This is a genomic window from Paenibacillus sp. J31P316, from assembly GCF_056269105.1.
In genome coordinates, this window is sequence record NZ_JBWDNI010000002.1 from 919972 (window position 1) to 976450 (window position 56479).

At 54.1% G+C, this 56479-nt stretch carries 66 protein-coding genes and 1 tRNA gene (2 of these 67 running past the window's edge); 3 read left to right on the forward strand and 64 right to left on the reverse strand.

Features of this window, described 5'->3' with window-relative positions:
• From AC0YNU_RS09580 to AC0YNU_RS09835, 52 genes are all read right to left on the reverse strand, one after another.
• Window positions 1-821: the 5' portion of a hypothetical protein gene (locus AC0YNU_RS09580; RefSeq protein WP_475755619.1), read on the reverse strand. The gene continues 427 nt to the left of window position 1, outside the view; the window shows 821 of its 1248 coding nt (coding positions 1-821); its start codon is at window positions 819-821; the stop codon falls past the left edge of the window.
• 171 nt (window positions 822-992) lie between these two features.
• Window positions 993-1580, reverse strand: coding sequence for a histidine phosphatase family protein (locus AC0YNU_RS09585; RefSeq protein ID WP_475755620.1), 588 nt, complete (start codon window positions 1578-1580; stop codon window positions 993-995).
• Window positions 1581-1657: 77 nt separating this feature from the next.
• Window positions 1658-2260, reverse strand: a complete 603-nt coding sequence (locus AC0YNU_RS09590; protein ID WP_475755623.1) for an anti-sigma factor family protein — start codon at window positions 2258-2260, stop codon at window positions 1658-1660.
• A complete protein-coding gene (locus AC0YNU_RS09595; protein WP_161696541.1) occupies window positions 2257-2853 on the reverse strand; it encodes an RNA polymerase sigma factor in 597 nt (198 codons plus the stop codon). Before AC0YNU_RS09595 ends, AC0YNU_RS09590 begins: the two co-directional genes overlap by 4 nt.
• Window positions 2854-3302: 449 nt before the next feature.
• Window positions 3303-4394: a prephenate dehydrogenase gene (locus AC0YNU_RS09600; protein ID WP_475755626.1), complete on the reverse strand. Its 1092-nt coding sequence runs from the start codon at window positions 4392-4394 to the stop codon at window positions 3303-3305.
• Window positions 4395-4398: 4 nt separating this feature from the next.
• A complete protein-coding gene (hisC, locus tag AC0YNU_RS09605) occupies window positions 4399-5499 on the reverse strand; it encodes a histidinol-phosphate transaminase (protein WP_475755628.1) in 1101 nt (366 codons plus the stop codon).
• Window positions 5500-5725: 226 nt separating this feature from the next.
• Window positions 5726-6547, reverse strand: coding sequence for a tryptophan synthase subunit alpha (gene trpA / locus AC0YNU_RS09610; protein ID WP_475755630.1), 822 nt, complete (start codon window positions 6545-6547; stop codon window positions 5726-5728).
• Window positions 6548-6551: 4 nt separating this feature from the next.
• Window positions 6552-7745, reverse strand: coding sequence for a tryptophan synthase subunit beta (gene trpB / locus AC0YNU_RS09615; protein ID WP_475755632.1), 1194 nt, complete (start codon window positions 7743-7745; stop codon window positions 6552-6554).
• Window positions 7742-8440, reverse strand: a complete 699-nt coding sequence (locus AC0YNU_RS09620; protein WP_475755634.1) for a phosphoribosylanthranilate isomerase — start codon at window positions 8438-8440, stop codon at window positions 7742-7744. The genes trpB and AC0YNU_RS09620 overlap by 4 nt, the downstream gene beginning before the upstream one ends.
• On the reverse strand, window positions 8440-9234 hold the full coding sequence (trpC, locus tag AC0YNU_RS09625; protein ID WP_475755636.1) for an indole-3-glycerol phosphate synthase TrpC: 795 nt from the start codon (window positions 9232-9234) through the stop codon (window positions 8440-8442). Before trpC ends, AC0YNU_RS09620 begins: the two co-directional genes overlap by 1 nt.
• A complete protein-coding gene (gene trpD / locus AC0YNU_RS09630; RefSeq protein ID WP_475755638.1) occupies window positions 9221-10276 on the reverse strand; it encodes an anthranilate phosphoribosyltransferase in 1056 nt (351 codons plus the stop codon). Before trpD ends, trpC begins: the two co-directional genes overlap by 14 nt.
• Before the next feature lie 8 nt (window positions 10277-10284).
• Window positions 10285-11835 carry an anthranilate synthase component I gene (gene trpE, locus AC0YNU_RS09635; protein ID WP_475755640.1) on the reverse strand — a complete coding sequence of 517 codons (1551 nt, stop codon included), beginning with the start codon at window positions 11833-11835 and terminating at the stop codon, window positions 10285-10287.
• 310 nt (window positions 11836-12145) lie between these two features.
• Complete coding sequence (gene aroH, locus AC0YNU_RS09640) at window positions 12146-12514, reverse strand: chorismate mutase (protein ID WP_475755642.1); 369 nt, start codon at window positions 12512-12514, stop codon at window positions 12146-12148.
• Between the two features lies 1 nt (window position 12515).
• Window positions 12516-13622 carry a 3-dehydroquinate synthase gene (aroB, locus tag AC0YNU_RS09645; protein ID WP_475755644.1) on the reverse strand — a complete coding sequence of 369 codons (1107 nt, stop codon included), beginning with the start codon at window positions 13620-13622 and terminating at the stop codon, window positions 12516-12518.
• Entirely contained in the window at window positions 13622-14791 is a 1170-nt protein-coding gene (gene aroC, locus AC0YNU_RS09650) for a chorismate synthase (protein ID WP_475755646.1), read from the reverse strand. Before aroC ends, aroB begins: the two co-directional genes overlap by 1 nt.
• A gap of 304 nt (window positions 14792-15095) precedes the next feature.
• A complete protein-coding gene (locus tag AC0YNU_RS09655; protein WP_170312169.1) occupies window positions 15096-15263 on the reverse strand; it encodes a hypothetical protein in 168 nt (55 codons plus the stop codon).
• A 138-nt stretch (window positions 15264-15401) separates the two neighbouring features.
• A complete protein-coding gene (locus AC0YNU_RS09660) occupies window positions 15402-16184 on the reverse strand; it encodes a CheR family methyltransferase (RefSeq protein ID WP_475755648.1) in 783 nt (260 codons plus the stop codon).
• A gap of 39 nt (window positions 16185-16223) precedes the next feature.
• Window positions 16224-16667 (reverse strand): nucleoside-diphosphate kinase, encoded by a 444-nt coding sequence (gene ndk, locus AC0YNU_RS09665; protein ID WP_475755649.1) that lies wholly within the window; start codon window positions 16665-16667, stop codon window positions 16224-16226.
• A 22-nt stretch (window positions 16668-16689) separates the two neighbouring features.
• Complete coding sequence (hepT, locus tag AC0YNU_RS09670) at window positions 16690-17664, reverse strand: heptaprenyl diphosphate synthase component II (RefSeq protein WP_475755650.1); 975 nt, start codon at window positions 17662-17664, stop codon at window positions 16690-16692.
• Window positions 17661-18530 carry a menaquinone biosynthesis protein gene (locus AC0YNU_RS09675; RefSeq protein WP_475755652.1) on the reverse strand — a complete coding sequence of 290 codons (870 nt, stop codon included), beginning with the start codon at window positions 18528-18530 and terminating at the stop codon, window positions 17661-17663. The genes hepT and AC0YNU_RS09675 overlap by 4 nt, the downstream gene beginning before the upstream one ends.
• Complete coding sequence (locus AC0YNU_RS09680) at window positions 18520-19155, reverse strand: UbiX family flavin prenyltransferase (RefSeq protein ID WP_475755655.1); 636 nt, start codon at window positions 19153-19155, stop codon at window positions 18520-18522. Before AC0YNU_RS09680 ends, AC0YNU_RS09675 begins: the two co-directional genes overlap by 11 nt.
• Entirely contained in the window at window positions 19149-20024 is an 876-nt protein-coding gene (locus tag AC0YNU_RS09685; protein ID WP_475755657.1) for a UbiA-like polyprenyltransferase, read from the reverse strand. The genes AC0YNU_RS09680 and AC0YNU_RS09685 overlap by 7 nt, the downstream gene beginning before the upstream one ends.
• Window positions 20021-20740 carry a demethylmenaquinone methyltransferase gene (locus tag AC0YNU_RS09690; RefSeq protein WP_475755659.1) on the reverse strand — a complete coding sequence of 240 codons (720 nt, stop codon included), beginning with the start codon at window positions 20738-20740 and terminating at the stop codon, window positions 20021-20023. Before AC0YNU_RS09690 ends, AC0YNU_RS09685 begins: the two co-directional genes overlap by 4 nt.
• Window positions 20741-20751: 11 nt before the next feature.
• Window positions 20752-21618, reverse strand: coding sequence for a heptaprenyl diphosphate synthase component 1 (locus tag AC0YNU_RS09695; protein WP_475755661.1), 867 nt, complete (start codon window positions 21616-21618; stop codon window positions 20752-20754).
• Window positions 21619-21798: 180 nt separating this feature from the next.
• Window positions 21799-22332 (reverse strand): hypothetical protein, encoded by a 534-nt coding sequence (locus AC0YNU_RS09700; protein ID WP_475755663.1) that lies wholly within the window; start codon window positions 22330-22332, stop codon window positions 21799-21801.
• A gap of 77 nt (window positions 22333-22409) precedes the next feature.
• Window positions 22410-22631, reverse strand: a complete 222-nt coding sequence (mtrB, locus tag AC0YNU_RS09705; RefSeq protein WP_161697276.1) for a trp RNA-binding attenuation protein MtrB — start codon at window positions 22629-22631, stop codon at window positions 22410-22412.
• Window positions 22632-22778: 147 nt separating this feature from the next.
• Window positions 22779-22855, reverse strand: a tRNA-Pro gene (locus tag AC0YNU_RS09710).
• Between the two features lie 162 nt (window positions 22856-23017).
• Window positions 23018-23293 carry an HU family DNA-binding protein gene (locus AC0YNU_RS09715; RefSeq protein ID WP_090976740.1) on the reverse strand — a complete coding sequence of 92 codons (276 nt, stop codon included), beginning with the start codon at window positions 23291-23293 and terminating at the stop codon, window positions 23018-23020.
• 332 nt (window positions 23294-23625) lie between these two features.
• The gene (gene spoIVA, locus AC0YNU_RS09720; protein ID WP_475755666.1) at window positions 23626-25104 is read right to left on the reverse strand and encodes a stage IV sporulation protein A; all 1479 of its coding nucleotides are present in this window, start codon (window positions 25102-25104) and stop codon (window positions 23626-23628) included.
• A 339-nt stretch (window positions 25105-25443) separates the two neighbouring features.
• Window positions 25444-26175 carry a hypothetical protein gene (locus AC0YNU_RS09725; protein WP_475755668.1) on the reverse strand — a complete coding sequence of 244 codons (732 nt, stop codon included), beginning with the start codon at window positions 26173-26175 and terminating at the stop codon, window positions 25444-25446.
• Between the two features lie 60 nt (window positions 26176-26235).
• Complete coding sequence (locus tag AC0YNU_RS09730; RefSeq protein WP_475755670.1) at window positions 26236-26583, reverse strand: 2Fe-2S iron-sulfur cluster-binding protein; 348 nt, start codon at window positions 26581-26583, stop codon at window positions 26236-26238.
• 25 nt (window positions 26584-26608) lie between these two features.
• A complete protein-coding gene (locus AC0YNU_RS09735; protein WP_475755672.1) occupies window positions 26609-27190 on the reverse strand; it encodes a nucleotidyltransferase family protein in 582 nt (193 codons plus the stop codon).
• Between the two features lie 17 nt (window positions 27191-27207).
• Window positions 27208-27504: a 2Fe-2S iron-sulfur cluster-binding protein gene (locus tag AC0YNU_RS09740; protein WP_475755674.1), complete on the reverse strand. Its 297-nt coding sequence runs from the start codon at window positions 27502-27504 to the stop codon at window positions 27208-27210.
• A gap of 42 nt (window positions 27505-27546) precedes the next feature.
• The gene (locus AC0YNU_RS09745) at window positions 27547-27726 is read right to left on the reverse strand and encodes a DUF2768 family protein (protein ID WP_475755676.1); all 180 of its coding nucleotides are present in this window, start codon (window positions 27724-27726) and stop codon (window positions 27547-27549) included.
• A 289-nt stretch (window positions 27727-28015) separates the two neighbouring features.
• Window positions 28016-28297 carry a stage VI sporulation protein F gene (locus AC0YNU_RS09750; protein WP_475755678.1) on the reverse strand — a complete coding sequence of 94 codons (282 nt, stop codon included), beginning with the start codon at window positions 28295-28297 and terminating at the stop codon, window positions 28016-28018.
• Window positions 28298-28458: 161 nt separating this feature from the next.
• The gene (locus AC0YNU_RS09755) at window positions 28459-29481 is read right to left on the reverse strand and encodes an NAD(P)H-dependent glycerol-3-phosphate dehydrogenase (protein WP_475755680.1); all 1023 of its coding nucleotides are present in this window, start codon (window positions 29479-29481) and stop codon (window positions 28459-28461) included.
• Window positions 29482-29493: 12 nt separating this feature from the next.
• Window positions 29494-30090 (reverse strand): glycerol-3-phosphate 1-O-acyltransferase PlsY, encoded by a 597-nt coding sequence (plsY, locus tag AC0YNU_RS09760; protein ID WP_475755681.1) that lies wholly within the window; start codon window positions 30088-30090, stop codon window positions 29494-29496.
• A gap of 160 nt (window positions 30091-30250) precedes the next feature.
• Window positions 30251-31573, reverse strand: a complete 1323-nt coding sequence (gene der, locus AC0YNU_RS09765) for a ribosome biogenesis GTPase Der (RefSeq protein ID WP_475755683.1) — start codon at window positions 31571-31573, stop codon at window positions 30251-30253.
• A 149-nt stretch (window positions 31574-31722) separates the two neighbouring features.
• On the reverse strand, window positions 31723-31908 hold the full coding sequence (locus AC0YNU_RS09770) for a capping complex subunit for YIEGIA (protein ID WP_475755686.1): 186 nt from the start codon (window positions 31906-31908) through the stop codon (window positions 31723-31725).
• Complete coding sequence (locus tag AC0YNU_RS09775; protein ID WP_475755688.1) at window positions 31901-32839, reverse strand: YIEGIA family protein; 939 nt, start codon at window positions 32837-32839, stop codon at window positions 31901-31903. Before AC0YNU_RS09775 ends, AC0YNU_RS09770 begins: the two co-directional genes overlap by 8 nt.
• Window positions 32840-32841: 2 nt before the next feature.
• Window positions 32842-33471, reverse strand: coding sequence for a YphA family membrane protein (locus tag AC0YNU_RS09780; protein ID WP_475755690.1), 630 nt, complete (start codon window positions 33469-33471; stop codon window positions 32842-32844).
• 164 nt (window positions 33472-33635) lie between these two features.
• Complete coding sequence (gene rpsA, locus AC0YNU_RS09785) at window positions 33636-34895, reverse strand: 30S ribosomal protein S1 (RefSeq protein ID WP_161696474.1); 1260 nt, start codon at window positions 34893-34895, stop codon at window positions 33636-33638.
• A 107-nt stretch (window positions 34896-35002) separates the two neighbouring features.
• Window positions 35003-35578 (reverse strand): lysophospholipid acyltransferase family protein, encoded by a 576-nt coding sequence (locus tag AC0YNU_RS09790; protein WP_475755693.1) that lies wholly within the window; start codon window positions 35576-35578, stop codon window positions 35003-35005.
• A gap of 3 nt (window positions 35579-35581) precedes the next feature.
• Window positions 35582-36277: a (d)CMP kinase gene (gene cmk, locus AC0YNU_RS09795; RefSeq protein ID WP_475756245.1), complete on the reverse strand. Its 696-nt coding sequence runs from the start codon at window positions 36275-36277 to the stop codon at window positions 35582-35584.
• A 236-nt stretch (window positions 36278-36513) separates the two neighbouring features.
• Window positions 36514-36687 (reverse strand): hypothetical protein, encoded by a 174-nt coding sequence (locus AC0YNU_RS09800; RefSeq protein WP_475755695.1) that lies wholly within the window; start codon window positions 36685-36687, stop codon window positions 36514-36516.
• Between the two features lie 126 nt (window positions 36688-36813).
• Window positions 36814-37467, reverse strand: a complete 654-nt coding sequence (locus AC0YNU_RS09805; protein WP_475755697.1) for a flagellar brake protein — start codon at window positions 37465-37467, stop codon at window positions 36814-36816.
• A gap of 140 nt (window positions 37468-37607) precedes the next feature.
• Entirely contained in the window at window positions 37608-38948 is a 1341-nt protein-coding gene (gene ypeB, locus AC0YNU_RS09810; RefSeq protein WP_475755699.1) for a germination protein YpeB, read from the reverse strand.
• Between the two features lie 102 nt (window positions 38949-39050).
• Window positions 39051-39212, reverse strand: a complete 162-nt coding sequence (locus tag AC0YNU_RS09815) for a hypothetical protein (RefSeq protein ID WP_475755702.1) — start codon at window positions 39210-39212, stop codon at window positions 39051-39053.
• Window positions 39213-39322: 110 nt separating this feature from the next.
• Window positions 39323-40021: a glutamic-type intramembrane protease PrsW gene (gene prsW / locus AC0YNU_RS09820; protein ID WP_475755704.1), complete on the reverse strand. Its 699-nt coding sequence runs from the start codon at window positions 40019-40021 to the stop codon at window positions 39323-39325.
• A 67-nt stretch (window positions 40022-40088) separates the two neighbouring features.
• Window positions 40089-41330, reverse strand: coding sequence for a Glu/Leu/Phe/Val family dehydrogenase (locus AC0YNU_RS09825; protein ID WP_475756247.1), 1242 nt, complete (start codon window positions 41328-41330; stop codon window positions 40089-40091).
• A gap of 153 nt (window positions 41331-41483) precedes the next feature.
• A complete protein-coding gene (locus AC0YNU_RS09830) occupies window positions 41484-42089 on the reverse strand; it encodes a genetic competence negative regulator (protein WP_475755706.1) in 606 nt (201 codons plus the stop codon).
• Between the two features lie 257 nt (window positions 42090-42346).
• Window positions 42347-42664 carry a hypothetical protein gene (locus tag AC0YNU_RS09835; protein ID WP_475755708.1) on the reverse strand — a complete coding sequence of 106 codons (318 nt, stop codon included), beginning with the start codon at window positions 42662-42664 and terminating at the stop codon, window positions 42347-42349.
• A gap of 186 nt (window positions 42665-42850) precedes the next feature.
• Here AC0YNU_RS09835 and AC0YNU_RS09840 point away from each other — a divergent pair, with 186 nt between their 5' ends.
• Window positions 42851-43825, forward strand: coding sequence for a polysaccharide deacetylase family protein (locus tag AC0YNU_RS09840; protein WP_475755710.1), 975 nt, complete (start codon window positions 42851-42853; stop codon window positions 43823-43825).
• Here AC0YNU_RS09840 and AC0YNU_RS09845 read toward each other — a convergent pair.
• From AC0YNU_RS09845 to AC0YNU_RS09855, 3 genes are read right to left on the reverse strand one after another with little or no spacing between them, the layout of a single operon-like run.
• Complete coding sequence (locus tag AC0YNU_RS09845) at window positions 43791-44630, reverse strand: metallophosphoesterase (protein ID WP_475755712.1); 840 nt, start codon at window positions 44628-44630, stop codon at window positions 43791-43793. The genes AC0YNU_RS09840 and AC0YNU_RS09845 overlap by 35 nt on opposite strands.
• Window positions 44631-44659: 29 nt before the next feature.
• Window positions 44660-44926 (reverse strand): hypothetical protein, encoded by a 267-nt coding sequence (locus AC0YNU_RS09850; protein ID WP_475755714.1) that lies wholly within the window; start codon window positions 44924-44926, stop codon window positions 44660-44662.
• The gene (locus AC0YNU_RS09855) at window positions 44923-45516 is read right to left on the reverse strand and encodes a lysostaphin resistance A-like protein (protein ID WP_475755716.1); all 594 of its coding nucleotides are present in this window, start codon (window positions 45514-45516) and stop codon (window positions 44923-44925) included. Before AC0YNU_RS09855 ends, AC0YNU_RS09850 begins: the two co-directional genes overlap by 4 nt.
• A gap of 106 nt (window positions 45517-45622) precedes the next feature.
• On the opposite strand from AC0YNU_RS09855, the gene AC0YNU_RS09860 reads away from it, so the two are divergent.
• Window positions 45623-46546 carry a hypothetical protein gene (locus AC0YNU_RS09860; protein ID WP_475755718.1) on the forward strand — a complete coding sequence of 308 codons (924 nt, stop codon included), beginning with the start codon at window positions 45623-45625 and terminating at the stop codon, window positions 46544-46546.
• Here the strand turns inward: AC0YNU_RS09860 and AC0YNU_RS09865 are convergent, their stop codons facing one another.
• Complete coding sequence (locus AC0YNU_RS09865) at window positions 46547-46873, reverse strand: rhodanese-like domain-containing protein (RefSeq protein ID WP_475755720.1); 327 nt, start codon at window positions 46871-46873, stop codon at window positions 46547-46549.
• A gap of 268 nt (window positions 46874-47141) precedes the next feature.
• Here AC0YNU_RS09865 and serA point away from each other — a divergent pair, with 268 nt between their 5' ends.
• Window positions 47142-48734, forward strand: coding sequence for a phosphoglycerate dehydrogenase (gene serA / locus AC0YNU_RS09870; protein WP_475755722.1), 1593 nt, complete (start codon window positions 47142-47144; stop codon window positions 48732-48734).
• A gap of 228 nt (window positions 48735-48962) precedes the next feature.
• On the opposite strand, the gene AC0YNU_RS09875 is transcribed toward serA, so the two are convergent.
• The 8 genes from AC0YNU_RS09875 to AC0YNU_RS09910 form a co-directional block, all read right to left on the reverse strand.
• Complete coding sequence (locus tag AC0YNU_RS09875; RefSeq protein ID WP_475755724.1) at window positions 48963-50393, reverse strand: ATP-binding protein; 1431 nt, start codon at window positions 50391-50393, stop codon at window positions 48963-48965.
• Window positions 50394-51110 (reverse strand): response regulator transcription factor, encoded by a 717-nt coding sequence (locus AC0YNU_RS09880; protein ID WP_475755726.1) that lies wholly within the window; start codon window positions 51108-51110, stop codon window positions 50394-50396.
• 92 nt (window positions 51111-51202) lie between these two features.
• Window positions 51203-52462: a cytochrome c biogenesis protein CcsA gene (gene ccsA / locus AC0YNU_RS09885; RefSeq protein ID WP_475755728.1), complete on the reverse strand. Its 1260-nt coding sequence runs from the start codon at window positions 52460-52462 to the stop codon at window positions 51203-51205.
• Complete coding sequence (resB, locus tag AC0YNU_RS09890) at window positions 52459-54123, reverse strand: cytochrome c biogenesis protein ResB (RefSeq protein ID WP_475755730.1); 1665 nt, start codon at window positions 54121-54123, stop codon at window positions 52459-52461. Before resB ends, ccsA begins: the two co-directional genes overlap by 4 nt.
• 19 nt (window positions 54124-54142) lie before the next feature.
• The gene (locus AC0YNU_RS09895; RefSeq protein ID WP_475755732.1) at window positions 54143-54670 is read right to left on the reverse strand and encodes a redoxin family protein; all 528 of its coding nucleotides are present in this window, start codon (window positions 54668-54670) and stop codon (window positions 54143-54145) included.
• A gap of 94 nt (window positions 54671-54764) precedes the next feature.
• Window positions 54765-55505 (reverse strand): pseudouridine synthase, encoded by a 741-nt coding sequence (locus AC0YNU_RS09900; protein ID WP_475755734.1) that lies wholly within the window; start codon window positions 55503-55505, stop codon window positions 54765-54767.
• A gap of 153 nt (window positions 55506-55658) precedes the next feature.
• Window positions 55659-56195 carry a spore maturation protein gene (locus tag AC0YNU_RS09905; protein WP_475755736.1) on the reverse strand — a complete coding sequence of 179 codons (537 nt, stop codon included), beginning with the start codon at window positions 56193-56195 and terminating at the stop codon, window positions 55659-55661.
• On the reverse strand, window positions 56188-56479 hold the 3' end of the coding sequence (locus tag AC0YNU_RS09910) for a nucleoside recognition domain-containing protein (RefSeq protein ID WP_475755738.1). It continues 389 nt past the right edge of the window; the window shows 292 of its 681 coding nt (coding positions 390-681); its start codon lies off the right edge, out of view; it ends in the stop codon at window positions 56188-56190. The genes AC0YNU_RS09905 and AC0YNU_RS09910 overlap by 8 nt, the downstream gene beginning before the upstream one ends.

The window sequence follows — 56479 nt, forward strand, 5'->3', positions numbered from 1 at the left end:
TCGTACAAGAGAGAGAGTCGGTTCGGGTAGTCCTTGATCTTCCGGCCATAACCGAATCGCCATTCCCCTTTGCCTGGGAGCGGTTCCTTGACGCCGAACATCTCGAGTAACTGAACGACGCTTCGCTTATACATCGTTCCTTCCGAAGTCAACGGCACTTCGTTCAGATGAAGATACGTTAACAGGTGGCCGATATCTTCGCCGATCAACATCTGCTCGTCCCGATAAGCGAAAGGCTCCTCGTCGGTATAGACCACCGCCGCTGCCAATCTGCGCTCCATCGACTGCTTGAACCGTTCCTTCAGATCGCTCGGCACTTGAAACAGATAGCGTTCGGGTCCCGCATAGCCGTTGAACAGCCAGCCGTATTGCTTGAATCGCGAAATCGTTTCCCTCGGGCCGCTTTCGGGTTCCGGTCGTTCTTTAGCCGCCTTCGATTTAGATACCCGTTTGGGGGCTTGCGACTTGGTTCCTGTTTTCCTTGCCGGAGGTACCGTGCCGGAATTGGCGTCCGCTTGGGACTCCGCTGCGACATTTTGCTGGCCTCCGGAACTTCCGAACCTGCTCTGCTGAACCCGCGCAATCAGTTCTTCGAGACTGAACGCATCTCTGGCGTCAAATAACAGCGAGTTCATGAAGCGCAAATCCTCGAGCTTCAGCGCGCCGATCTGCGCTTCGAATACTTCTTTGCGGTTCACCGTCGATAAAATCGACTGGATGAGCTCGTTCTTCGAATTCCCATTGCATTCGCATTGATAGGTTGTCGCAATGCGGCTCAGCTGACCAATGTCCGCATAGCTGAGCATGTCCGCTAGTTTCATACGCCGCCTCCGTTCCCGATCCCTCTTGAAGGTTTACTATCATTATGGGAACTTTGGCGATTTTTATAACCCTTGCTATGAGAAAACTTCAATCATTATGCATTCGGAAGAACGAGAAAAGCCGTCATCCTTGCATGAGTGCAAGGATGACGGCTGATTTCGCAAGGCGTATCAATTCTGAAGCTGTTCCAAATGAAGCGTGCAATTATGCAGCAGAGGATACCAGCCGCTCCCTTGACGCTCCATGATCGAGAAGGAAAGATTGCGAATCGGTTTGTCGCTCAATTCGGCACACATGGCTTGCAGCAGCTGCGCGAGCAGGCTGCCGTGCGTAACCACCAGCAGATTGCGGTCCGGCTCCGATGCGGCGGCTTCTTCGACGAACGAGAGCGCCCGCGTTCGAACCTGCACGTCATTCTCTTGCCCGTTGTCGCGTTTCTTCCACTCCGGTCCCCAGCGCGCAAGCCGTTCCTGCTCCGTCGTACCTTCCACTTCGCCGTAGAATCGTTCGCGCAGCCGCGTATCCGGCTGCAACAGCGGAATGCCGAGCGTATCGGCAATCAGATCGGCGGTTTGCTTCGCACGCTGCAGGTCGCTGGATATGACTGCATCCCATGTGAGCGGCTCCCGAACTAATCGATGAGCGAGCGCCTGCGCCTGCCTGATGCCTTCCGGGTTTAAGGGAATGTCGGTTTGACCTTGAATTTTGCCAAGCTCGTTCCATTCCGTCTGCCCATGGCGAATGAGTCCGATCCGCAATCCAACAACCTTCTTTCCATGAAAAATCTCCAGCAAAGCAGCTGGAGTCGTTCGTTCAGCCTTCTATTATGTATGTGTCAATTACGCGTTCGTGAGAACCAATTCAGAATAAGCAATGTCATAATGATTCCGAGCAGCGATAACGCAACATAGTATTGCGGTATCGTAGGTACCATATTCAGAACGATCGGATCGCTTATGCTGGCTACGGGAACATCCGCATAGAAAGAAGCGGGGATAATGCCGTTATCGCTTGCCGCGTCTGCGGTTTCGATCAATCCGGTCAGCTTGGCTACATCCGTCGTAGATGCACCATGATTGCCGGTAACGACGTAAAACAAACCTACCACGAACATCGCCAAGCAGCAAGCGATAATCGCCGTCACGTTCCGTCGGAAAGTCCTGGAGAATTGATAGCTTCGGTTTGGAACTGGCATAAACCAAGATTGTTCGGCATAGATCCGGTCCATCACGCCGTGGTTCACATGGTCGATGGGGCCGATTTCATCGGTATCCTCGGAGAAAGAACGAATAAGCTGCTCGCTCTCTTCCCAAATTTGAAACTCCTCCCTGCAAGTCTCGCAGGTACGGAGATGTTCATCCACAAGTTTACGTTCGCTGTCATCTTCGGCTAAATCCCAATAAACACCGAACGATTGCTGCACGTCCTGGCAGTTCATCGCATTTTCATCCCCTCGTACTCTTCCAGCATAGGCGATTCGCCGAAATACGGTTCAAGCTGAACCTTCACGCTGCTGCGCGCACGAAACAATAGCGATTTCACGGAGCTTACGGTTTGACCGAGAATATTGGCGATTTCTTGATAATCCAACTGGTCGTACTCACGTAAAATTAGTGCGGACCGCTGTTTCTCCGGAAGGCTGTTGATCGCTTCCCGAACCATGGACATTCGTTCGTTCTGCAACAGCCGCTGTTCGGGCACGGCCTCAGGCGGGGCGATCGGGACGAAACCGACTTCGTCAAACGAAACGTTGCCTGCCTTCTGCTTGCGCAGCTCGCTAAGTACCGTATTTCTTGCTATGGTGTACAGCCATGTTGAGAAGGAAGCATCGACTTCCCTGAAAGAGTGAAGGCTGCGATACGCTTTGTAAAAGGTTTCCGAGCATAAATCCTCTGCCAGCAGCTCGAGCTTGGCGCTCTTCAGCATGTGGAAGATAAAGGCTAGGATTTTACGTTGGTAACGCCGCATCAACTCCGAATACAGCTGTATGTTTCCATCCTTGATTTCGCGTATAAGCTGGGAATCCGTCATCGCGGGCTACCCTCCTTGGCCTTAGGAGTGCTCACGGGTCGGTTAAATATTGTACCGACTCGAGAGAGAAAAGTTGCGCGATCATCAAAAATAATGTATTCCTCGCTTCGTTCTATATGAATTCGAGATATACTATCAAATTCCTTCTTCATTCGACAGATAGCGATTGCCCACATTTTTACATAATCTACATCGATTGTAACACGGGCAGTTTCTACCTGGGGTAAATATTTCACAAAGATCCAAACCTTTGCCGGTGTCTCCGAATGTTCGGACGTAAGAAACTGCCGGAATGTTTCAATAGACAAAAAAAAAAGACCGCCTATAAAGGCGGCCCCGCAAAAGCTGCGATGGATTTGGATAGGAGTGGAGAGAAACCATACTGTACTTTTATTATATGTATACGTTTTCATTTTGTCAATAAGCGTTTTCAAAATGATAACGCGAATTTAAAAATGAACGGCGTATCCGATTTCTCCCAGCCGGTCGACCGCTCGGTCCAAATCGTCCTGTTTCCTGAAGCTCAGGCGCAGCACGCCGGGCACGTCTTCCCTGCTCTCGATGATTTGAACGTTGCTCAGGTTAATGGCGCTGTTGCCAAGCTCCGTCGCGACTTTACCGATGATGCCCGGATGATCGGGTACGTCGATATAGCATTCATAGATGGAATGAATCATTCCCTTGCGGCGTTCAGGCAGTAGGCTGCGGAAATGTCCGGCTTCCCTGAAGGCTGATTCAACCGCGTCGCCGTTCTCTTCTTCAAGCATGCCGATAAACGATGCCATGCCCGACTGCCATTCTTTCAGTAACCTCAGCAGCACGTCCCGATTGTTGACGAGAATATCGCGCCATACGACCGGATCGCTGGATGCGATGCGGGTAATATCCCGGAATCCGCCTGCGGCCAGCTGGCTGTAGAGTGGATTGCCTTCATTATAGCCACAAGCAAGATTAACGAGTGCAACCGCGATGATGTGAGGCAGATGACTGATCGCCCCGACGATCTCATCATGCTCCTCGGGCTGAACATGGACGATATTTGCTTTTGTATAGGTGAGCAGCGAGGTCAGCTTATCGACGTAATGCTGCGGCGTGGACGCTTCAGGCGTCAGCACGTAGAAGGCATTCTCGAACAGGTATAACGATGCTGCTTCCACGCCGGAACGCTCGGAGCCCGCCATAGGATGGCCGCCGATGAATACCGCCTCGCCCAGATGGGCTTGTCTTGCGCAGGCCGCCACGGAAGCTTTGGTGCTGCCGACGTCCGTAATGATACAGCCCGGCTTCAGCGAAAGCTGGCCGAGGTCATGCACGTACTGCTCCAGCGAACCGACAGGTACGCATAAGAAAATAAAATCCGCGCCTTCCGCAGCCTCGCGAAGAGACGTCGTCGCATGATCGACGACGCCCCGTTCGAGGTATTTGGCAGCGGATGATTCGCGAACGGAATGACCGACGACGGTAATGCCGGGCTTGCCCTTGAAGCAAAGCGCCAGCGAGCCGCCGATCAAGCCGACGCCGAATATCGCTATTTTAGTCATGATGTTAGCCTAGCACCGCCGCTTCTGTTAGTACGGACTCCAGAGCAGCAATGAATGCTTCGTTCTGTTCTTGGCTGCCGATGGTGATCCGGATGTGATTCGGGTAGTGCTTCCATCTTGCGCGTGAGATAATGCCTCTGCGAAGCAAGCCGTCGAATGCTTGGGCGGAAGGCATTTTCACGTCGACCATGATGAAATTACCGTGGGCTTCGAAGTAAGGAAGTCCAAGACGGTCGAATTGCTTGTACATGTATGCCTTGCCTTCGGCATTGCGCTCTCTGCATTCTTTCACGAAGGCTTGGTCGGCAAGGGATGCCGCTGCGGCTGCCTGGGCAATCCGCGTCGTATTGAACGGCTCGCGGACCTGGTTGACCATGCGGATCAAATCGGCGTGCGCTGCTCCATAGCCGATGCGAAGCGAAGCCAAACCGTGAATTTTGGAGAAAGTGCGAAGCAGAATGACATTCTTGTATTCGCCGATCAATGCCACGCTGTCGGGGAGTGCCGATTCGTCGGTAATATATTCGATGTACGCCTCGTCCAACACGACGATAACATGAGAAGGAACCTGGCTGATAAAGGACTTCAGCTCTTCTCTTGCGACGATCGTACCTGTCGGATTGTTCGGATTGCAGACCCACACGATTTTGGTTAGGTCCGTTATTTTCTCCAGCATGGCGGGAAGGTCATGGACGCCGTTCTTGAGCGGAACTTCAACGATTGTCGCTCCCTCGATTACGGCATTATGGCGATATTGCGAGAAGGTCTCGTCCGCCATGACCGTCTCGTCGCCGGGAACCAGAAACGCTCGGGCAAGCATCAGAATGACTTCGTCAGAGCCTGCGCCGAAGATGATCTGGTCGCGCTCGACGCCCAAGAACTTGGCTACGTCCGCGGTCAGCTCCGTGCTGAAGCTGTCGGGATATATGCTGATATTATCCATTTCTTTGAGAACAGCTGCTTTCGCTTGCTGCGAGCTGCCGAACGGATTTTCGTTCGATGCCAGTTTAATGACTTCTTTCAGGCCTAATTCACGTTTGACTTCTTCGATCGGTTTGCCGGGCTGGTACACCGGCAGGCTGACAATGCTTTGTTTTGGTTGCATACGGATCACCTCATAAAATGGTTCATTGCTCGATTGCTATTCCAACATTGTCTCATATGTCGGTCTTATTTTAAAGTGCTTCGCTTATAATTTCTTTCATGCTTTTACGCTTTTATGCATAAAAGCATGAAAGAAACACAGCGGAAACCATGCAGAAGCACAAAAACCTTCGCGGCCGGGGCCAACGAAGGTTTCTATCTTTGGTGCCTTGGCTGCTCGATTGGACTCAGCCTTTCAGTGCGCTGACGAACGCGCGGATTTGCGCAAGTCCTTCCTGCTTCGTATCCGGCGATTGCAGCAGCGGCACGACCTCTTCGATCTTGCGCACGATGGCGCTGCCGACAATGACACCGTCAACCTGCTTGCTGAAGCGTTCGACTTGCTCGCGGCTCGAAATGCCGAAGCCGACGGCAATCGGAGTGTCCGTCGCGCTGCGAACGGTCGCCAGAAACTCGTCGATGCCCTGGTGAAAATCAGCACGGACGCCGGTTACGCCAAGCGACGAGACGCAGTATACGAAGCCGCGCGCTTTCGAGGCGATGCGTTTCACGCGGTCGTTCGACGTCGGCGCGACGAGCGGAATCAGATGAATGCCCGCTTCCTCGGCCATCCCGCGGAGCTCCGCATCCTCTTCGATCGGTAAATCCGGAATAATAAGGCCGCTGATGCCTTTCGCCGTTACGAGCTCGAAGAAGCGATCAAGCCCGTATTGCAGAATCGGATTATAGTACGTGAATAGAATGAACGGCAGTTTAATGCCTGCATTCCGAGACTTCTCGGCCACTTCGATGCAATCCACAAGCGTAACGCGTGCGTTGCTTAGCGCGCGCTCCGAAGCCCGTTGAATGACGGGGCCGTCCGCGAGGGGATCCGAATACGGCACGCCAAGCTCGACCATGTCAGCCCCTGCCTGCTCGAGCGCAGCGATGATTTCAACGGACGTCGCCAAATCGGGATCGCCAATCGTCAGAAAGGGGATCAGCGCGGTACGGCCTTCTTCACGCAGGCGTAGAAAGGCTGCGTCGATTGCGTTGACTTGGTTTCCCATACGATTACATCCCCCCTTCCAGATAACCCATGATCGCTTGCACGTCTTTGTCTCCGCGGCCCGACAAGCTGACGACGATAATCTGGTCAGAGCTTAGCGTCGGTGCCAGCTTCATGACTTGAGCGATCGCGTGCGCCGATTCCAATGCCGGAATAATACCTTCCGTACGCGACAACAGCTGCAGCGCTTCAAGGGCCTCCGCATCCGTGATCGGCAAGTAGGTTGCGCGCTCCGTATCCTTCAGATACGCGTGCTCCGGTCCGATGCCCGGATAATCGAGACCCGCGGAGATAGAATGCGCCGGCTGCACTTGGCCATGCTCGTCCTGCAGGACATAGCTGAGCGATCCCTGGAACACGCCATGGCGGCCTTTGGTCATCGTTGCCGCATGCTCTTCGGTTTCGACGCCGCGTCCCGCCGCTTCGACGCCGATCAGCTTCACGGATTCATCGTTGATGAACGGGTAGAACATGCCGATGGCATTGCTGCCGCCGCCTACCGCAGCTACGACGTAATCCGGAAGACGCCCGGCTTCCTTCTGGATTTGCTCTCTCGACTCGTCGCCGATGATGCGCTGGAAGTCGCGAACCATCATGGGATAAGGATGCGGTCCCGTCACCGAACCGAGAATGTAATACGTATCGTCGACATGGCTTACCCAGTAACGAAGCGTTTCATTGCATGCATCTTTCAGCGTACGCGTTCCGGACATGACGGGAACGACTTCGGCGCCGAGCAGCTGCATGCGGAACACGTTCAATTCTTGGCGCTTCGTATCCTCTTCGCCCATGAACACTTTGCATTCCAGGCCAAGCAAGGCGGCAACCGTAGCTGAAGCTACGCCATGCTGACCCGCGCCTGTTTCGGCGATGATTTTGGTCTTGCCCATCCGTTTGGCGAGCAAGCCTTGCCCGATCGTATTGTTGATTTTGTGCGCGCCGGTATGGTTCAAATCTTCACGCTTCAAATAGATTTTCGCGCCGCCGAGATGCTGGGACAGCCGCTCCGCATAGTAAAGGGAAGTCGGGCGGCCCGAATACTTCGTCAATAAGTAGCGAACCTCCGCGATAAATTCGGGATCTTTGGAGTAATGCTGATAAGCTTCCTCCAGCTCCATCAGCGCGTTCATCAACGTCTCAGGCACATATCGTCCGCCGAATTTGCCGAAACGCCCGTTTTCGTCCGGGACTTGCGTCATAAACCTAGCACCCTTTCCGCAAAAGCTTTGATTTTCGTAAGATCCTTCACGCCGTCCGTCTCCACGCCGCTCGATACGTCGACGCCATCCGGCGAATACCGGGACAGCAGCTCGCCGACATTATCGGGATGCAGCCCTCCCGCAACATAGAGCGGAATTCCGGCCGCCGCTGCCGCGTAACGGTCAATCACATGCCATGCAAACGTCTTGCCGGTTCCGCCGCCCGCCGTATCGACGAGAAAGGCGTCCACGCAGCCGCGATAACGCGCCAGCCTGTCAGGACCTGGAGACTGCGGATCATCGGCATCGCTGTCCGTTACCGAAAACACCTTCCATACCGCCGTACCGAAGGCCGACCGGACTTCCTCGCAGAACTGCGGCGACTCTTCGCCATGCAGCTGAATCACGTCCAGCGGAGCCGTTTGCAGCGTTTCGCGCAGCAGCTCCATCGTCGGATTGACGAACACGCCGACCGTACGCGGCGTATGCCCTTCATGGCTGCGCAGCTTGCGTACTTCCGCAATAAGTTCCGAAGCCAAGCCAGGCGAAACTTGCCTGCGGCTCTTCGCAAAGATGAAGCCTACCTCGTGAATCGGCAGGCCGTTCATCGCTTGAATCGTCTCGGCATCGCGCAGCCCGCATATTTTGACTCTGACTGCGCGCTTGCCTTCGGTACCGTGTTCTAAGGAAGCCATTACAGCTTCACCGGCCCCATCAGCTGTTCGACTGCCGCACCGACATCCGATTGACGCATAAACGATTCCCCGACGAGCACGCCTTTGGCACCGCATGCCTGAACGTAAGCAATATCTTCAGGCGTCGCAATGGAGCTTTCGCTAATTACCGTCACGCCGGGCGGGACGATCCCAATGAGGCGTTCGGTCGTCTTCAGATCCGTTACGAATGTATGAAGATTCCGATTATTGATGCCGACCAGCGTCGCTTTGCCAAGGCCGAGCACGTCCTGCATCTCTTCCTCGTCGTGTACCTCGATCAGAACATCCAGTCCGATCGACTTCGCGATATCGTAAAATTCGGCGAGCTTGGACGGACGCAGGATCGAAGCGATAAGCAGTATCGCATCGGCGCCGATCAAGCGCGCTTCATAGATCTGGCGGTAATCCACCGTAAAATCCTTTCGCAGCAGAGGCAGCTTTACTGCCTCCGATACTGCAGTCAAATACGCGTTCTTCCCTTGAAAATAATCCTCGTCCGTCAGCACCGAAATGCAGTCCGCTCCGGCTTGTTCGTAAATCCGCGCCAATTCTACGGGATCAAAATCCGCGCGAATCAGCCCCTTCGAAGGCGAGGCTTTCTTCACTTCTGCGATCAAGCCAACTGGCCGTCTGGTACGACCGGCCAAAGTCTTCTCGAAGCCTCTGCACGGCGGAAGCTCCGCAATTCGGCGTTCGGCGTCTACCAGGGAGAAATGTTCGGCTAACTGATCGACTTCACGGTTCTTCGTCGCTACGATTTTATCTAGAAACATGGCTCAACTCTCCTGTCGTTTCAATCAACTGCGCCAGCTTGGCGGCCGCAAGTCCTGAATCAATCACCGTTCTGGCGGTTTCGACGCCTTCGATCAGCGAACTGGCCGCGCCCCCGACGAAGATGCATGCGCCTGCATTGGCAAGGACGATATCGCGATAAGCGCCGGATTCGTTCCGGTCGAAGACGGAATGAATGATTCTTGCATTCTCGGCAGCGTCTCCGCCGATGATGTCGGACAACGCATGCGTGCGAAGCCCCAATTCTTCCGGCGTCAACGTGTACGTCGTCACGTTCCCGCCCTGCAGCTCGGAAATTTGCGTCGGAGACGATATGCTGATCTCGTCCAGTCCGTCGAAGCTGCTGACGACCATGGCGCGTTTCAATCCCAGGTCACCGAGCACGGACGCGATCGTATCAGTCTTCGTACGGTCATAGATGCCAAGCAATTGGCGATCCGCGCCGGCCGGATTGGTCAACGGTCCGAGCATATTGAAGATCGTGCGGACGCCCAGCTCGCGGCGTGGAGCCGCTGCATGCTTCAGCGATGGATGATACAGCTGCGCAAACATGAAGCAAATCCCGATCGCCTCCAAACATTGCGATGCCTGCTCGGCGTTCAGAGTTATATGGACACCGAGTGCTTCGAGCGTATCCGCGCTTCCGGATTTGCCGGACATGGCGCGGTTGCCATGCTTCGCAACTCGCACGCCTGCCGCAGCTGCAATGATGGCCGAAGCAGTGGAAATATTGAACTTATGAATGCCGGAGCCGCCAGTACCGCATGTATCCAGCAGGCCGCTTCGTTCCGTTACGACGTGATTCGAATGTGCGCGCATCGCTTCGGCAAAGCCCGTAATTTCTTCCCGCGTTTCGCCCTTCATCCGGAGAACAGCGGCAACGCCGCCGATTTGGGCCGGGGTCGCTTCGCCGCTCATGATAATATCCATCACGCTGCGCGCTTCTTCGCGGGACAAGCTGGTACCGCTAATCAACAGATTCAGCGCACGCTGCATCGTCATGATTTCGTTTAACACCGTCATCGTCCCGCTCACCCTTTCACGTCCGCAAAATAGTCCATATTGATCATGCTGCTTCCCCGCTCCGGCTGCGCGAATGCCGCCTCGGCTACCCGTACGGCTTTGAGCAGCGCCATCGCCTTGTTGACGGTCTCCATATATTCATTCTCCGGCACGGAATCCCAAACGATACCCGCTCCCGATTGCACATAGGCCTTGCCGTTCTTGAAGATCATCGTCCGAATCGTGATGCACGTGTTCAGGCTACCGTTAAAGCCGAGATAGCCGATTGCGCCGGCATAAGCGCCGCGCGCTTCGTTCTCGAGCTCCGCGATGATTTCCATCGCGCGCAGTTTAGGAGCTCCCGATACGGTGCCTGCCGGCATGCAGGATACGAAAGCATCGAAGAAATCCTTATCTTCCCGCAGCTTGCCCGAAACGTTCGACACGATATGCATGACGTGAGAATAACGTTCGATTTCCATATACGAATCACAGCGAACGGAACCGAATTCCGAGACGCGTCCGATGTCGTTGCGGCCCAGGTCGACCAGCATAAGATGCTCGGCGCGTTCTTTCTCGTCGGCCAGCAGCTCTTTTTCGAGCGCCAGATCCTGCTCGGCCGTCTTGCCGCGCGGACGCGTGCCGGCGATCGGGCGCGTCTCGACGCGTTCGCCGTCTACCTTCACGAGCGCTTCCGGCGATGTGCCGACAATGACTTCATCATCCATTTTCAAACAATACATATATGGCGAAGGGTTCATCGTCCGCAGTACGCGGTAGACGTGAAGCGGATCGACGTCCGTATCGATGCTGAAGCGTTGGGACAGCACCACTTGGAAAATATCGCCGGCGCGAATATATTCCTTCGATTTCTCGACGTTCGCGAGAAACTGTTCTTTCGTCAAGTTGGAGGAAACCTCGCCAAGATCCGGATCGGAAGGAATGCTGCCGCCCGACATGAGCGTCGTCGGCGTCGGCTGCTGCAGCCGCTCGATGGTCGCTTCAATCTTGCTGAGCGTGCTTTCGTACGATTCCTGAATGGCGGCGTCCGTCGCGCCTTCCGGAATATGAACGTTGCCGATCACCTGTACTTGCTGCTTGAAGTGATCGAATACGATCACTTGGTCGCAGAACATAAATTGCAGATCGTTCATTTGCAAGTCATCGATGCGGTGAGCCGGAAGCTTCTCATAATATTGCAGCAGGTCGTAGCCGAAGAATCCGATCGCTCCTCCAGTGAATGGAGGCAGGTCTGCGATTGCCGGACTGCGGTATGAGCGCAGATGCGCTTTCAGCAGCTCGATCGGTTTATCGTTCAGCACCGTTTCCTGTCCGTTCTTTTCAATGACCATCTGTCCGTTCTTGCCATGGATAAGCATGAACGGGTCTGTGCCGATAAAGGAATAACGGGCCCATTTGACCCCTCCCTCCACGCTTTCGAGCAGGAATGCGCGGCGTTCGCGGTAGAAGTGCTGGAAGATGCGGATTGGCGTCTCCGTATCCGCCATCACATGCCTCACGATCGGAATAAGATTATACGTGCCGGCTTGCCGGATGATGCTTTGGAGCTCCTGATTCATACTGCATCTCTCCCTCTCTAGTGGATAAATAAAAAGCTCCTGCCGCAGCAGGAGCGTTATGTGTTAGAAAGATGAAAAATGAGTATGAACGATAGGGGAAATAGCAGTGCGCAGGGATGTACCGCTGCATACTGTTACGACCTTTCACGTTGCACCTAAAGCTTACACTCATCTCGGCTCTGCTCATCTCTTCTAACCTAAACTGCTGCTCGTCTCTTCTCAGCTACTTCTTTAAGTAACCAATAACTATAACTCACTATACAATAGCATAATTGCATTCGTCAATCCCGATTGTCGTCCGCTTGCGCGGCTATGCCTTCGCCAAATCCGGACGCAGCGCCTTCGCGCCGGCCAAGTACACATGCTCGACCTGCTCTTGCGTTTTCTCCGTATTGACCAGCACCATCAAGCGGATGCATTTCGCAAGGCTGCCCTTGACCGGAACTTCCAACGCGCACATCAGCGGGACCAAGTCCCAGCCGCCCATGGCGCGGATTGCCCGTGCCGGAAAGGTTGCGTCCAAATCGCCGGTCACGGTAACGAATACGCTGGCGATATCGCCAGGCACGATCCCGTTCGCGTTCACGATGCCGTTCAGCAATTCAACGGTCGCTTGCAAAATCGGCTGTTCTTCATTGACGTCAACTGTAATGGCGCCGCGTATTCCCCGTACACTCATCTTAAACGGCCTCCTGTTTCAGTTCTTCCACAATCTCTCTTATGAGAGCGGTCGATACCGATTTATTGATTTCCACTTTACCGATCGTCAGCGGCACGATGAACGTAATGGTGCCTTCCTGGAATTTCTTGTCGTGCATGAGCGCGCGCATGATCGCATCCGTATCCAAATGCTCGGGAAGCTTGACCGGCAGTCCGACTCGCGAGAGAACTCGCTTCGTTATTCGGTAAACCTCTTCCGGCGCGCCCAGCCTGACAGCAAGGCGGGCCGAGCCGACCATCCCGATCGAGATGGCTTCTCCGTGTAGCAGCTCGCCATATCCGGCGACAGCTTCAAGCGCATGGCCGATCGTATGGCCTAGATTGAGGATCGCGCGAAGATCATTCTCCCGCTCGTCCTGAGAGACGACCGACGCTTTGACGCTGCAGCCCTTATACAGCGCATAACCAAGCGCTTCAGGCTCCAATGCCAGCAGCTTCTCGGCATTCTCGTCGCACCATGTCACGAACGAAGCATCCCAAATCAACCCATGCTTAACGACTTCCGATAAGCCGGCTTTCACTTCGCGCTCCGGAAGCGTTTGAAGCGTCTTCAGATCGTAAAGGACAAGCTCCGGCTGATGAAAAGCACCAATGATGTTTTTCGCCAGCGGATGATTGACCGCTACTTTTCCTCCCACGCTGCTGTCATGGGCGAGAATCGTCGTTGGAATTTGAACGAATTTGATGCCGCGCATATAGGAAGCCGCAACAAACCCGGCCAAATCGCCGACAACGCCGCCTCCCAGCGCCACGATGGCGGATTTGCGGTCAAGCCCGTTCTCCAGCGCCAGACCGACGAGCTTCTCCAACTGAGCGAGCGATTTGGACGCTTCTCCGGCCGGAATGACAGCGCTCGTAATGGTGAATCCTTCGTCGCGAAGGACAGCTTCCAGATGCGACAGATGTTTATCGGCGATGTTCGTATCCGTAATGATCATCAGCGGCGATTTTTTGCTGATTCCGTGCTCGGCCAGCCGTTTGCCGGCTTCATCGAGCAGTCCTTCTCCGATGTAGATCGGATAAGAACGCTCGCCAAGGTCCACGGTCAGCTCGCGGACGCCGACCATTAGTAGCTCCTCAATTGCTCGAGATAGTTGTTATAGTTCGCGCGAATCTCTTCCATGGAATCCCCGCCGAATTTCTCGAGGAACGCTTTAGCAACTTCCCATGCAACGACATGCTCCATCACGACGCTTGCCGCAGGCACCGCGCAGCTGTCAGAGCGTTCTACTTGTGCCGTGAACGGCTCTTTCGTATCGATATCCACGCTTTGAAGCGGCTTGTACAGTGTCGGAATCGGCTTCATGACGCCGCGAACGACAATCTGTTCGCCGTTCGTCATGCCGCCTTCGAAGCCGCCCAAGCGGTTCGTCGCACGATAGTAGCCGCGTTCCTCGCTGTACATGATTTCATCATGGACTTGGGAACCTCGGATCGTGCCCGCTTCGAAGCCAATGCCGATCTCGCAGCCTTTGAATGCATTGATCGACATAACGGCCTGAGCAATGCGGCCGTCCAGCTTGCGATCATACTGTACGTGGCTGCCGAGTCCGATGGGCACGCCTTCCACGATGCACTCCACGATGCCGCCGATCGAGTCGCCTTCGGCTTTGATTTGATCGATATAGGCCGTCATTTTCTCTTCGGTTTCCTTGTCCACGACGCGTACGGAAGATTCTTCCGTCAGACGGATCAATTCATCGAGCGGAAGCTTGTTCGCGGGCGCTTCGATCTCGCCGATACGGATAACTTGACCGCCCACCTTGATGCCGAAAGCGGCTAGAAATTGACGTGCAACCGCTCCGACCGCGACGCGAGCCGCCGTCTCCCGAGCGCTGGACCGCTCCAAAACATTGCGGAGATCCTTCAAATTGTATTTCAAACCGCCGTTCAAATCGGCATGTCCCGGACGCGGACGATTCACGCGGCGCTTCTCTTCGTCGCTGCCCTCGATCGGTTCGATGTTCATGACGGTCGTCCAGTGCTTCCAGTCGTTGTTCGCTACGACCAGCGCAACGGGCGCGCCTGTCGTTTTGCCGTGACGGACCCCGCCGACGATGTTCGCCGTATCCTTCTCGATTTGCATCCGGCGGCCGCGGCCGTGTCCTTTCTGTCTCCGGTGCAGCTGAAAATTCAATTCTTCAAAATCAAGCTGCAGGTTGCTAGGCAGCCCTTCAATAATAGCCGTCAACTGCGGACCATGTGTTTCTCCTGCTGTTAAATAGCGTAAACTCACAGTAAAGCTCCTCCTTCATGTCCGAACACACTAAGAAGAAATGGCCGTCGCCGCTCTAGGCAATTCAGCCATTGTCTTCCTTTAAACCTTATAGACAGCTATAGGCACGGAGCTTATTGATGTTATAAGGCCAAACTATGCAATCGGGTATGTATGTCTGCCTCAAATATCTTTGCTCATTATAGTATAGCGTCAGCAGTTTGACAAGAAAATGCAAGCCTGCCATAAGGGTCACGATCAAGAAAAAAAGCCGCCCGAAGCCGCCTTCGAGAAGGCGGTTCGAGCAGCCGTTGTAAAGGCTTATTTATCCATTGACGGATTGTCTGCCGCGCAAGAGCGGCGAGTCGGCTGTCAATTGGGGATCGTTCATGAGCCCGTTCATCTGACTCGTATCGATGCCGAGGATTTGGGCGCATTCTTGGACGCTGATAAATCCTCGCTTATACGCCGCGATCACTTTGCGTTTGTCCATGGTGCACCTCCAATGCGTGATGTCCTTCTATGCTCAGTATTGGAGATGCCGTTAATTCCTATACATACCATGCAAACGGCCGCTACGATCGCCGGGAATCCAGCGATATAGCGGCCGTTTGCGCCGTGCATGCCACAGCTAAGCTTTGCGACGATAGAAGAACGTCTCCGCCGATTCGAAGTCGTACTGAGCCGGCGAGAAAATTTGTTCCGTGCTGCCCACGAACAGCAGCCCTCCGGGCTTGAGCGCCTTGGAGAACTTGTGGTACAACACTTGCTTCGCTTCTTCCGTAAAATAAATCATCACGTTGCGGCACACGATGATGTCGAATCCGCTGTCGAACGTATCATGAAGCAAGTTCTGCTGCTTGAAGGTAATGATTCGCTTCAGCTTATCCGCGACGGCAACTTCGCCGTTGCCTTGCTGAACGAAATAATCGGATAGATAATAGCGTGGCACATCGCGAATAGAACGTTCCTGATATACACCTTGGGCGGCCTTTTGCAGCACGAGCCCATCCAGATCCGTCGCAAGGATGGAGACCCTGTCCTGCGCGCCGAGCGCATGCACGATCATCGATAGCGTGTACGGCTCTTCGCCGGTCGAACAAGCGGCACTCCAAATTTTCACCCGGCCTCCGCTCTTCAGAAGGTCTGGCAGAAATTTCTTCTCCATTGCTTCCCAGCGGCTCGGATTTCGCCAAAACTCGGAGACATTGATCGTCATCCGGTCCAAAAACTCGTTCATCAGCTTCGAATCCCGATTCAACTGCTGGTAATAGGAGGCAAACGTATCATAGCCGTATTTCTCACGGAGCGTCGTCAATCGGCGCTTCATCTGCGCTTCCTTGTACTGAGACAGATCAATGGCCGTCTTCTCTTTGATCCGGTCGATAAAGAAAGCGAAGTCTTTGTCTTCCAACTCGGTATCCCCCGCTGCAGACGCTTGGTCGCTAAATAATTAAATCCACTGCCCGATCGTTTGGTTATAATCCATTAACTCGCCGGGGGTGAAGAAAATGCCGATTTCCCTTTTCGCGCTTTCGGGCGAATCGGAACCGTGGATTAAATTGAAATTCGTATGAACCGCATAGTCGGAACGGATCGTTCCGGGTGCCGCGTCGAGTGCGTTCGTCTTTCCGATCATGGCACGCGTTAGCCCGATTACGTTATCCCCTTGCCATACCATGGCAAATACGGGACTCGACGTCACAAATGCTACAAGCGGCGGATAAAAGGGCTGCCCGATATGTTCCGCATAATGGCGCTCTGCGATTTCCGGCGTAATGCGCATGAATTTTGCCGCAACCAGTTTTAATCCTTTGCGTTCAAATCGCGATACGATTTCTCCGATCAACCCGCGCTGCACGCCGTCAGGCTTTACCATTAGAAATGTTCTTTCCATTCGAGTTCCCTCCTAGACGCGTTTAGTAGTTTCGTTTGGCTATGAAGTGCGCGATATCCGTTAAATTCTTCTTCGCCGGAATGTTGGGCAGATCGCTCAGGGCTGCGATCGCTTTGTTGATGTATCTCGTAGCCATCTCCTCGGCGATGCCTATGCCGGCGCTCTTACGTATGATGTTCAACGCGCGCTTCGTATCTCCTGCACCGTTCGACGCCTGAATCTGATAAATGTGCTCCTGCAGCTCCGTTGCGGCGACCGTCTCCTGCAGCGCCAGCAGCACTGGAAGCGTGATGTTGCCTTGACGAATATCGGAGCCCGGCGGCTTGCCGATCTGCTTCTCCGTTCCGAGCAAGTCGAGCAGATCGTCCCGGATCTGGAACGCCATGCCGACGTTGTAGCCGAAACGGTACAGCCGGTTGGCCGTCTTGCGGTCCGCGCCTGCCGCGATCGCGCCAAGCTGACAACTAACCGCGATTAAGAGTGCCGTCTTGCGGCGAATGCGCAGCATATAATTGCGGATGGTTTGCTTCGTATTAAAGAAATCGCGGATTTGCTCCATTTCGCCGATGCACATCTGCACCATCGCTTTAGCCAAGATCTGGTGAATCTCCGGATTCTCGAGCTCCGTCACCATGACAAGCGCTTTGCCGTATATGTAATCCCCCGTGTACATGGCGATCCGATTGTCCCATTTGGACTTCACGGTCAGCTGACCGCGCCGCGTTTCCGCGTTATCGATGACGTCGTCATGCACGAGCGAAGCCATGTGAATCAGCTCCAAGGGTACAGCGACCCGCTGGAGTACGCTCAGGTCGTAGGTGCCGAATTTGCCGGACAGCAGTACGAACACCGGGCGTATCCGTTTCCCGCCAGCTTTCAGCAGATGCGTCGAAGCATCGCTCAGCAGCGCGTGATCGGAAGTGACGCTGCGCGCCAGTTGCCCTTCGATAGCATCCAAATCGCTTTTCATTTTGGCGTAAATATCAAGTAGTTTCATTCGTTCTTCACCTTTAGAGCGGCATGATCCTCGAAAAATCGCATATGCACCTCATGCGGCAGCAATCCCAGCTGATGCGCATAATCGAAGTACAGCGAAAGGCCCGCTTGCTCGTCCGATCCGAAATTGTAGTGTAGCTCTTGAAAATATCGTTGCCAATAAGAAGGTTCTCCGCCCAATTGGGCGCAGGCTTTGGCTATCAAAGGCTTTAAATCGCGAAGACTTCGCTCTTTGCTCTCCGTTAGGGCGCGCAGAACATCCGACACCGCTTCCGGTTCGCGTTCGGCGACTTCCTTGCGGACCGCAACCAATGCGAACGTCATTCCGTAACCGGTCCAGCTGCGCCATAGCTCGCCCAGATCAATGACGGCGAGACCTTTCTCTTGATTCGCCCACGATGCATGAATCGCGGTATCTCCGATTAGCAACGCGGCATCCGCTTCGGCAAGCATTTCGTCCAGGGAAGGCTCCATCGTGACATAGGAGGGCTCTGCCTGATAATAGAGCTTCATCAGTATCTTCAGCAGATTGACGGAAGTGGCGGACGTCGCCGTCATCGCGATTCGTCCTCTCAGCACCTCATCAAGCGGCTTCTTCATAAACAGAAGGATGGAATTGACGCGGCCCTTCGCACTTACGGACAAATCCGGCAGCAGCAAATAGTTATCGGCGTTCTCCGCATAGGCGAACGAAGACATCGACGTGATGTCGATTTCGCCTTGCCTCAGTGCCCGATTAAGGGCAGCAGGCACGCGCTTCTCGATGCGAAACCGATCCTCCGGGAGCTGCTGCTCCGCATAATGAAAAACAGGCCAAACATTCGCATAGTCAATGCGGCCGACCGTGATCGGGCGATTAGTTCCCATGCTGTTCATCTCCCCATCTTCTGTACAAATCATGCTCCAGCGGAAGCTGATCAAGCACTTTCCCTACCATAAAGTCGACCATGTCGGCCATGCTCTGCGGACCGTAGTAAAAAGCCGGCATTGCCGGTATGATTCGAACCCCCAGCCTCGCAAGCGTAAGCATGTTCTCCAGGTGAATGGCGTGCAGCGGCGTTTCTCTCGGAACGATAAGCAGCTTGCGCCCTTCCTTCAGCATAACATCCGCAGCCCGCGTCATCAAATCGTCCGAAATCCCATGCGCGATCGACGCCAGCGTCCCCATCGAGCAAGGCATGATGATCATGCCTTCCACGCGGAACGAACCGCTTGCAATCGATGCTCCGATATCTCCGTTGGGATGCAGCGTCAGTCTGTTGTGCGTCAGCGCTTCCTCGAAATGTACCGCCAGTGCGGCCTGGCGCTTCGTGGCCTCCCAGCCGAGCTCTTCCTTGAGCACTCGCCAGCCGGCGTCCGTCACGACCAGATGAACGTCAATGCCGCTATCTAGCAGGCATTGGATCAACCGGACTCCATAAACGGAACCGCTCGCTCCCGTAATGCCGACGACCCAGCGCTTGCGCGCCGCGCCGTTTGCTTCCCCTACCATTCGTGCAGCACCAACAGATCGAGCACCGTGAAGGCAAACAAGGTGATGCTCAGCGCGCCGTTCATCGTGAAGAATGCCGTCTGCACCCGGCTGATATCGTTCGGTTTCACGAGCATATGCTCATACCATAGGAAGCCTACCGACGCAATGGCGCCGATCAAATAAATCCAGCCCAAGTCAGTTAACCAGTATAAAGAAATGAAGCCGATGGCTGTCAGCAAGTGAAATGCGCGCGCGATGCGAAGTCCGCCCGCAGGCCCGAAGCGAGCCGGTATGGAATGGACTCCCTCGCGCCGGTCGAATTCAACGTCCTGGCAGGCATAAATAATATCGAAGCCGGCCAGCCAGCAGACGACCGAACCGTACAGCACCCAAGCCGCAGGATCCAGGTTACCCGAGACGGCCACCCATCCGCCAAGCGGCGCGAGACCGATCGTAAGGCCGAGAACGACGTGGCAAAGCCATGTGAAGCGTTTGGTATACGAATAGAGCACTAAGAAAAACACGGCTACCGGCATCAGCGTCATGCAGATCGGATCCAGCTGCGAAGCCGCGATAAACAGCACGGCAAAGGACACCGCAATGAACACGACGACTTCGCCGGCTTTCAGCAGCCCTGCCGGAATCGCCCGTTTTGCGGTGCGCGGATTCTTGGCGTCCATGACGCGGTCGATAACCCGGTTCAAGCCCATTGCCGCGCTGCGCGCGCCGATCATCGCAAGCAGAATCCATCCGATTTCTGCCCAGTTCGGCAGCCGTTTCTCCAACATGACCGCGCCGATCAAAGCACCCATGAAGGCAAACGGCAGCGCGAACACCGTATGCTCGACCTTGATCATTTCCAATATAATGCGAGTTTTGCGTATCATCCTTTGTCCGTTCCCTTCATCCCCGTATGTAAAGCCGCGACGCCTCCGAACAGCGGATAGGCATGCACGTTACGAAGACCGATTTCACGGAACTTTTCAGCCAGCTGATTGGAATCCGGGAATGCCTTCAGCGACTCCGGAAGCCACTTGTATTGCTCGTAGCGCTTGGCGAATAGTTTGCCTAACGTCGGCATGACCCGCTCGAAGTAGAAGTAATAAATCCCTTTGAACGGCTGCCAGAGCGGCTTGGACATTTCGAGGCAAACGACCTGCCCGCCCGGTTTCACGACGCGCTTCATCTCGCGGAGCACCTGCTCAAGATCCGGAACGTTTCTCAAGCCGAAACCGATGGTTGCATAATCAAACCGGTTGTCTTCGAAAGGCAGCGCCATCGCATTGCCTTGATGCAGGGAGATTTGATGATCGAGCCCTTCCCGATGCACCTTCTGTCTGCCGACTTCCAGCATGTTGTGGCTGAAATCGAGCCCGACGACTTCGCCGGTCTTGCTGGCCCGCGCCAGCGCGATCGTCCAATCGCAGGTGCCGCAGCACAGATCGATCGCCGTTTGGCCCGGCTGCATGTTCATCTTGCGCATCGTGAACGCGCGCCATGCCTTATGTCTGCGAAAACTGATCAAGTCGTTCATTAAATCGTATTTCGGCGCTATGCTTTCAAATACGTCATGCACATATTCTTCCTTTGATTTGGATTGCACAATCTGTCACCTTACCTTCTGTCGTTGAGGGCGGAAGCCGCCGGCAGGAGCGGACGCATGAACGTCTCTCCGATCTGTTGCAGTTCGCGCATGAGCTTCTCGGAATCCAGACGCGCGACGATGGCTTGCATATGAGACACGGACTGGCTAATCTTCGCTGCCAGCTGACTGCGAATGTCGTAGGCCGACAGGAGTCCGGCAGCAAACGAAGGCTCCAAATGCTTGCCTTCGAGCTTACGCTTCTCTTCGTCCGTCCCAACGGTCAACACATGCCAATATCCCCAGCTCTGATTGAATCTTTCAGGCTTATCGCTGCGCAGCAGTTCGTCCATGAGGACCTCGCACCGGCCAAGTCCCTGAAGCAATTCCGTCCAAATGCGCGACATCTTCTCGTCCATGATTTCCGTGAACACCGTAAAGAGTTCCGTTTTCAACTGGACGCATTGATTCAAATAATCCTCTGCGCTCAGTTTGAGTTGTTTCATTCTCATGTAGAAATTAACTTTAAGCTTGTTGACTTCGCATACGCCGTTGCTGATCCGTTTGATCATGCCCACTTGCCCTGCCTGCGCAAGCAGTTGGTAGAAGCGGCTGCTGTAATAATCGCCGGCGAGCACCTTCAGCTGCCGCGAACGCATTTCTTTCTCGGCGACCCGCCCCGATTCGTCGATCATGTCATGGGTATCCATGCCCAGCTGTACAAGCGAAACGACCAAGGAATAGAGCTCGTTATGAAGCAGCGGCGTACGTTGATTCGATAGAAAAGCAAAGAGCAGCCGTGCCCGCGCATCGGGGAAATCCGGCAACTCTGTATGGGCTTGGATCATATCGTACTCCACGTACTTCTTGGCGATCTCGGGAATTTTGTATACTTTCATTGGCCTAGCCTCCGGACAGTTCAGCTTATGAAGAAACGGCGACTCCGCCATGTGTCGGCTGAGCGGTTTTTCCCTCGGAAATATAAGCAAAGAAACGATTGGAAATAATCGGACTTTCTTATATTTAAAGGTTAGCTGCTTTATAATCTAAATAATTATAGCACTATGTTTGTCGTTTCGCTACAACGGAGAACCGGACAAACGCAAGCGCTGACGCCATATTTCCTCTTGAAACGGCTCCGCCGCACTTAAGTTTGACAGATCTGTGGACAACCATGCGTCGCTCCGCCTGACGTCGATTGCGGCAAGCACCCTTGCATCGCTCCGCGCGTCTTCCGCATCCGGCTGGAGCGGCGCAACGAACCGAACGAGCACCCGGTTTACGTTGTCCGTGCGGATGAAGGCGAACTCGAACAGCCGGCGCAAATCGTCCATCCATCTGTCTACAGCATTCCCATATTCCTCATTCGATAAATCCACGCTCAGCACGGACCCGTTCCATGCTACCTTCTTCACCTTTAAAGTCAAATTCAAACCGAGCATGGAATCGACGACCGTATCCGAGCTGAGCCGCTTGATGGGAACAGGATGAAAGACGGACACGTCGCGCGCCCCCTCGTTCATCCGCTCGTTCGCGAGCGGCAGCACGGTGATCAGCAGCGTGATGGCAAGCGTGATTGTACTGGCATAGAGAAGCCCTTTCCAATGCGGCATGAAGCATCCTTCCTTCGCGCACAGAATGTCCTGCTTCTCTTAGTGTACAAACTAAAAAAGCAGGCTATGCCTGCTTTTCATTCAACCTCCGTATCGATGGTCCCGTATTTAGTCATTACGGTCGCTTTGCCGCGGATTTTGATGGCCGACGTATGATCCGTAAATTGACAGATGAGCAATTCGCCTTTATCGAGCTTCTCGGTGTGATGGAATTTCGTATCCTGTCCGCGAGTCAAGCCAATGACCTGAACGCCCTGCGCTTTAGCTTTCACGATTATGTATTCACCATTCTGGTCCATCATGTGCGCTGCCCTCCTCATGAGATCGAAATCGGATTGTTCGACCAGCACGCCGCTTCGGGTAAAGCATCACGTCGTCCTGATATTTAAAAAACTGCCCCCGAAAAGCTTCATCGAGAAAGCAGCCGTAGCTTGATATGCGAGAACTGGTCGGGTGTACCGGATTTGAACTGGCGACCTCTACCACCCCAAGGTAGCGCTCTACCAAGCTGAGCTAACACCCGACGTGCGATATGCAGCTCCGACAGCCGGAACCGCAAACAAAAGTCTACTGGAATTGCTTTCGGTTGTCAATAGAGGCAGGGCGTGCGCAAGCGCCTGCCGTCCATCGAAAAACGCCCGGATGCGAGTCGCATCCGGGCGTTATCAAACGGCAATGCCGCTTCTTATTTGGAGACCAAATCTTTCAGCGATTTACCAGCTTTGAAAGACGGGATCTTGCTGGCCGGGATGTCGATCTCTTCGCCCGTTTGCGGGTTGCGCCCTTTGCGCGCTTCGCGGCTTTTTACCTCGAAGTTGCCGAAGCCCACCAATTGTACTTTATCGCCGCCTTGCAGCGAGTCGGAGATGGCATCAAATACGGCATCAACCGCTTTGGAAGCATCTTTCTTGGAAAGGTCAGTCAATTCGGCTACTTTCGCAATCAGTTCCGTTTTGTTCATTTCTTTCACCTCCCCTGACGGCAGTTAAAAGGCACATCAATATCATTCTGTGTTACCGAAACCCCGGAATTTATACCTGACGGCTCCGGTGAGAAGAAATTCCGGTATGTGCAATTCCTGCATACTGAACCTAGAACAGATTTATAGTAATACAGTTGGCTATACGATTTCAAGAGGGAGGAGGCGTTTTCGCAGAAGAATCGCTGTTTTTCTACGCTTTTTTCCCTATTTGGCGATTGTTGGGCACACTTTTTCCATCCTTTGGGGCTGCAGATTCCTATAAATGAAAAAGAGACACGCGAATGCGTGCCTCTTTCGAGCCTCTGCGACCGTTACAGGATAATCGCGATCAGACCGCCGGAGCCTTCATTGATGATTCTTCCCAGCGTTTCCTGAAGCTTGTAGCGGGCGTTATCCGGCATCATGGCGATTTTGCCTTGGATGCCTTCCCTTACGATGGAATGGAGCGAGCGGCCGAAAATATCGGATTCCCAGATCTTGATGGGATCGTTCTCGAAATCCTGCATTAAGTATCGGACGAGCTCCTCGCTCTGCTTCTCCGTACCGATGATCGGCGCGAATTCGGATTCGACGTCGACGCGGATCATGTGGATGGACGGCGCCGTCGCCTTCAGGCGGACGCCGAAGCGCGAGCCTTGGCGGATAAGCTCCGGTTCGTCGAGCGCCATTTCCGCAAGGGAAGGAGCCGCGATGCCGTAGCCGGTCGTTTTGACCATTTCCAGCGCTTCCGCGAATCGATCGTATTCTCTCTTCGCATGGGAGAAGTCCTGCATGAGCTGAAGCAGATGGTCCTTGCCGCGGATTTCGACGCCGACCACTTCCATCAGGATTTGGTCATACAGTTCATCCGGCGCATAGAGATCGATCTCTGCCACGCCCTGGCCCATGTTCATGCCGCTCAGGCCGGCCCTTGCGATGAACTCGTATTCCATGAACTGCGATACGACGCGATCGACGTCGCGCAAACGGCGGATATCCTTGACCGTGTCGCGGACGGAGTTCTCGTAGTTGCTCCGCAGCCAGTGATTGTCGTTCAACACCATGACCCAACTCGGAAGATTGACGTTCACTTCGTGTACCGGGAACTCGTAGAGCACCTCGCGCAGCACGGACATGACCTCTTCCTCGCCCATCGAAGCAACGCTGAGCGTGATAACCGGAATATCATACTTCGCCTGCAGCTCATTGCGCAGCTGAAGCGCCTCTTCGCTCTTAGGACGCGTAGAGTTGACGATCAGCACGAACGGCTTGCCGACCTCCTTCAGCTCGCTTACGACGCGTTCCTCGGCTTCAACGTACGAACTGCGCGGTATTTCAGCAATCGTGCCGTCGGTCGTGACGACGACGCCGAGCGTAGAATGCTCCTGAATGACTTTGCGCGTGCCGATCTCGGCTGCTTCCTGGAATGGGATCGGCTCTTCGAACCACGGCGTCGTGATCATGCGCGGGCCGTTCTCGTCCTCGTAGCCTTTCGCGCCGACGACGGCGTAACCGACGCAGTCGACCAGTCTGATGTTAACGTCAAGCCCCTCGGCAACGCGCAGCTGCACCGCTTGATTCGGCACGAACTTCGGCTCCGTGGTCATGATCGTTTTGCCTGCAGCACTCTGAGGCAGTTCATCGATAGCTCTCACCCGATCGGCATCATTCGTGATGTTCGGCAGCACAACCGTCTCCATGAACCGCTTGATGAAGGTTGATTTGCCCGTGCGGACTGCACCAACGACGCCGAGGTAAATATCCCCGCCGGTTCGTTCGGCAATGTCCTTGAAAATGTCCACTTTCTCCACTGAATATCCCCTCCCAATCGTATTTCGCCTGTACATGGACGTACCGTAACTGCTGCTTTCCTCCTGCTGTGTGTCGTCAGGTTTCGCCGCTACCCGCCTGCCGCGAGAGCATGCAAGCGACGCAACTCGTACATGATTTTGGACTAGTAATAGCTTATTGCGTTTGTCTCATGTTTATGACGACCGGAGAGATGAAATCTTTCGATTTCCAAGAGAGCTTCGTTCCATTACGCCTTCCAAGATTGAGATATATGAGAGAAAGGGCTCCGCTATGCCTGAACGATAAAAAAACTCCTGCCGCTGGCAGGAGCTAATGGGGTGGAATTTTCAGTGTTATGGCTATTTCAGCACGGCTTGCGGATCTCCGTTCACGAGCCGGTAAGCCGGGGATTTGACGGGAACGAAATCCGAGTTCTCGACCAGCAGCGTACGCAAATCCGCTTTAGGATCCAGCGCATTTCCGTTCGAAAGCTTGTTCTTCTGCTGCATGATGTCAGGTCCGTAGTCGAGATAGACCTTACCCTTAGGGTCCATCATCGCCGTTAGCAGACTGCCTGAGAATACGCTTCGCAGCTCCGGCTCTTTGACGTCCAAGGCATCGTAATCGATCGCCGCAAACGAAGGATACAGCTCTTTGCCGGCCGGCAATTTGCCGTCATGCGCATCGGAATAAGCCTTCACCGAAGCTTCCAAATCGTTCATCTTCTGATAGACCACGAGATTCATCAGCTTAACGGTAGGATCCTTCTCTTCGTTGATCACGAGAAAATAGTAGCTTCCACCCTTCTCGTAGGCAGACTCCGGTATCGATGACACGTAATTCATCCGCTGCAGCTTATCGAAATCAACCTTGAACTTCTCGTAAACCGGCGTATCCGCCTCGCTGTTCTGAATCGGAAGCAGTCCCGTATCCTTCTGAAATTGATCAATGACCGTTTGTACGGTTAGTATGGCGTCTTTCGGCGGCTTCTGATATTGTCCCATCTGATCCTTCGGATACAGACATCCGGACAGGAGCGCTGTCATGCATGCCAGCACGATGACGGCAGCCGCGCTTCTAAGGCCTTTCATGATACGATTATCCTCCTAGGTTGCATAGGCGAGCAATTCCGTTTCAGCGGAACGAACAGCCTACCATAATTCATCTTCTTCAGCCTGACGCATCATCTGTTTGCGGACGGCGGCGCGATACGGATCTTCGGGCACCTCGACGACGGCGCGTCCGAATATTCTTGCTTGGCAGGCCAGTCTGGTCCCTGAGCGGTCCAGCCCTGCCAGCTTACGTCGTTCGTTATCGTTCAGCGGCGACAGCCCCGAGGAGCTGTGGGGCATGGTTACCTTGCACATGAGACATGACGCCTTGCCGTCACAGCGCGTGCGGATCGGAACGCCGGCTCTTCTCGCGGCATCCAACACGGTCGTCCCTGCGCGCACCACGGCGCTGCGTCCGGAAGGGAGAAACGTTATTTCCACATTCACGGGAACCCCTGCTTCCATCGTTCATCTAGTTTACCGTCAGCAATTGCGCGGCTTGTTCCTGCAAGGCTGCGGAGAAGCGGTTTCGATCGGCGATCAGCCTCACGGCATCTAGGTGGAGCTCGCGCTCCTCGCGAATGCAGCGGCCGATCAGTTCCATTCGGTCCTGCCTTGCCCGCAGCACGTTGAACCAAAGCTCGTGCGCCAGCGGCACGACGCCGACGGTATAAGCGCCGGCCTCCATGGTCAGCCTCAGCGGCTCCAGCACGGCTTCTACTTCGACGGCATACCGATCCGAGCCCGAATCGACGACAAAGCCGCCGACAAGCTCCACCTGTACGCCGTGTACGTCATAATGGCTGAGCAGCGACCGGTAAATCGGACTCACGCTCAGCGCCTGCTCGTCGACTGCGTATGGACGAAGCGCCGCATGAATCGTTCGTGCCGCTTCGTCGTCTGCGTAAATATCCAGGTCCCTGGGAGGCGCTGGCAGTTCAAGCCCTCGCAGCAGCAGCCCAGTACTGCCGCCTACGAGCCATTTCGCCCCGCTGGGCGAAACGGAAGCTGCAATGCGTACAAGCGCGTCCTCCAGCTGATCGAATACCGGCATCGATGATTGCCCTTTCATCAGAAATACGGCCGGTTGGCAGCTTTAATGAAGCCTGCGCCGGGTTTCATGATGGCTTGGCAGGCCAGACGGTAGCCTTCTTCGAATTCCTCCGGCTCCATCCGGTCCCATTCCTCGTCCGTGACTTCCTCCAGGAACTCCGCGCCTTCTTCAATCAGACAGCGGCATCTCGCGCATGTTCCTCGCGTACAAGAGAATGCCCAGTCCAAATTATGCTTGATCGCCGCATCCAGCAGGGACAATCCCGCTTCCGCTTCAACCGTTATGCTTTTCGTACGACTCTTCAGTTCCAGCATCGGTCTATCGTCCTTTCTCCATTCAATGTTCGCATGGTACCTTTACATGATGGAGATGAGTCCGAGAAATCCGCCGATTACGAGAAACACGAACGCGGTCAACGACAACGCGAGCCGCAAAAAACCTTTGGTCTTGAAACGTGCCAGCGAAATCATTACGGCTGCCAGCGCCATCAAGCCGATGCCCACGAAGGACACCCACATCTTCATCATTGGATCCATGCCGACTACTACCACCTTGTACATCCGATATTCGTTTTATTATACACTAGTGTCGATTGTTGGGCTACTTTTGCGCCGTACGAACCGGTATACGCGAGGCAGTGAAGACAGCGCCAGCCAAGCCGGCGTTCGTCCATTATTCTTCCAAGCGGAAATATAAGCGAAGCAAGGCTGCGACCATGAAGCAAGGCACCAACCTAGACTTCCTTATATTTAGAAAAGACTCCCGGATAACGCGATCTGACATTGCATCAGCAATGCCGGTCGCCTTACGCGGAAGTCGTTCCCGTTACTTCTTAAGCATCAGCTTCAGCAGCATTTCCATATTGTTCATATTCATGCCGCTTTTCTTGACGGCGCCAACGATATCGTTGATCGTTTTCTCCGTAACGGGCACCTTCGCCATCGCGGAGACGGATTGAATCAGCTTGCGAAGCTCATCTTCATCCTGCATCGTATTTTGATTCACGCCGCTTGCAAGCTTTTTGACCGCAGTCTCGGATACCGGCTTGCCGGTTTTTTTGTTGACGGCGTTCAGAACGTCTTTGGATAAATCCTTATTGCCGCTCATCGTTTCCCTCCTCCGCCTTATGACGGGCGTCACATGCACTGCAGCCGCCTGAATAGGGGCTGATAGCAGTTTATGAAGAAGGGCCAATGTTGGTGCGGGCCAGGATGCAAGGTGTACCGTACTTTCCATGCGGAATCGAACTCGCACCCGGTTCGACCAGCCTATATGCCTGCGGTTTCTTCCGTTTCGTGCGTGCGGCCCCTGCCCATCAGCGACTCTACCGCGCTCCGCGGCGATTTCTGCTGGAACAGCACTTGGTACAACTGCTCCGTGATCGGCATTTCAACGCCGAATTGCTGGGAAAGCTCGCGCGCGGCGCTCGTCGTCCTTACCCCTTCGACGACCATGCCCATCCGGTCCAGCACCGCGTCCAGGGAAAGCCCTTCCGCCAGCATGGAGCCCGCACGCCAATTGCGGCTGTGCTTGCTGGTGCACGTCACGACGAGGTCTCCGACCCCGGCAAGGCCCGCAAACGTCAACGGGTTGGCACCCATGGCATTGCCCAGCCGGCTGATCTCCGCGAGTCCACGCGTCAGCAGCGCCGCTTTGGCGTTGTCTCCAAAGCCAAGGCCATCCGTCAGGCCTGCGCCAAGCGCGATAATGTTCTTGATCGCACCGGCCACCTCGACGCCGACGACGTCTTTATTGGTATACACGCGAAAATAATTCGTAATGAACGCGTCCTGCGCCCGTTCGGCAGCCTCCATGCTGGAGGAAGCAACCACGACGGTCGTCGGCAGCTTGCGAACGACCTCTTCGGCATGGCTCGGTCCGGACAAGACGACCAGCCGCTCGTCGTCGATGGCCAGTTCTTCCGCAAGCACGGTCGTCATGCGCTTGAACGTGCCCGATTCAAAGCCTTTCGTTGCATGTACGACGATCGCTCCTTCATGCAAGTAAGGAGCAGCTTGCTTAGCCACATCGCGCATAGCGGCGGAGGGAGCCACGAACAGCAGCAGCTCCGCCCCGCGAACGGCTTGTTCCATATCCGTCGTAGCCGTAATCCGCTCAGGCAGGACCGCTTCCTTCAAATACCGGCCGTTCGTACGCTGCGTATTGATTTCTTCGACCTGCGCTTCGTTTCTAGACCATAGCGCGACATCGAAGCCGTTATCCGCGAGCACGGCAGCCAGCGCGGTTCCCCAGCTGCCGGCAACGAGCACGGCTGCTTTACGTTTGTTCATGTGCGTGCCTCCTTACCCTTTTCTGGCGCCGAGTTTATTCTCTTTCCCTTGTACCAGCTTAACGATATTCGTCCGATGACGAACGAACGCCAGCAGACAGATGACGAGTGCCGCCCATACGTATGATTGCGGCTTGTCCCCGAAATTCCAAATAAAAATCGGCACCAGCAGCGCGAAGATCAAGGAGCCGAGCGAGACGAAACGCGTAAGGGCAATCGAAATAATAGCCACCACGCCTGCGATCAGCGTCGGAACGATCGCCAAGGAGGCCATGACGCCGACAGTCGTCGCGATGCCTTTGCCGCCCTTGAAGCCGAACCATACCGGCCAATTATGGCCCGCAATCGCCGCTAAGCCGCATAACACCGGTCCCCAGTCGCCGCCGGCCGCATAAATGCCCAAGATGACCGCAACGATCCCCTTGGCGATATCCAGTAAAAATACCGTGATGCCCGGGCCTTTGCCAAGCACGCGCATCGTATTCGTCGCTCCGGCGTTGCCGCTTCCGTAATTCCGAATGTCGATGCCCTTGACCCATTTGGCAATCAAAATGCTGAATGAAATCGAACCTAATAAATAACTAATGAGAACTGTAAGCACGGTGACCACGTTTCGCTCGCCTCTTTCGAATAAGTCATGTCCCGGACAGCCGCCGCAGCTCGGAGTCGACCAGTCCGCTTGTGTTGACAGGGAAACTGGTGCCCTCTTGACAAGGGCACCAGCTTCGTTTCCGAAGCCTCTGCTCCGTGCGCGGAATGCGCGGACGGGCTTAGTCTTCGTCTGATTTTTTACGGGTAAAGATGCGAACCGGCGTCCCCTCGAATTGGAACGCGGCACGGATCTTGTTCTCCAGGTAGCGTTCATACGAGAAATGCATCATGTCGGGATCGTTCGCGAACAACACGATCGTAGGCGGCTTAACCGCTACTTGAGTTGCGTAGTTAATGCGCAGTCGCTTGCCTTTGTCGGACGGCGGAGGATTGATCGCAATCGCATCCGAGACGACGTCGTTCAGCAGATGCGTCGGAATGCGCATCGCATGCTGCTCCGATACATGCACGACGACCGGCAGAAGCTTATGCAAACGCGATTTCGTCAGTGCCGAGAGGAAGATGACAGGCGCATACGTCATGAACAGGAAATGATCTCTGATATTCTGTTCGAATTTATGCATCGTCTTGTCGTCTTTCTCGACGACGTCCCATTTGTTGACGACGAAGATCGCCGCTTTGCCCGCTTCATGCGCATAACCGGCAATATGCTTGTCCTGCTCGATAATACCTTCTTCGCCGTTAATGAGCACAAGCACCACGTCGGCGCGTTCGATCGCCTTCAGCGCACGCATAACGCTGTATTTCTCCGTCGTTTCGTACACTTTGCCGCGTTTGCGCATACCGGCCGTATCGATCAGCACGTACTTCTGTCCGTCCCGTTCGAACGGCGTATCGATCGCGTCACGGGTCGTACCTGCTACGTTGCTGACGATAACGCGTTCTTCGCCGAGCAGCGCATTGACAAGCGATGACTTCCCTACGTTCGGACGGCCGATGAGCGCAACGCGGATCACATCGTCTTCGTACTGCTCTTCCTCGATTTCGGGCAGCTTCTCGACCGCCGCATCCAGCAAATCGCCGATTCCAATGCCATGGGCTCCGGAAATCGCGATCGGGTCGCCGAATCCAAGATTGTAAAACTCATAGATTTCGTCTACGCGGCTCAAGTTATCCACTTTGTTGACCGCGACGACGATCGGTTTCCGCGAACGAAGCAGCATTTGCGCCACTTCATCGTCCGCGTGGGTTAGTCCGGCCTTGGCGTCGACCATAAAAACAATGACATCGGCTTCTTCGACGGCCAACTCGGCCTGCATCCGGACGGATTTCATGATTTCGTCCTCGCCGTCGATTTCGATGCCTCCAGTATCCACGATACTGAAAGCCCGGCCGTTCCATTCACCGGAACCGTACAGCCGGTCCCGCGTCACGCCTGGCTTGTCTTCTACGATTGCCAACCGGTCGCCGATGACGCGGTTAAAAATCGTAGACTTACCCACGTTTGGCCGCCCAACGATGGCGATAATGGGTTTAGACATAGTTTCACTCCTCAATATAGAAACGGCTTTGCGCCGTTTTAATAAGCGGGACTTGATAGATCCCTGACATGCTTAGGTCAACCATGAAGGGGCTTGCTCCACACTCACGCCTACCATCATAGCAAAAAACAGCGGGATTGGCTAACTTTTCATTCTTGGTGATGGTCGACGAGTATGAAGCTCCCGTTTTTCAAGTCGTGCGCAATCGCATCCAATATCTTCTCAAGGAGGAATGCTGTCGATTCCCGTTTCTCCGTGTCGGGTTCGACGAATATCGGGGCTCCGCCGCCAACGCGTTCATGTTCATTCGTCACGATCGCCACGATTTTAGCCATGCTGCTTTTCCTCCCCTTTGTTGACGCTTGCTTCAGTCGGCATCCGAACGGCGGACTCGAGAATGGGAACCTTGAGTACGACGGCCTTCGCCTTCGCGGCATCTTTCTCCTGCGGGAGCAGAAATATGGCTAGCCTGCCGTCCTTCATGTCCAGCTTGGCCATTGGAACGAGCGCAGGTTCGCCATCATCGCGATAGACGCCGAGAATCGTAGACAGATCGAAGAGGATGGCCTGCCGCTGACCCAAATTGCTGAGCGTCGCTTTCCCGTTCGGGTTGAACGGCGTCAAGATAATGCCGAGCCCTCGCTCCGCAATGATTTGTTGGTTCGACGACAATCCGACATTCATGATATAAATATCGCCAACCAAGAGATCAGGGCCGTTCTGAACCACTTCAGCGATCTCCGCTTTCGCAATATGCGATATGGACTTGCCGGATTTGAGCGCATTTACAAAAACCAGCGTTAATACGCCCATAACTAGGCCGAAAGGAAGACCGAGCGCTAAGGAGGCCAAACTCGTCAGCAATGAGGTTAAGATGACCAAATAATTACGGCTCTCGAAAACCATCGCTATCCCTTCAATATAAGTCGACCCTCTCGACACAAGCTCCATGCTGTCGATCTTTGACAACGTCTGGCGCTCCATATTGCGCACATCTCGGAATTGCTGCGCTGCAAGGGTAAGGAACGTGATCGCGGTAAAATCTTTCTTATACAATGCGGGAATCGCAACGGCTCCCAGCGCTGCCGCGATGATGCCAAGCGAAATGTGAATGATCCGCCCGTGAGGGTATGTAGGATATTGGCGATAGTCCGTTCGTAGCATCATTAATCGGGAGCCTACTCCAAATGCTACACCGAGCATAATGCCGTATAGTACATGATGAGGCTCACCCGCCTTCAAGTGCACCCATAGATGATTCCACATGACTACGACCTTCCTCCCTCTTCGCCTGAACGTCTTTCGACAAATTCGAGTGTCCGTTCCTTGACCCACATCTTGAAGCAGCTCATGATTCTCGCTGCCGTCAGCGCAATCGCAAGTCCATCCCACCATGCCAGCGTGCCGATCAGCAGTGGCGAGGAAGGTGCGGCCGGTCCCAAATAACGACTGCTCAGCGTAATGATCCCGCTGAAAACAACAATCGTAACATGAGACTTGAACCGATCAGCGAGGAGACCCGCGAACAATCCCGCAAGCACGGGTCCGTCCCAGCGCGGATGAATGATGACGAATACGGGATCCATGGCATAGATGTAGCGCATCCATGCCCACATGAATCCGGTCAACAGCGCAGAGAACAACACGAAGAGCATGCTGCCGGGTTGGCGAATCAATAGCAATAACACGACTGCCGTACCAAGGATAAACACTGCGCTGCCGGTCACGACGATATCATTCAGGAGAGAAAAGCGTATAAACTGAAGCGCGCAGACAGAGGCAAGAAACGTACCGATGACGCGTATCGGCAAGCTGTCGGCAACAGCCCGTTCCCATCCCGTAAAATAAAGGATCGCCGCCATCGACATCAGCCAAAGCGCTATGAAACCGTCATTCATGTCTTCTCCCCCCCTTTATTGCCCTTATTATGCGCCTCAGCCCATTCCCCTTATCCCCGTTGTCCTCTTCACCTTGCGGTTTAAACACATAAAAAAGCCGTTTATTCGCGGATACCCGCGAGATAAACGGCTTTACTATTTCTATGATTCCTTCTGGGAATCGATTATTTCAATTTGCTCAGCTTGTCGCCGAAGCGCTCAGCCAGCGTGAAGCTCATGCTCTCATTGCTGAGGCTTACGTTCGGATTGTTCAGCTCGACTTTAGGACCGCGGGATCCACGATCTCCACGCTCGCCGCGTTCGCTGCGTTCTCTTTCAGGACGAGCCGGTTGCTCCGGAGCTTCTTCCGTTTCTTTGATGCTCAGGCTAACGCGTTTCTCAGCCGGGTTGAAGTCAAGAATTTTCGCTTGCACTTCTTGGCCTTCTTGAACGACTTCGTTAGGCGTTGCCACGTGGCGGTGAGCCAGCTGCGAGATGTGAACAAGACCTTCAACGCCCGGCGCGATTTCAACGAATACGCCGAAGCTTACGATGCGGCGAACCGTACCCGTAACGATATCGCCCACGTTGAAGCTGCCTGTCGCGCTTTCCCAAGGACCTGGTTGAGCCGCTTTGATGCTGAGGCTGATTTTGCCTGCAGCCGGATCAACTTTCAGCACTTTCACGCGAACCGCTTGACCTTCGGCTACAACATCCTTCGGATGCGCAACATGCTGCCAGGACAATTCGGACACGTGAACAAGGCCGTCGATGCCGCCGATATCCACGAATGCGCCGAATGGCGTCAAGCGTTGAACCGTACCGTCGATTTCTTGACCGATTTGCAGGTTGCCGATGATCGATTGTTTGTTTTGTTCAAACTCTTGATCCAGCACTTCTTTCGCGGACAAGATGACTTTATTGTTCTCGCGGTCGATTTCTTTTACTTTTACACGGATCTTGCGGCCCTTGTAATCGCTGAAATCTTCTACGAAATGACGCTCAACCATGGAGGCAGGAATGAATCCGCGCACGCCGATGTCAGCAACCAAGCCGCCTTTAACGACGTCGGCTACCGTAACTTCCAGAACTTCGCCGGCTTCGAATTGGCTTTGCAGAACATCCCATGCTTTCTCGTTGTCGATCGCTTTTTTCGAAAGAACGAGTTTTGCTTTCTCGTCATCGATGCTGACGACTTTCAATTGCACTTCTTGACCCACTTGAACGGCTTCAGCCGCGTTCTCGAGTTGAACCGAGGAAAGTTCACGAAGTGGAATAACGCCGTCATATTTATATCCAAGGCTAACAGTCGCTTGGTTATCTTCGATTTTGACGATCGTACCATTCACGATGTCCCCTTTTTTCAAGGACACGAAATTATCCAAAGCATCCTGGCTGATTACTTCCGCCGCTGCGGATTCTTGAACTTTTGTTTCTTCTGACATTTGAAATAACCTCCTCAATTCATACCCCAACTTTATTTAAACGTGAAGCCGCCTTTTGAATCACCGGGGGCGGGCCCACCGTTTAAAACATGAATAACGTGTAATAATTACCCTTCCTTCACCATCCTGCGAATATTGGCCATGATGGTTTCCGTCACTCTCTCCAGCACATCGGATGAAGAATCTTGAATGAAGTCCGATAAATCAATGGGCTTGCCATACTTGATGCGCATCTTGCTGAAGATTCTGTACTTTCCGATAATCGCGACCGGAATGACTGTAGCGCCGCTTCTAAGCGCGATCATCGCTGCACCCTTCTTGCCCGCGCTGTCTCCGGCCGATCTGGAACCTTCCGGGAAGATTCCCATTACCTTGCCTTCTTTCAGCAAGTTGATCGCCGTGCGTATGGCCTCCTTGCTGACACCCCCGCGTTTAACCGGGAAAGCGCCGAGCGAACGGATGAACGGGCCGAACAGCGGGACGTTGAACAACTCTGCCTTCGCCATGTAATGAACCTTGCGGTCCACTTTCGTGCCGACGGTCGTCGGATCAAGCAGGCTGAGATGATTGGAGCAGAGCACGACGGGACCTGAAGAAGGAATGTTCTCCAAGCCGCTCGCTTCGAAGCGGAATAGGAAGGCGTAAATGATGCGCAGCAGACTGCGGCAAATGCTGTATAGCATAGTTTACTTCGCCTCCACCGTTTTGGTTCGGCATAAGTCTAGAATAAGTGCAACGACTTGGTCAATCGAGAGCTCCGTGCTGTCGATTACTTCCGCGTCCTTCGCACAAATCAAAGGCGAAATTTCCCTGCGCTCGTCGCTGCGGTCGCGCTCCTCGATCTCCCTTTCCAGCTGATGCAGGGGAACTTGCGCGTTCCCGCTCAACTCCTGGAAACGTCTTAGCGCGCGCACCTTCACGCTGGCCATAAGAAAAACCTTTACTTCCGCGTTAGGCAGCACGTGCGTGCCGATATCGCGTCCGTCCATGACGATGCCTTTGGTGTCGGCCAGTCCCCGTTGCAGCTCGACCAGTTTGAGCCTGACGGGTTCGTGGGAAGCGATTTGCGATACGATCAGTGTCACTTCGCGAGTTCGGATAGCCGACGTGATATTCTCACCATTCAGCCAAACCGTCTGTCCTTCACCGCCGGGTGCCAGCACGATCTTTAACGTTTGAACGAGCTTACCCAGCCTGTCCGAATCGTCAGGGGTGATGCCCGCACCAATTGCAGCATAAGCAACGGCTCTGTACATTGCACCCGTATCAATGTAAATGTAACCAAGTTGTTCAGCGACTTTGCGGGCGACGGTACTCTTGCCGGCTCCTGCCGGTCCGTCGATTGCCACATTAATACGGCCGCTGATGCTTCCCCCATTCATGCCCAAGCGGTGTTTGACCTCCTTGAAATTCGGGCAGCGGCTGCCACCTTGCTCTAATCGTCATTAAAAAAGCAGGCTTTGCCTGCGATAGTAAAAATTATACCACAGTAGACTAGGAAGTGCAAAGAATGCAGACAGGCGGAAGAAGCGGCTGACGCCTTCTCTCGAAGGCGGCGGAACAGGCTTGACCCTCGATTACAGAAGAATAGAAGAGAAGCAATTCGACTTCTCCCGATTCAAAAAGGGGTTCCTTCCAGCCTGTCCACGCCCGTCACCCACATTCGGACTTGCGGAATTTGAAGCGCAAGCTGACTTGCTGCGATCGCGATCAGCAGCCCGATGACGATCCATTTAAGAATCTTCGTCACTTGATCGGCTGCCGCGATGTATGAACTCTGCGACTTTTGCAACGCGAACAATGCCTCCCCGCAGGCACGTCCTAACGATACGCCGGATGATGGCGGACATTGGAGGTTGCGCCTTGGATAAGGCTAGTTTTTCCACGATTGGAATCCTTATTCATGACGCGAACGGAATTATCGTTTGCGATAATCCAATTGCCGCTCGAAACAGAATCGAATGATCCGCTGCCGCTCGCTGTCCAATATTTTGGCAAATTTAGCCATGACCTGATGCTTGCCGTTCTCGAGCGTGATCACTCTAACGACCTCCGCTTTGAATTGGGAGTGGTCGACGGAGCCATTCCGATAAGGTACGAGCAGCCAGCAATCAAGCTGCGTCCCTTGCGCGATCGGCCATTTGGCATCCGTCATGAAGGAAATGCCGCCGCCGCCCACGTCGTCGGTCATGCCGATGAAACGAATGTTGCCGGACAACTGAATCGCGATTTCAAGCTCAGCGGAGACCCGCAGGAAATGACGTCGTTGAATCTTCGTAATGGATTCCGGATCCGGCTTGCGGACGCGGACCAATCTCACGATATCTTCTTTGAATCCGAGCACATGCGTATTGAAGTAACTCTTCACGCCTTCTTGCGTCAAAAAATACGCGGAGAGTTCATCGCCGAGGAAGAGCCGCTTCAAACGTCCCGTCCCCTCAAGAATCGGAACCTCGATCAACAGCTCATCGTCGGTGCTGTCCGCGATTCTCGCTTTATATTCCAACGCAGCCTCTTCTTCGTCGGACGAAGCAACTTGCAGGTATAAAATCTGATTAATGATTGGCAGCAATTGGCTTCCCTCCCCATTTTTTTGATTATAGCACAGCATGTCGAAATTTGGGGACTGGTTTGTGCACCCTGCTGATTCACGGCTTTCGTCCACAAAAAAACGAGGCGATAAGCACAACCTGTGCCTATCGCCTCGCTCTATCAATCCGGCAGCTGCTCGATGGATTCCTCCGCGCCGGTGTCCGCATTTACGTAAATTTTGTAACCGGATCCGTTGATGCTGCCCACGAATTCATAGCAGAGCACTTCCTGATCCGCATCGTTGTCGATCAACGCCAGCTGCTCCCGGTTCACTTTAAAGTCCGCGTTCAGCGCGGCCCGAGCATCCGCGCTCATCAGCTTCGGCTTCGGCAGCTTGCGTTTGCGATGCTCGTACACGTAGTCGGCAGCTTGAAGCGCTACTGCCTCCCCATTGTCCCGCGCGATTTTGACCGTCAGCTTCGCCGGATAAATCAGCACCCCGTCCTGGCTCATGACAAAGGTAAATGCCGCCGTTTGGTCGCCGTCATCGTACGAGACGGCTTTCATCTCGGGATAACCGTGTCGAGCGAGGAAATCGGCCGCTTTGCGCTTCGAATCCTCGATGCTGACGACCGTTTTGCCGATATCGCGCGAATTTTCGAACCAGATCAGCTGCGCGCCTTTCTGCGTGAAGTCCATCTCGATCGGATTGTCCGCTTTGTTCGCTTTATAGGTGGCGGAGAAGGAGGAATATTCGGTTCCTTTTCCGTTCTCCACGACGCGTATGTCCTTGGCCTTCGCCGCATCGAGCTTAAGGAATTTGGCTGCAAGGCGCCGAACTTCCTCAGGGGTGCTCATATGTCCGCCCAGCATCTTGACGGTTCGCTTCTGGTACATGCTCGCCACCGAAGGCCCCCAATTGATTTCAGGGTATTCGCTGACTTTCTTGTCCACCGTCTTGAAGCCGTCAATGATCGTATTATCGAGCGTCGACTTCTCCGTAGCCAGCGCAACCTCGACGTCCATCCAGCGCAAATTGTTCGCGATAACCTTATCCTGCACGCCGTACAGCGATTTGGAAATTTCGGCCGAATCCGCATACAGCGTCTTGAGCGTCTTGAACTCGTCCGGACTAAGCGGCTGCTTGGTTAAATCACGGACGGATGTCTTGTACGAGAAATTGGCGATCTTAGACAGAAACTCCTCTGTCTTGCTGAACGGCAGCAGCGTCAACGGCAGTTGATTGATCTCGCTCTGTGCCTCGCTCGTTAGCCGCCAAGAATTAACGAGTCCTTTCCGCTGGAAGCCTTGCGACGCACTGTTGACGGCAAGCGTATTGCCGAGCTGGTGGTGAAGCTGGTCCACGTGATACGACAAATCGTGAAAGGCGCGCTGATACTGGTTCTCGGCCTTGATCAAAATCGAATTTTTCTCCTGATGCTCTTGATAGCCCCAGTAGATGGAACCGATAAAAAACAGCGTCATAACCGGAAACAGCACAGCGCTTAAGCGACGATACATATAGCAAAAGCTCCTTTCGTATGCAAACCCTGGTGTTAGTTTGGTTTGCCGAAAGGAGCTTTATGCATTTTTGGGAAGATTTCCTGCGCCCGCACCAGCGGATTAGAGCGCCAATTCTTCAATATCGAAATCTTGTATGTTGTTGCATAGGCATTGCTTGAATCCCGTGTCGATCCTGTCTTTCTCCCTGCGTCCGCGCAGCACGAACTTCTCTCCGCAGTGATTGCAGCGGATCGCGACTTTTATGCGAGCTGCTGTTTCCATCGTTTCCTCCTGAACAAGTTGTGAGCGAAGCCGGCGCAAGTGCTTCTAGCACCGCGAACCGGTTCCGGGCAATGCATGTAGGCATTTTCTCATTATTATGGACGGAAATGTCACAGCTTAATCTCTTCTTCACGACCGATCAGCCTGAAAGGCGAGCCCGCGTTCGCGCGGTTGATTCTTCGGACGCCCTTGAACCACAAGTAGACCATGAGCGGCACGATGAACCACACCCAATACGTCGAGCCGGAGCCCATAATGTAATCGTATAAGCCATGCTCAAGCAGCGGTACGGCTGCTGCAAGGATCAAGAAGCGGCGCTTCGCCTTCTTTACCGAGGCGAATTTGGCCTTGCCAAGGTAATAGCCCATCGTGACGCCGAACAGCGCATGGCCAGACACCGGCAGCAGCGCACGGATAAGAAGAGAACCAACCGTCATCGGCTGATACACCGCGTAAAGTACGTTCTCGACAGTCGCGAAGCCCAGAGAAATCGCAGCCGCGTAGACGATGCCGTCATAGGGCTCGTCGAATTCCTTATGCTTGTAAATAATATGGTAGATCACAAACCATTTGACGAGTTCCTCAGCCCCGGCGGACACCGCGAATGAGAATACCACAGGTCCATTGCCGAGCCACAGCTCAAGTCCCCGCTGAATGACCATGATGGGAAGAACGATCAGGACGCCCATCAGAAATACTCGCAGCACCATATGAATCGGCTCTGCCTCATATCGGTCCTTTAAATAGAAATAAGTGAGCAGTGCCACGCCGGGAGCGACAGCGGCCGTAATAATTGAAAAAAGCAGCATCGTATGATTGTCACCATCCAGAAAGGAAAGCGTTCGCGTCCGCGGGGAAACGCCAAGTGCCGTTTCCTTACACCCATCCCCGCAGGCGGACCGCTTCCGCCATTTTACGCACGCCGACCATATAAGCAGCCAGCCGCATATCAACTTTTTTGAGCGTATGCAGTTCGTAGACATTATTGAATCCGCGGACCATCATTTCCCGCAGCTTGTCGTCCACTTCGGTTTCCGTCCAGTAATAGCCTTGATTGTTCTGCACCCATTCGAAATACGAAACGATAACGCCTCCGGCGCTCGCAAGCACGTCGGGAATAAGCAATATGCCCTTGTCCGTGACCATGCGGGTCGCTTCAAGCGTAGTCGGGCCATTGGCGGCCTCCACTATGATTTTAGCACGAATCTGGTCCGCGTTGCTTGCCGTTATTTGGTTCTCGATCGCGGCTGGCACGAGCACGTCGCATTCCAACGACAAAAGCTCTTCATTGGAAATCGTATCTTTGAACAAATTGGTCACTGTCCCGAACGAATCGCGCCGGTCCATCAAATCTTCGATGTCCAATCCTTGTTCATTATACAACGCTCCGTTCACATCGGAAATAGCAATTACTTTGGCCCCGGCATCATGCATGAATTTGGCGAGGAAGCTGCCGGCATTACCGAAGCCTTGAATGACGACGCGGGAGCCCGCGACGGCGATGCCCTTCTTGGACATGGCCTCGTCGATCATGATGGCGACGCCTTTAGCGGTCGCGCTTTCCCGTCCGAGCGAGCCTCCCAGTACGAGCGGCTTGCCCGTGATGAAGCCAGGGGAATCGAATTCGCGGATGCGGCTGTATTCATCCATCATCCAGGCCATGATCTGCGCGTTCGTCATCACGTCGGGAGCAGGGATATCCTTGGTCGGTCCGACGATTTGGCTGATGGCTCTGACATATCCGCGGCTCAGCCGTTCCAGCTCGCGGAAAGACATTTTGCGGGGATCGCAAATAATGCCGCCTTTGCCTCCGCCGTAAGGCAGATTCGCGATGCCGCATTTGAGACTCATCCAGATCGACAGCGCCTTCACTTCAATCTCGTTAACGTCCGGATGGAAACGGACGCCTCCCTTGGTCGGTCCGACAGCATCGTTATGCTGCGCCCGGTATCCGATGAACACGCGGGTCTTGCCATCGTCCATGCGCACCGGAATGCGCACCGTAAGCAGCCGCATCGGTTCTTTCAGCAGCTCGATCATCTCGTCGCCGTAGCCCAGCTTCCGAAGTGCTTCTTCAATGACGATTTGCGTCGAAGTAAGCACGTTGTTGTTATCCATTCCAGTCAAAGGAATGTTCACCACCTTTTCCTTCAGTATGAACGGTCATTCCGCCAACTATGCGACTGCCGGAAGAACGGTATTCGGAAGAGAACAAAAAAGCACCAGCCATGCGGAAAATCCGCTGCCGATGCCTTCGCAGGAAAACTTTAATCAAAAATGAGTGCAAATTTCAAGCACCGCTTTGGCGGGTACGATCACTTTGCCGTATTCTTCGAGGACTGCGGTCGTTACGGATGCCGCTTCGCCGTACTCAGCCAATAAAGCAATCATGGCATGATAACGGGGAAGCTCGAAACCGACCGGCTCGAAGGCGAGCATATATTTGCCATTGTAGGCATAGAGACGTCCATCTTCAATCAAATCCACTGCTTTGAGCTGTTTGCAGACGGAGATGACATCCTCGATGTCCCGGAACGAATAAAGCACGATGTCGCTTTGTTCCAGCGTAACTTCCATCTCATAGACGTCTTCGTCATTCTCTTCTTCTTGCAGGTGGTCGTCCGATTTTCCGTTGACCTTGCCGCGCGTAACGATAACGACCATGCCTTGGGCTGGGAGCGCAAACACTTCAACGGCCAGAGGACCGCTTGCGTCAAAGCCGAGCTCGCTGTAGGCTTGATCCATCATCTCGCTGAAAAGCTCATGCACTTTCGGAATTTCGCGCCACATGTCTTCCTTCTGGATCCCACGCTCCAGCAAGTCGTCGAACGTCAGGAAGATTCGGATTTTGTCTTGATTGAGCCGTTCGATTTTCATGAATGGATCCTCCTTTTCGAATAGCATCTGCTTCGTGGTTGCGGAGCAAAAACCGTCTTCGAAAGCGCGCTGAACGCGGGTTGCATCTGTTATACACAGCGTATGTAGAAGCTGTGTTTTGGTGAATAATTTGTTCTTATTGCTATGTTAGCATGTCTGGGAAAGGAATGCACTAGTGCGCAAAAAAAAGAATCGCCGCCTTCCCGCTACTGTATATACGCAGCTGGAAAGGAAACGATTCGTTTTTTCTCAGATCATTAATGCGTCTTCGCTTCTGCCTTAATGTCTTCGACTTGCTGCTTCAACTCAGGGTCGCTGTTCAGCATCAGCTCAATTTGTCCCCATGTGTTCGCGGACTCTTTGGCGTGCGCGCTTGAACTCTTTGGGGCTGACGACATCATCTCGCCGGCGAATTTTCGGTTGACCACCGCGCCCATTGCTTTTCTCGACACGCTCGTCATCGCTTGTCCCGCCGCGCTTGTCGCCCATGCAAACATTCCCGGTCTTTTCTTAGCCATATACGACGCGGCCGCGGCGCCAGCCAGACCTCCAAGCAGAAATACGGACCATTTCATCGGGATTATCCTCCTCCAAAATGCTGCTGCACTCCGATTCCTTGTTAGTCTTGCCTGCCCTTCGCGCGGCCATTCCAGCACAAATTTAGGAAGAGCAAGGTTCGGATGTGAAAGGGACTGGTAATAATAAGAGACAAGGAATGCCAACTTCGCAGCTCGTGGCTGCGAGATCGGGAGGTCGAAAGAATGCAGCTATGTAAGGCAATACGAACGACGATGATTCTGATGCTGGCACTGACGGTAACCGCAGGATGCGCTTCCGCCAAGAATCCAACGAAACCGGACGGAGCCGTTCCAGAAAGCAGCAATAACGCTGAAAATAAAGGAAACGACGAGCGCTCCGATGCGAACGCTTCGCTGCAAGAGGATGTTCCGGCTGCCAGTTCGGACCAATCGGCCGGAGAGAAGCCAGAGAAGTCCGCTTCCGAAGGAAACGGCGCCAACGGTTCCAAACCAGCTATTAAACCCGCTCCTACCGCTCCGCCTCCGAAAAAAGACAAAAAGCTGTATCGCATGAATAGCGTATACAGCTTTGTTCCTATTAATAAAGAAACGACGAGCGGCAAAGTCGTGCTGCTGACATTCGACGACGGCCCCAAAGCCGACAAGACGGTCACCGCCTTGCTCGATATACTGGACAAGCATAAAGCGAAGGCCATCTTTTTCGTTAACGGCTACCGTGTAAAGCAGCATCCGGAATTGCTTCAAAAGATCGCCAGCCGCGGACAAACGATCGGCAATCACTCCTGGGACCATATCGATTTGAAGAAGGAAACGGAGGAAACCGTCAAGAAGCAAATCGGCGACGTGCAGGAAATCGCGAAACGCGCAACGGGCGCTTCGCCCGTATTCTTCCGTCCCCCGTTCGGTTCGGGCAACGATAAGGTGAAGAGCATTGTGCGCAGCCGCGGCATGCTCTATATGACCTGGTCCAACGGATCGCTGGATTGGGACAGCAGCACGAAGAATAAGCCGGATAGAGTGATTGCCAATGTGCTGGATCAGCTTCATCCCGGCGTCAACATCCTCATGCACGAGCTGCCATGGACAATAGAAGCGCTGGATAAGCTTCTAACGAAGCTGGAAGCGAAAGGCTACGGATTCATAGATCCGGATACGATCGATATTAGCTCCGGTCCAAGCGCGTCGACCGCAAAATAATGCGGTGCAGCTGCGCTTCCGTCCCCAGCCGGATCGGAAGTCTCGAGGTGCCAAAGCCGCAGCTGACGAACAGCCGCGGCTTCGTTGCTTTGCCGTTCAGTGGGAACCAACCCCGCCAATAGCCGGAATCGTCCTCGCCCCGCCAAGCCGGTCCAATTATCGGCAATGCAACCTGCCCGCCATGCGTATGGCCGGAAAGAATGAGATCAACGTACTCATCGCCTGTCAGCCTCTTCGCGATAATAGGATCGTGCGCAAGAAGGATGGTGAACAACTTCCCGCGACCGTCATCCATATCGGCCAGCGCAAGCTCAGGCTTGTCATGGAAGGTTCGCGGATCGTCAACCCCGGCAAGACGGATTCGGCTGCCGTCCCTTTTCTCCAAAATAACCGATTCGTTCACCAGCAGGCGGACCCGTTCCTCTTCCAGAAGCACCTCGTACGGTCGAATATCTTCATCATAATCATGATTGCCATGAACCATATAAATCGGGGCGACTTGCAGGAGCCGTCTGATATTATCGCGAATACGGGAAGACGGTACCGATTTCTCCCGCAAATCTCCCCCGATCAATACCAAGTCGGCGCCGCCGGCAGCCTTGAAGGTCTCGACCACTTCCTGCGGAATTTTCCTGCGATGCACATCGCTGATGAACAGCAGCGTCGTACCGTCGAACGCGTCCGGAAGCCGGTCGCATTCAACGATCTGTTCATCCAGCCGATAGCGGTAAGAATGCCACACCATATAGGCCAGCATAATGGCAGCCAAGGCTGCAGCAACAATTACAATACCTGCCAACAGCATTCGTTATCCTCCTCACCGGACTTTGCTGCCTAGTTGTTCAGACCGTATTCGAATTGTCTGCCCCACCACAACAAGCCAACCAGCAGCGCGATAAACAGCACGATCAGCAGCCTATAGAACCAGCGAGTCACTTGCTGCTTGTTCGATGGATGCGTCCTTTTTCTGGAGGGAAGAGGCAGCGCCTCTTCCTCATCCTTCTCCAAACCCCACTCCGCTTCCAGCGCCGCAGCGCTCTCATCCAAGACCACGTCCTGCGACGCGCCCTTTTTCTTGCCGAATTTCTGAACTCTGCTCATGCTTCCCTCCGAAAACGAATGACAAGCCCCATGACCAAATCAATGATGAAATGCGCGAGAATTGGCGCCAATAAAGTGCCTGTCTGGATGTAGATCCAACCGAGCGCGTAACTGATGCAGAACACGAGCCCCGTTGGAATCCAATGTCTTAGATATCGGACATGGATGGCCGCAAATATAATACTTGTCCAATAAGGACCGATATGATATTGCACAGCTCCTCTAAACAGCGTTTCCTCGCAGATCGCTACGATCAGGGACAAGACAGCAATATGCCATATCGGACGATTTCGGAAAATTCGATCGTTGACGCCGCCGTCATCGCTTGCTTCCTCCGGCACGAACCGCGCCGCGAGCATGTCGACAGCGATGACGGCCGCAGCTAGACCGAATCCCCAATAGACGAAATCCGGCGCATCGCCGGGCTTAAATAAATAAAAAGGATTGCGGCTCTGAAATAACAACCAAATAAAACCGATAACAAAAGTAATCGCTTGCGTCGCGTACAAATTAATGAGCAGCATCCGGTCATCGATTTCGTCGATGCGCAACGTTTTCAGCTTGATATTACGAAAATCGAATTTTTTCATGTCCTGCTCCTGCCATCCAAGGTTGATATTTCCTTTTCATAGGTTATATCCTATACTAGTGGGACATTCCGGAAAATTGTCGAAAAAAGGTACGAAGGGGAGTAACATGGAGAAACGACTCACACATTCTGAAATGCTCTATAGTCTTGGGTTTCTGTTCATGCTCGTTTTCGCAGTCGGCGCTTTTTTCTACGGCGTCAAAGTCGGTTCCGACAGAACGGAAGCGAAATTGGTTGAAACCACGAAGCATCTTAGCAGTAACAAGGGCGTTGCGGCCGCATATCAACAGCAGGATCTCGTATCCTTCTATCATACCGTATTTTTGCCTTATCGTGAATTTCAAAACGAATGGTTCTCCACCATGCGCAAGCTGACCGCGGGACAGCTGAACGACGTCAGCTCGGCCATGAAAGAACTATCGGGTTCGGCGAAGAAAACCTATGCGGAAGCTGAGCTTGCTTCCGTATCAAGAAATTCGCCGCTTCTCGATTCCGCTCAGCTGCAGCTGCTCAAGAGTCTGCGCATGTTTACGGAAGCCGCCCAGCGGGCAGCCGGATCGTCGAAGGATATGACACCCGACAAGCTGGTCAAAGCGCTTACGAAGGATGCTTATTACGTAGACGGCGTCAAATACGCCCTTGGCGGGCAGCAGGACTATTACGCAGCCATGCTGAAGTGGAGTTCATCCGTCAATCCCGATATCCCGGGCGATTATGAGAAAACGGCCGACGTCGGCATCGCGCAGTGGAAATCGCTGCCGCTAACGGTCAAAAACAAGCTCGCGGCCAACCAGCTGAACGCCCGCAAGACGCTCGCTTCCTTCTACCCGCAGGATCTGACCTCCCGAATCGATGAATTCATTCAATCCGGGCAAGCCGGCTCCATGAAGATGCGGACCGTCGATTCCATCGTCGATCTGCTCGTCAATACGGAAGCCGTGCGCGCAGGCGATTTCGGCGAAAGCAAAGCCGCGCTATACGGCAAAGAGCTGCTTCCGCAGCTCCCGTTCTTCTATCCGGAGAATGAATAATCAATCGTATTGGAATCCATCATAATGGGATACGGCAGCCATTCCACCAACGACGTTGGTAAGGCTGCCGTATCCTTTTTCGTTCAAATAACGGCATACTGCCTGACTTCGGACGCCATGCGCGCAGATGACGTAAACCGGTTTGTCCTCCGGCACCCTTTCCCACGTATCTTGGAACGTCGAAAGCGGCATAAGCGTGCTTCCTTGCAGATGATAATAGTCCCATTCTTCCTGCTCGCGGACATCTATGATTTGATCCGGATCAAGCTTGCTTTCCTGCAGTAATTGCCAGAAAACATCCGGCTGTATTTGGTTCCATCGCTCCAATTCAATCCCTCCCGTTTACGGTCGATCATAACGAAATTTTCACATTTGAGCAAGTTTTAAGCATTGCATTTATAGTTGTTCTTGCTATAATAGGAGGAACATTAAAGCAGCCTGAATTTAGCTGGTTCCACAGGATTCAATCATAAGCTAGACGTGTGATCGTGTGAACAGACTCTCGCCTACGACGCTGCGCTACGCGGCGGGATGGACGAGGGTCTTTCACTTCTACTATACACCCATCATACAAACGCTCAGGAGGCAATCCAACATGTTTAAAGTATTGGTCTCAGATCCGATCAGCGATTTAGGCATTCAAAAGCTCGTGGATGCGGAGGATGTCGCTGTCGACAAAAAACCGGGTCTTAGCGAAGACGAGCTCGTCGCCATTATCGGCGAATACGACGCTCTGCTCGTTCGCAGCCAAACCCGCGTAACCGCCCGCATTATGGACGCCGGCAAACAGCTTAAAGTCGTCGGACGCGCAGGCGTCGGCGTCGATAACATTGATTTGGAAGCAGCTACCCAACGCGGCATTATCGTTATTAATGCGCCGGACGGCAACACCATTACGACTTGCGAGCATACGTTTGCCATGATGATGGCGGTTGCCCGCCATATTCCGCAAGCTTACTTGAAAACGGTCGGCGGCGAATGGGACCGCAAATCGTTCTTGGGCGTCGAGCTTCGCGGCAAAATCCTGGGCGTCATGGGCATGGGCCGTATCGGCAGCGAAGTGGCTAAGCGCGCCAAAGCATTCGGCATGGATATTTGGGGCTATGATCCATTCCTGACGGAAGAGCGCGCGGAGAAGCTCGGCGTTCGCCTCTCGAGCGTGGACGACATCGTCCGCAACGCAGACTTCATGACCGTTCACACACCGCTAACGCCAGAGACGCGCCATATGATTTCCCGTCCTCAATTCGAGGTCATGAAGAAAGGCATGCGCATCGTCAACTGTGCCCGCGGCGGCATCATCGACGAGCATGCACTCGTGGAAGCCGCGGATCAAGGCATCGTTGCAGGCGCAGCATTCGACGTATTCGAGGTCGAGCCTCCCGCAGCGGATCATCCGTTCCTGAAGCATCCGAAAATCATCGTTACCCCGCATCTCGGTGCATCCACCGTCGAAGCGCAGGAAAACGTAGCGATCGACGTTTCCGAGCAAGTGCTGAACATTTTGCGCGACAAGCCGTTCATGAACGCCGTGAACATGCCTCCGATTCCAGCGAACGTCTTGAGCATTCTGCAGCCTTACTTCACGCTCGGCGAGAAGCTCGGAAGCTTCGTATCGCAGCTGACCGAAGGCGCCGTCGATGAAATCACGGTTAACTATGCCGGCGAATTGGCTGAAGTCGATACGCAGCCGTTGACGCGTTACATCGTACGCGGCGTGCTCGCCCATCACCTCGGTTCGGACCAAGTTAACGTAGTTAACTCGATGCATCTGGCCAAAGAACGCCATGTGAATATCGTCGTGAACAAATCGCATACAGCCCGCGACTTCACGAATTCGATTACGGTTACGCTTCGTTCGAAAGTGGCGACGCGGATCGTAACGGGCACGATGCTGACCGGTTACGGTCCGCGAATCGTACAAATCGACCGTTTCCCGGTAGATGTCGCGCCGGAAGGCAACCTGATTCTCATCTCGCATAACGACAAACCAGGCATTATCGGCAGCGTCGGCATGCTGCTTGGCAACAACGGCGTCAACATCGCAGCGATGCAGGTTGGCCGCGAGCTGGCAGGCGGATCGGCTATCATGGTGCTGACTGTCGACAAGGGCGTTTCCAAGGATGTCATCACCGAGCTCGTCAAACTGCCGGATCTTAATAAAGCGAAAGAAATCATTCTTTATTAAGCCCGGTACGCATAATATCAGACAAAGAACGCCTTTCCCTTCGGGGAAAGGCGTTCTTTTTATACCAATGGGGCGATTGCGCGAAGAAAATGTTTCACGACCAACAAGATTTGTCTACTTCCTTCAACAAGATACGACTTCCGCGCAGCTCTCTCCGACATTCGCACGTCGCCTTTTATTGATGGCCGGCGATACAACAAGAGCGCTCCGATGAACGGAGCGCTCTTGTCAGGAGACCTTCGGATCGACCGGCAGCAGCACGGTGAAGACCGTACCGACGCCGACTGTGCTTTCTGCGCGAATTTGACCATGATGCGATTCGATGATATTCTTCACGATCGCGAGGCCAAGCCCCGTGCCGCCGGAGGAAGCTCCGCGCGTGCGCGCTTTGTCCGCCTTGTAGAACCGTTCGAAGATGTAAGGCAGATCCTCACTAGGAATCCCTTCGCCTTCGTCCCGTACCTTAATCTCCACGCTGGCTTGACGATTGACGGTCACGGATCGAGCGCAAAGCGCGATATGCGCTTCCTGCGGGGTATGCCGGATCGCATTGCTTAACAGGTTCGTCAACACCTGCTCCAGCCGGTCTTCGTCCCCTTCGGCTATCATAAGGGGCTCGTCAGCAAGCTCGATGTCCAGCTGGATGTTCTGTTCTTTCGCCAAGCCTTGGAATTTGCGGTGCACCCGCTTGAGCAGCATCGTCAAATCCGTCGGCTCGAGATTGATCTCTAAATGTCCTGCTTCCATACGCGCCAAGTCCAGCAGATCCTTCACCAGCCGCCCCATTCGGAGCGACTCTTCGTTGATGACCTGGGCAAGCTCCCTCCGCTCTTCCGGCGAAGCCGCAATATCATCCAACAGGGCTTCGCTGTAGCCCTGCAGCATTGATAAAGGGGTGCGGAGCTCATGGGAGACGTTAGCGACGAAATCGCGCCGCAGTTTCTCAAGCTTCGATTCCTCGGTTACGTTACGCATAACCGCTACGGCGCCGCGCACGGCATCGTTGGATTTCAGCGGTGCCATGACGACCGACCATACGGCACTTTGCACATGCACTTTGTCCGTCAAGTCTCTGCCTTCGCGAAGTACTTTCAGGTATAGATCGAACAAGGGGCCAGGTACCTGCGAACGCATTCGGGCATCCTCTGTCCATTCCAGCTCCAGCCAACGGTCGACCAGCTGCTGGCCACTCGGATTGGAGAGAATAACCTGCCCGGACGTATCGAACGTTACGACGGCGTCGGCCATGCTGCGATGCACGCTCGCCAGATGCTCTTTCTCGTGGTTCAAGTCGCGGATCAGCGTCTCCAGCTCGACGGCCATATTGTTGAACGTATTCGCCAAATCCCCAATCTCGTCCGTTGAGCGAATCGGCACGCGAGTGCGGTATTCGCCTTGCGAGATCAGATCGGCCGCTTTCTTCATTTGAAGCAGCGGCTGGGTGATCTTGGTGGAGAGAAAGAACGCGAAGAACGTGGATAACAAGAACCCGATGATCGCCGTATAGACGAACAGCACCTTGACCGCATGGGAGTTCGATTTACTGAACGCGATGTCAATGTACTGCAGCAGAAACATGCCCAGAATAAGCAAAACGGCTGCCACGAGGGCAATGATGGTAAGCCAAAGCTTACCGACTACGCTGCGCCAAATAACCACTTATTTGGACACCTCGAGCTTATAGCCGACGCCCCACACCGTCGTAATCATCATCGCCGCTTCCGGGGACACTTTGTTCAGCTTCTCGCGAAGCCGTTTGACATGCGTATCCACTGTACGGAGATCGCCGAAAAACTCGTAATTCCATACATCCTTCAACAGCTCTTCACGGGAAAATACTTTATCCGGCGAAATGGCCAAATAGTGCAGCAGCTCGTATTCCTTCGGCGTCAGGCTCACTTCTTGGCCGCCCGCCATGACACGGTGCGCATCATGCTCGATGATGAGATGCGGGAATACGATATTGTTGCTCGTCAGCGCTTCCTTCGTCAGGAAAGCAGTTGCCGACGAACGCCGCAGAATGGCCTTGACGCGATAGATGACTTCGCGGGGACTGAACGGTTTCACGACGTAATCGTCCGCGCCGACCTCGAAGCCTTGCACGCGGTTCATTTCCTCGCCTTTGGCGGTGAGCATAATAACAGGCGTCGCTTTCACTTGGCGCAGACGCGTGCATACCTCGATGCCGTCCATACCGGGAAGCATCACGTCGAGCAGGATCAGATCAAACTCGCCGACGGTCGCCATCCGAAGCGCGGATTCGCCGTCCTCTGCTTCCTCGATCAGATAGCCTTCCTTCTCCAGGTACATTTTGAGCAGCCTGCGGATTCGTTCCTCATCGTCAACGACGAGAATGCGGTGAAGTTCTTCGGACATCTAGCATGTCTCCTCTCGGAAATAGAGTTCCAAACTGCGCTGCAGGCGCGCGCCTCATGAGACGCGCGCCTGGTTGCAGGTCACAATTTCAATTATACACCCGCGTACGAGTGCAGGCCGACGAGGACGAGATTGACCCCGATCAGCGTAAACATAACGACGACGAAGCCGATGACCGCCAGCCATGCGGACTTGGAACCGTGCCAGCCGCGCGACAAGCGGAAATGCAGATAAGCCGTATAGTAGAGCCATGTAATGAGTGCCCATACTTCCTTCGGATCCCAGCCCCAGAAACGCGACCAGGCGATGTAGGCCCAAATCATGGCGAATATCAAAGCGCCGAGCATGAAGATCGGATAGCCGATCGCGATGGCGCGATAGCTAATTTCGTCGATATCATCCTCGTCGATACCGTCCATAAGCGGATGGATAGCAGCGCCGATCCGTTTCCGAAGCACGAGCCGGAGCAAACCGTACAGAATGGATCCGTTGACGATCGACCAAGTAATCGTATTCAGCTTACGTGCCGCGTCAACGCCATGCATCCAATGCGGCGTCTCGAACAGCGGTTTATCGATGCCCAGGAACGAATCGATCGTCACGACTTGGCTGTTGTAAGGCTTGAAGATCGGCGGCAACGAGTATTCGACCGTGTTGACCGTGGAATTCTCGACGCCGCTGTCGTCGATCGTGACCGTCTCCTGCTTGAAGCTGGCTTCGTAGCCCGCTCCGCGGAATCCGAAGACGGATCCGATGAATGCGATGATGACAATGATCACGTATAACGTGAACTCTACCCAGCGTTGTTCGCGTCTTGCGCGTTGATCCGTTTTCTTGAAATCAACCGTGCGAAGCAGATACATAAGACCTGCAGCGAAGCCGACTGCGAAGAACGCTTCGCCCGTCGCGGCTGTCGTCACGTGAATCTTCAGCCAGTAAGACTGCAAAGCCGGAATGAGCGGTTGCACTTCTTGCGGAAACACGGCCGCATAAGCGACGATGATGACCACGAGCGGAAGCGTGAACAACCCGAGCAGCGGCTTGCGATAAATCGCGTCGACGACGATGAACGCCGCCATGATCGCCATCGCGAGAAACGACATGAATTCGTACATGTTGCTCGTCGGAATGTGGCCGCCGCCGGACCAGCGCGTGAAGAAGAACGTCAGATGAGCAAGGAAGCCCAGCAAGGACACGATATACGCGACGCGGCCCCACCGTTTGATATGCTCCTCCGGACTGCGCTTGCTCCATTTCTTGCCGAGGGCGGATACCCCGTAAAACAAAAATCCGAAGCAGTATAGAAAGAATGCGACGATAAACGCGTCGCTGCTGAAATCAAGCAAACTCACGATTTGTTCCTCCCGTTATCGAGCGACTTCGGCTCTACGACGATGCCTATACCGCGCAGAGCGGACGTGACCTCGGCACGCATGCCGTAATTATTCTTGTTCGTATGGGCGCCGAGCGTCACGCGGCCGTTGTCAAGACGCAGCCAAATCCGGCGGTGCTGCCAATAGGAGCCCAGCAGAAGGCCGAACATGGAAATGCCCGCACCGACCCAAATATAAGGCATCGCCCGGTCGTACCGGATGTTAAGCGAGGTTTCCACCGGCGTGAATTCGACGCCTTCCATCGTCGGCACTTTCAATTCGAAACGTTCGGCCAGCTTGCCGTTAATGACGTTCTGGCTGAAGCGCTCCTTGTCATTTTGTTTCGGGAAGTACATATACGGCTCGCCTTTGTCAGACAGGTCAGGACCTTTCAGCAGGAACACGAATGCCGGCGCATTCGGCTCGCGCGACTTCGTCGTCGGCTTGCCGTCCGAATTCAGGGCGAAATCCATATACGATTGACGAAGCTCCAGCGTATAAGGTCCAAGCTCATAATTGAGCTGCGGATTACGCATATCGAGTTCGAACGGACCGTAGGATTTTCCCGTTTTCTTATCGACAAGAACCGGGTGGACCGCTTTCAGCTTCGGCGTGTCGTCGAACCCGAACTGGTACGCCTTAATGCCATTATAGGAAAGCGGATCGTTCACGATAATGTTGTGCCGCTTCACTTCCGTCAGCTTCGGCTCCTTCGACGGATCGTCGCAGTCCGCGGCGCAGGTGTACAGGATGGCCTGCGTTTCGTAAAGCTTCGCCCGTGCCGTGCCCTGCAATTCCGTCGGCAGCTCAGCGTCCGTGTAGTAATCGATCGTGAATTTCTCGTTCTTGACGTAATACTTCGTCTCCGGAACCTTCACCGTGGCGCCTTCCGCGACCGTCACATAGTTGTCGATCGACCAGCCGGGCAGCGTGCGAAGCAGCACCGCAAGGAGGAAGATGATCAAGCCGATGTGATTGACGTAAGGACCCCAGCGGCTGAAACGGTTCTTCTCGGCCAACAGCGCGCCGTCTTCCATATGAACCTTGTAATGCTTGCGTTTCAGCTGCTTGGCCATATTGTCCGTCCATGCGTCCGCCGGACCTTCAATTTCGCCCGTATACACCGTTTTCTGACGGACCAGAAACTGTTCATGCTTGCGTATTTGCTGCTTGTTGAGCGCCCGATACAGCGGAAGGACGCGGTCCAGGCTGCAAATGACGAGCGAGGTGCCGATCATGACAAGCAAGCCGATGAACCACCAGGATTCGTAAGTATTGGAGAAACCAAGCTTATAATACCATTTGCCGATCCAACCGTATTTGCCTTCGTAATACGTCGTTGGATCGAAGGAGATAAAGGCGTTTTCCTGCGTGAATATCGTGCCGATCATTGCCGCGATGAGCGTGATGACGATTAAGCGAACGGCGACCTTCACGGACGAGAAGAAATTCCACACCCGGTCGATCGGATTCGGATTGGCCTTCTGCGAGCGCCGCGCGATGCCGTCATAACGCATCTCCAGCGGAGCTTCGCTGCTCTCCTCCTCCGGATCGAGCGGGTAGCCGCAGTTCTCGCACAGCACCGTACCGGTCGGGTTCTGATGACCGCAATCGCATTTCGTGTTTTCAAAAGCTGACAAAGCAAAAAACCTCCCCGGACTAGGACGCCAACAGTTTCGTGATGCGCTCGTCCATGTCTTGTTCACCCATCGGTCCGATAAAGACATCCATGATCGTACCGTCTGGCTTCACGAAGAAGGTGGTTGGATACGACTTAAGCCCATATGCGCTTTCGACTTGCCGATTGTTGTCCTGCAAAATCGTATAGCTGACGCCATACTGTTTAATAAAATTGTTAATCGTTAACCGATCCTCGCTCAAATTGATCCCGACGATTTCAAACGGCTTGTCCCCGTGCTTCTTGTACTGTGCTTCCAAATCCGGCGTTTCCGTCACACATCCCGGGCAGAAGCTGCCCCAGAAATTAATCACGAGCGCCTTTCCTTTGTAATCCTCGAGACGATGCGTCTTGCCGTCCGCGTCTAAAAGCGCGAATGCGGGCGGTTTCGAGCCTTTCTTGGGGAGACCGCCGCCGTCCGCAAACAACGAATTGCCGATGGCATAGCCGCCGAGAACGATAACGCCGAGGAAGATCAGTACTTGAATGAGTCTGCGGTTTGATTTCATATCCATACACCGCCTGTTCGTTAGCTGCCATGCTGCTGTTTCCGTACTCTCATTATAACGAAAATCGGACGGCAATTGAGGTTGCCGCCGCTTGTTATTTTTGAATTTTATGTGTCTTGACAGCTGCCGAGCGGAGATCTTGCACCTCTCTCGGCGTCAAGTGACGGAACTTGCCGCGAGCCAAACCGTGCAGGCCCAGTTCGCCAAAACGAATCCTTCGGAGCAGGATGACGGGATGATTGATGGCGTCGAACATGCGGCGCACTTGCCGGTTGCGGCCTTCGTAAATCGTAATCGTAATCGTAGACTGGTTCTTCTCCGTATTCACGTCGTGGTATTCCACCTCGGCGGGAGCCGTCATTCCGTCCTCAAGCAGAATGCCTTGTTTCAGCTTATCGAGCGCCGTGCCGTGCGGCACGCCTTTCACCGTTGCCCAATACGTCTTCGGCACGTGATGGCTGGGGTGCGTAAGCAGGTTGGCGAATTCCCCGTCATTGGTCAGCAGAAGCAGACCTTCGGTATCGTAATCCAACCGGCCGACGGGATACACTCGTTCCTTGATGCCAGGCAAATAATCAGAGACGATCTTGCGTCCCTGCGGGTCGCTTGCGCTCGTAATGACGCCTTTCGGTTTATGAAGCATCAAGTACAGCTTGCTTTCCCCTTTGATTACGCGTCCATTCACGGATATAACATCCACTGCCGGATCGGCTTTAGCCCCCAAGGTCGTAACGGTCTCCTCGTTGACCTGTACTTTTCCGGCGAGAATTAGCTCCTCGCATTTGCGGCGCGAAGCAACACCAGCCTGCGCCAAAATTTTCTGTAAACGTTCCAATGTTTTCACCTCACCCCCCATCATACCCTAAATCGACATATGAAAGAAAGTGCACAAGCAGGCAAACGTTCCCTGCAATAAGCAAAAAGCCCTGCCTGTCCGTTTCGGCCTTGAGAGGTCGATACGGACAGCAGGGCTCCGGTACTATGTAAGCTAAGCGCCGAAAACGAATAAACAAATGATAATAGCTGCAAAAAAGCCGACCAAGTCGGAAAACAAACCGACTTTAAGCGCATATTTGCTCTTGCGGATGCCGACTGCGCCGAAGTAAACCGTCAGGACGTACAGCGTCGTGTCGGTGCTGCCCTGCACCGTGGAGGAAATTCGTCCGATCATGGAATCCGGGCCGTAGGTCTTGATCAGCTCCGTCGTGAACGCCAGCGATCCCGCTCCCGTAAGCGGCCGCAGCAGGCCGAGCGGAAGCACCTCGCTTGGAATGCCAAGGCCGTCGAACAAAGGACGAATGAGACTTGCCATCATATCCATGGCCCCGGATGCGCGAAACATGCTGATCGCGACCATCATGCCGACAAGATGCGGGATAATATTGATCGCAGTACCGAAGCCGTCTTTAGCGCCATCGATGAAGGTTTCGTATACGGGTACTCGTTTGAAGGCGGCATACAAGGGAATGAACACGATCATGAACGGAATGAGCCAGGCAGAAATCGTCGTTACCCATTCATACAACGGCCTCACCCTTTCCCTGACCGAAGCCTCCGGAATCCGAGCCCGGCGGTCCTTGCGCCATGGTGCCGTCTCGGCCGATATCCTTCGGCGGCCTGCGGTTGTACCGATGCCTGTACCAGCGGTCGGCCATAATCGCCGCCGCCGTAGCCACCAGCGTCGCTGCCAGCGTAGTGCCGACGATCTCTGCTGGATTGACTGAGCCGTACGTCATCCGGATCGCGATCAAAGTCGTCGGGACGAGGGTGATGCTCGAGGTATTGAGCGCGAGCAGCGTGCACATGGCC

Excerpts from the sequence above, each read along its gene's own strand:
- AC0YNU_RS09880 (WP_475755726.1), bottom strand. The coding sequence starts at position 51,110 with ATGTCCGAAGAACTTCACCGCATTCTCGTCGTTGACGATGAGGAACGA.
- trpB (WP_475755632.1), bottom strand. The coding sequence starts at position 7,745 with ATGACGCAAGTCCCGGACGAAAACGGGCGTTTCGGCAAATTCGGCGGA.
- ypeB (WP_475755699.1), bottom strand. The coding sequence starts at position 38,948 with ATGTATCGTCGCTTAAGCGCTGTGCTGTTTCCGGTTATGACGCTGTTT.
- trpD (WP_475755638.1), bottom strand. The coding sequence starts at position 10,276 with ATGACGGTGTTAAACGAAATCATGACGATGCAGCGTGCGCTGAATCTG.
- AC0YNU_RS09680 (WP_475755655.1), bottom strand. The coding sequence starts at position 19,155 with ATGGTAGGGGAAGCAAACGGCGCGGCGCGCAAGCGCTGGGTCGTCGGC.
- ndk (WP_475755649.1), bottom strand. The coding sequence starts at position 16,667 with ATGGAAAGAACATTTCTAATGGTAAAGCCTGACGGCGTGCAGCGCGGG.
- AC0YNU_RS09655 (WP_170312169.1), bottom strand. The coding sequence starts at position 15,263 with ATGGACAAACGCAAAGTGATCGCGGCGTATAAGCGAGGATTTATCAGC.
- AC0YNU_RS09790 (WP_475755693.1), bottom strand. The coding sequence starts at position 35,578 with ATGCTATACAGCATTTGCCGCAGTCTGCTGCGCATCATTTACGCCTTC.
- AC0YNU_RS09590 (WP_475755623.1), bottom strand. The coding sequence starts at position 2,260 with ATGAACTGCCAGGACGTGCAGCAATCGTTCGGTGTTTATTGGGATTTA.
- AC0YNU_RS09830 (WP_475755706.1), bottom strand. The coding sequence starts at position 42,089 with ATGAAAATCGAACGGCTCAATCAAGACAAAATCCGAATCTTCCTGACG.
- AC0YNU_RS09740 (WP_475755674.1), bottom strand. The coding sequence starts at position 27,504 with ATGCTGGAACTGAAGAGTCGTACGAAAAGCATAACGGTTGAAGCGGAA.
- hisC (WP_475755628.1), bottom strand. The coding sequence starts at position 5,499 with ATGCAACCAAAACAAAGCATTGTCAGCCTGCCGGTGTACCAGCCCGGC.
- AC0YNU_RS09695 (WP_475755661.1), bottom strand. The coding sequence starts at position 21,618 with ATGAAAGTATACAAAATTCCCGAGATCGCCAAGAAGTACGTGGAGTAC.
- der (WP_475755683.1), bottom strand. The coding sequence starts at position 31,573 with ATGTCTAAACCCATTATCGCCATCGTTGGGCGGCCAAACGTGGGTAAG.
- AC0YNU_RS09620 (WP_475755634.1), bottom strand. The coding sequence starts at position 8,440 with ATGGCTTCCTTAGAACACGGTACCGAAGGCAAGCGCGCAGTCAGAGTC.
- AC0YNU_RS09715 (WP_090976740.1), bottom strand. The coding sequence starts at position 23,293 with ATGAACAAAACGGAACTGATTGCGAAAGTAGCCGAATTGACTGACCTT.
- AC0YNU_RS09895 (WP_475755732.1), bottom strand. The coding sequence starts at position 54,670 with ATGAAATCAAACCGCAGACTCATTCAAGTACTGATCTTCCTCGGCGTT.
- AC0YNU_RS09745 (WP_475755676.1), bottom strand. The coding sequence starts at position 27,726 with ATGGATCCAATGATGAAGATGTGGGTGTCCTTCGTGGGCATCGGCTTG.
- aroH (WP_475755642.1), bottom strand. The coding sequence starts at position 12,514 with ATGAGTGTACGGGGAATACGCGGCGCCATTACAGTTGACGTCAATGAA.
- AC0YNU_RS09735 (WP_475755672.1), bottom strand. The coding sequence starts at position 27,190 with ATGCCGGTATTCGATCAGCTGGAGGACGCGCTTGTACGCATTGCAGCT.
- hepT (WP_475755650.1), bottom strand. The coding sequence starts at position 17,664 with ATGAAACTACTTGATATTTACGCCAAAATGAAAAGCGATTTGGATGCT.
- AC0YNU_RS09775 (WP_475755688.1), bottom strand. The coding sequence starts at position 32,839 with ATGTGGAATCATCTATGGGTGCACTTGAAGGCGGGTGAGCCTCATCAT.
- AC0YNU_RS09835 (WP_475755708.1), bottom strand. The coding sequence starts at position 42,664 with ATGAAATGGTCCGTATTTCTGCTTGGAGGTCTGGCTGGCGCCGCGGCC.
- AC0YNU_RS09780 (WP_475755690.1), bottom strand. The coding sequence starts at position 33,471 with ATGAATGACGGTTTCATAGCGCTTTGGCTGATGTCGATGGCGGCGATC.
- trpA (WP_475755630.1), bottom strand. The coding sequence starts at position 6,547 with ATGGGAAACCAAGTCAACGCAATCGACGCAGCCTTTCTACGCCTGCGT.
- mtrB (WP_161697276.1), bottom strand. The coding sequence starts at position 22,631 with ATGGACCAGAATGGTGAATACATAATCGTGAAAGCTAAAGCGCAGGGC.
- cmk (WP_475756245.1), bottom strand. The coding sequence starts at position 36,277 with ATGAATGGGGGAAGCATCAGCGGCCGTATTAATGTGGCAATCGACGGA.
- AC0YNU_RS09770 (WP_475755686.1), bottom strand. The coding sequence starts at position 31,908 with ATGGCTAAAATCGTGGCGATCGTGACGAATGAACATGAACGCGTTGGC.
- trpC (WP_475755636.1), bottom strand. The coding sequence starts at position 9,234 with ATGTTTCTAGATAAAATCGTAGCGACGAAGAACCGTGAAGTCGATCAG.
- prsW (WP_475755704.1), bottom strand. The coding sequence starts at position 40,021 with ATGCTGCTTTTTTCAATTATTACGGCCGCTGTCGCTCCCGGCGTGGCA.
- AC0YNU_RS09595 (WP_161696541.1), bottom strand. The coding sequence starts at position 2,853 with ATGACGGATTCCCAGCTTATACGCGAAATCAAGGATGGAAACATACAG.
- AC0YNU_RS09855 (WP_475755716.1), bottom strand. The coding sequence starts at position 45,516 with ATGAAAAAATTCGATTTTCGTAATATCAAGCTGAAAACGTTGCGCATC.
- AC0YNU_RS09725 (WP_475755668.1), bottom strand. The coding sequence starts at position 26,175 with ATGAAAGGCCTTAGAAGCGCGGCTGCCGTCATCGTGCTGGCATGCATG.
- rpsA (WP_161696474.1), bottom strand. The coding sequence starts at position 34,895 with ATGTCAGAAGAAACAAAAGTTCAAGAATCCGCAGCGGCGGAAGTAATC.
- AC0YNU_RS09700 (WP_475755663.1), bottom strand. The coding sequence starts at position 22,332 with ATGCCGCATTGGAAAGGGCTTCTCTATGCCAGTACAATCACGCTTGCC.
- AC0YNU_RS09840 (WP_475755710.1), top strand. The coding sequence starts at position 42,851 with ATGCAGCTATGTAAGGCAATACGAACGACGATGATTCTGATGCTGGCA.
- AC0YNU_RS09675 (WP_475755652.1), bottom strand. The coding sequence starts at position 18,530 with ATGGGAACTAATCGCCCGATCACGGTCGGCCGCATTGACTATGCGAAT.
- AC0YNU_RS09685 (WP_475755657.1), bottom strand. The coding sequence starts at position 20,024 with ATGATACGCAAAACTCGCATTATATTGGAAATGATCAAGGTCGAGCAT.
- AC0YNU_RS09600 (WP_475755626.1), bottom strand. The coding sequence starts at position 4,394 with ATGACTAAAATAGCGATATTCGGCGTCGGCTTGATCGGCGGCTCGCTG.
- AC0YNU_RS09825 (WP_475756247.1), bottom strand. The coding sequence starts at position 41,330 with ATGGATAACAACAACGTGCTTACTTCGACGCAAATCGTCATTGAAGAA.
- AC0YNU_RS09755 (WP_475755680.1), bottom strand. The coding sequence starts at position 29,481 with ATGAACAAACGTAAAGCAGCCGTGCTCGTTGCCGGCAGCTGGGGAACC.
- aroB (WP_475755644.1), bottom strand. The coding sequence starts at position 13,622 with ATGGTCGGCGTCCGCGAGCTGACCGTGGACCTTGGCGAGCGTTCTTAT.
- AC0YNU_RS09845 (WP_475755712.1), bottom strand. The coding sequence starts at position 44,630 with ATGCTGTTGGCAGGTATTGTAATTGTTGCTGCAGCCTTGGCTGCCATT.
- AC0YNU_RS09850 (WP_475755714.1), bottom strand. The coding sequence starts at position 44,926 with ATGAGCAGAGTTCAGAAATTCGGCAAGAAAAAGGGCGCGTCGCAGGAC.
- serA (WP_475755722.1), top strand. The coding sequence starts at position 47,142 with ATGTTTAAAGTATTGGTCTCAGATCCGATCAGCGATTTAGGCATTCAA.
- AC0YNU_RS09815 (WP_475755702.1), bottom strand. The coding sequence starts at position 39,212 with ATGGAAACAGCAGCTCGCATAAAAGTCGCGATCCGCTGCAATCACTGC.
- trpE (WP_475755640.1), bottom strand. The coding sequence starts at position 11,835 with ATGAATCAGGAGCTCCAAAGCATCATCCGGCAAGCCGGCACGTATAAT.
- AC0YNU_RS09750 (WP_475755678.1), bottom strand. The coding sequence starts at position 28,297 with ATGAGCGGCAATAAGGATTTATCCAAAGACGTTCTGAACGCCGTCAAC.
- AC0YNU_RS09860 (WP_475755718.1), top strand. The coding sequence starts at position 45,623 with ATGGAGAAACGACTCACACATTCTGAAATGCTCTATAGTCTTGGGTTT.